The organism is Microbispora rosea, from assembly GCF_044460045.1.
Lineage (GTDB): Bacteria > Actinomycetota > Actinomycetes > Streptosporangiales > Streptosporangiaceae > Microbispora > Microbispora rosea.
In genome coordinates this window covers 399323-456993 of the sequence record NZ_JBITJO010000002.1, presented here as the reverse complement: position 1 = coordinate 456993, position 57671 = coordinate 399323, and the positions used below count along the sequence as shown (strand labels likewise).

At 72.3% G+C, this 57671-nt stretch carries 47 protein-coding genes (1 of these 47 cut by a window edge); 24 read left to right on the top strand and 23 right to left on the bottom strand.

Going from position 1 to position 57671, the window contains the following annotated elements:
• On the top strand, nt 1-219 hold the final stretch of the coding sequence (locus ACIBK1_RS09450; RefSeq protein ID WP_030505301.1) for an enolase C-terminal domain-like protein. The gene continues 777 nt to the left of window position 1, outside the view; only the last 219 of its 996 coding nucleotides appear in the window; its start codon lies off the left edge, out of view; it ends in the stop codon at nt 217-219.
• 63 nt (nt 220-282) lie between these two features.
• On the opposite strand, the gene ACIBK1_RS09445 is transcribed toward ACIBK1_RS09450, so the two are convergent.
• Nucleotides 283-1812 (bottom strand): LCP family protein, encoded by a 1530-nt coding sequence (locus tag ACIBK1_RS09445; protein ID WP_396733688.1) that lies wholly within the window; start codon nt 1810-1812, stop codon nt 283-285.
• A gap of 166 nt (nt 1813-1978) precedes the next feature.
• Nucleotides 1979-2608, bottom strand: a complete 630-nt coding sequence (locus ACIBK1_RS09440; protein ID WP_363535990.1) for a TetR family transcriptional regulator — start codon at nt 2606-2608, stop codon at nt 1979-1981.
• 131 nt (nt 2609-2739) lie between these two features.
• Here ACIBK1_RS09440 and ACIBK1_RS09435 point away from each other — a divergent pair, with 131 nt between their 5' ends.
• Entirely contained in the window at nt 2740-3162 is a 423-nt protein-coding gene (locus tag ACIBK1_RS09435; protein ID WP_036404442.1) for a hypothetical protein, read from the top strand.
• Nucleotides 3163-3217: 55 nt separating this feature from the next.
• Here the strand turns inward: ACIBK1_RS09435 and ACIBK1_RS09430 are convergent, their stop codons facing one another.
• Nucleotides 3218-4723, bottom strand: coding sequence for an alpha/beta hydrolase family protein (locus tag ACIBK1_RS09430; RefSeq protein ID WP_396733684.1), 1506 nt, complete (start codon nt 4721-4723; stop codon nt 3218-3220).
• Nucleotides 4724-4850: 127 nt separating this feature from the next.
• Here ACIBK1_RS09430 and ACIBK1_RS09425 point away from each other — a divergent pair, with 127 nt between their 5' ends.
• The 3 genes from ACIBK1_RS09425 (at nt 4851) to ACIBK1_RS09415 (ending at nt 10318) form a co-directional block, all read left to right on the top strand.
• Nucleotides 4851-5951, top strand: coding sequence for an exonuclease SbcCD subunit D (locus tag ACIBK1_RS09425; RefSeq protein WP_357327183.1), 1101 nt, complete (start codon nt 4851-4853; stop codon nt 5949-5951).
• Nucleotides 5952-6009: 58 nt separating this feature from the next.
• Nucleotides 6010-9561 carry an AAA family ATPase gene (locus ACIBK1_RS09420; RefSeq protein ID WP_396733681.1) on the top strand — a complete coding sequence of 1184 codons (3552 nt, stop codon included), beginning with the start codon at nt 6010-6012 and terminating at the stop codon, nt 9559-9561.
• Nucleotides 9562-9868: 307 nt separating this feature from the next.
• Nucleotides 9869-10318 carry a DUF6294 family protein gene (locus ACIBK1_RS09415; protein WP_030505294.1) on the top strand — a complete coding sequence of 150 codons (450 nt, stop codon included), beginning with the start codon at nt 9869-9871 and terminating at the stop codon, nt 10316-10318.
• A 26-nt stretch (nt 10319-10344) separates the two neighbouring features.
• Here ACIBK1_RS09415 and ACIBK1_RS09410 read toward each other — a convergent pair whose 3' ends face one another.
• Nucleotides 10345-11658 (bottom strand): hydroxyacid-oxoacid transhydrogenase, encoded by a 1314-nt coding sequence (locus ACIBK1_RS09410; protein ID WP_051761122.1) that lies wholly within the window; start codon nt 11656-11658, stop codon nt 10345-10347.
• Nucleotides 11659-11721: 63 nt separating this feature from the next.
• Here ACIBK1_RS09410 and ACIBK1_RS09405 point away from each other — a divergent pair, with 63 nt between their 5' ends.
• Both ACIBK1_RS09405 and ACIBK1_RS09400 read left to right on the top strand, forming a co-directional pair.
• Nucleotides 11722-12504, top strand: coding sequence for a GntR family transcriptional regulator (locus ACIBK1_RS09405; RefSeq protein WP_083744025.1), 783 nt, complete (start codon nt 11722-11724; stop codon nt 12502-12504).
• A 48-nt stretch (nt 12505-12552) separates the two neighbouring features.
• On the top strand, nt 12553-13515 hold the full coding sequence (locus ACIBK1_RS09400) for a threonine/serine dehydratase (RefSeq protein WP_396733677.1): 963 nt from the start codon (nt 12553-12555) through the stop codon (nt 13513-13515).
• A 40-nt stretch (nt 13516-13555) separates the two neighbouring features.
• Here the strand turns inward: ACIBK1_RS09400 and ACIBK1_RS09395 are convergent, their stop codons facing one another.
• The 3 genes from ACIBK1_RS09395 to ACIBK1_RS09385 are packed head-to-tail and all read right to left on the bottom strand — an operon-like array spanning nt 13556 to nt 15608.
• On the bottom strand, nt 13556-14101 hold the full coding sequence (locus tag ACIBK1_RS09395; RefSeq protein ID WP_396733674.1) for a hypothetical protein: 546 nt from the start codon (nt 14099-14101) through the stop codon (nt 13556-13558).
• Entirely contained in the window at nt 14098-14856 is a 759-nt protein-coding gene (locus ACIBK1_RS09390; RefSeq protein ID WP_357318157.1) for a MerR family transcriptional regulator, read from the bottom strand. Before ACIBK1_RS09390 ends, ACIBK1_RS09395 begins: the two co-directional genes overlap by 4 nt.
• A 41-nt stretch (nt 14857-14897) precedes the next feature.
• A complete protein-coding gene (locus ACIBK1_RS09385; protein ID WP_143734134.1) occupies nt 14898-15608 on the bottom strand; it encodes a M50 family metallopeptidase in 711 nt (236 codons plus the stop codon).
• A gap of 169 nt (nt 15609-15777) precedes the next feature.
• Here ACIBK1_RS09385 and ACIBK1_RS09380 point away from each other — a divergent pair, with 169 nt between their 5' ends.
• Nucleotides 15778-16869, top strand: a complete 1092-nt coding sequence (locus ACIBK1_RS09380; protein WP_231513686.1) for a magnesium and cobalt transport protein CorA — start codon at nt 15778-15780, stop codon at nt 16867-16869.
• Between the two features lie 34 nt (nt 16870-16903).
• On the opposite strand, the gene ACIBK1_RS09375 is transcribed toward ACIBK1_RS09380, so the two are convergent.
• Entirely contained in the window at nt 16904-18832 is a 1929-nt protein-coding gene (locus ACIBK1_RS09375) for an ABC1 kinase family protein (RefSeq protein ID WP_396733671.1), read from the bottom strand.
• Between the two features lie 174 nt (nt 18833-19006).
• Nucleotides 19007-20344 (bottom strand): hypothetical protein, encoded by a 1338-nt coding sequence (locus ACIBK1_RS09370; RefSeq protein ID WP_396733668.1) that lies wholly within the window; start codon nt 20342-20344, stop codon nt 19007-19009.
• Between the two features lie 201 nt (nt 20345-20545).
• Here ACIBK1_RS09370 and ACIBK1_RS09365 point away from each other — a divergent pair, with 201 nt between their 5' ends.
• On the top strand, nt 20546-22762 hold the full coding sequence (locus tag ACIBK1_RS09365) for a transketolase C-terminal domain-containing protein (protein ID WP_396733665.1): 2217 nt from the start codon (nt 20546-20548) through the stop codon (nt 22760-22762).
• Nucleotides 22763-22821: 59 nt separating this feature from the next.
• Here ACIBK1_RS09365 and ACIBK1_RS09360 read toward each other — a convergent pair whose 3' ends face one another.
• A complete protein-coding gene (locus tag ACIBK1_RS09360; RefSeq protein ID WP_030505283.1) occupies nt 22822-23424 on the bottom strand; it encodes an SACE_7040 family transcriptional regulator in 603 nt (200 codons plus the stop codon).
• 47 nt (nt 23425-23471) lie between these two features.
• On the opposite strand from ACIBK1_RS09360, the gene ACIBK1_RS09355 reads away from it, so the two are divergent.
• The 4 genes from ACIBK1_RS09355 (at nt 23472) to ACIBK1_RS09340 (ending at nt 29098) form a co-directional block, all read left to right on the top strand.
• Nucleotides 23472-25046 carry a carboxyl transferase domain-containing protein gene (locus ACIBK1_RS09355; protein ID WP_076433731.1) on the top strand — a complete coding sequence of 525 codons (1575 nt, stop codon included), beginning with the start codon at nt 23472-23474 and terminating at the stop codon, nt 25044-25046.
• Between the two features lie 74 nt (nt 25047-25120).
• Nucleotides 25121-27064 (top strand): acetyl/propionyl/methylcrotonyl-CoA carboxylase subunit alpha, encoded by a 1944-nt coding sequence (locus ACIBK1_RS09350; protein ID WP_396734469.1) that lies wholly within the window; start codon nt 25121-25123, stop codon nt 27062-27064.
• Nucleotides 27055-27948 carry a hydroxymethylglutaryl-CoA lyase gene (locus ACIBK1_RS09345; protein WP_396733661.1) on the top strand — a complete coding sequence of 298 codons (894 nt, stop codon included), beginning with the start codon at nt 27055-27057 and terminating at the stop codon, nt 27946-27948. Before ACIBK1_RS09350 ends, ACIBK1_RS09345 begins: the two co-directional genes overlap by 10 nt.
• 1 nt (nt 27949) lies before the next feature.
• Complete coding sequence (locus ACIBK1_RS09340) at nt 27950-29098, top strand: acyl-CoA dehydrogenase family protein (RefSeq protein ID WP_030505279.1); 1149 nt, start codon at nt 27950-27952, stop codon at nt 29096-29098.
• A gap of 71 nt (nt 29099-29169) precedes the next feature.
• Here ACIBK1_RS09340 and ACIBK1_RS09335 read toward each other — a convergent pair whose 3' ends face one another.
• Complete coding sequence (locus ACIBK1_RS09335; protein ID WP_396733659.1) at nt 29170-29784, bottom strand: HAD family hydrolase; 615 nt, start codon at nt 29782-29784, stop codon at nt 29170-29172.
• Between the two features lie 262 nt (nt 29785-30046).
• Between ACIBK1_RS09335 and ACIBK1_RS09330 the strand changes: the two genes are divergently transcribed.
• Complete coding sequence (locus ACIBK1_RS09330) at nt 30047-30598, top strand: histidine phosphatase family protein (protein ID WP_396733656.1); 552 nt, start codon at nt 30047-30049, stop codon at nt 30596-30598.
• Nucleotides 30599-30782: 184 nt separating this feature from the next.
• On the opposite strand, the gene ACIBK1_RS09325 is transcribed toward ACIBK1_RS09330, so the two are convergent.
• From ACIBK1_RS09325 to ACIBK1_RS09305, 5 genes are all read right to left on the bottom strand, one after another.
• On the bottom strand, nt 30783-31616 hold the full coding sequence (locus ACIBK1_RS09325) for an alpha/beta fold hydrolase (RefSeq protein ID WP_030505276.1): 834 nt from the start codon (nt 31614-31616) through the stop codon (nt 30783-30785).
• A 701-nt stretch (nt 31617-32317) separates the two neighbouring features.
• Complete coding sequence (locus ACIBK1_RS09320; RefSeq protein WP_231513683.1) at nt 32318-32836, bottom strand: winged helix-turn-helix domain-containing protein; 519 nt, start codon at nt 32834-32836, stop codon at nt 32318-32320.
• 177 nt (nt 32837-33013) lie between these two features.
• A complete protein-coding gene (locus ACIBK1_RS09315) occupies nt 33014-34015 on the bottom strand; it encodes a hypothetical protein (RefSeq protein WP_396733652.1) in 1002 nt (333 codons plus the stop codon).
• 214 nt (nt 34016-34229) lie between these two features.
• Nucleotides 34230-35513 (bottom strand): molybdopterin-dependent oxidoreductase, encoded by a 1284-nt coding sequence (locus tag ACIBK1_RS09310; protein ID WP_396733650.1) that lies wholly within the window; start codon nt 35511-35513, stop codon nt 34230-34232.
• A 310-nt stretch (nt 35514-35823) separates the two neighbouring features.
• Nucleotides 35824-37311: a carboxylesterase/lipase family protein gene (locus ACIBK1_RS09305; protein ID WP_396733647.1), complete on the bottom strand. Its 1488-nt coding sequence runs from the start codon at nt 37309-37311 to the stop codon at nt 35824-35826.
• 86 nt (nt 37312-37397) lie between these two features.
• Between ACIBK1_RS09305 and ACIBK1_RS09300 the strand changes: the two genes are divergently transcribed.
• Complete coding sequence (locus ACIBK1_RS09300) at nt 37398-38000, top strand: TetR/AcrR family transcriptional regulator (protein WP_396733644.1); 603 nt, start codon at nt 37398-37400, stop codon at nt 37998-38000.
• Between the two features lie 375 nt (nt 38001-38375).
• On the opposite strand, the gene ACIBK1_RS09295 is transcribed toward ACIBK1_RS09300, so the two are convergent.
• Nucleotides 38376-39089, bottom strand: coding sequence for a TetR/AcrR family transcriptional regulator (locus ACIBK1_RS09295; protein WP_036404433.1), 714 nt, complete (start codon nt 39087-39089; stop codon nt 38376-38378).
• A gap of 86 nt (nt 39090-39175) precedes the next feature.
• On the opposite strand from ACIBK1_RS09295, the gene ACIBK1_RS09290 reads away from it, so the two are divergent.
• Entirely contained in the window at nt 39176-40018 is an 843-nt protein-coding gene (locus tag ACIBK1_RS09290; protein WP_197042367.1) for an alpha/beta fold hydrolase, read from the top strand.
• A gap of 231 nt (nt 40019-40249) precedes the next feature.
• On the opposite strand, the gene ACIBK1_RS09285 is transcribed toward ACIBK1_RS09290, so the two are convergent.
• Entirely contained in the window at nt 40250-40921 is a 672-nt protein-coding gene (locus tag ACIBK1_RS09285; RefSeq protein ID WP_030505267.1) for a response regulator, read from the bottom strand.
• Complete coding sequence (locus ACIBK1_RS09280; protein WP_396734466.1) at nt 40918-42732, bottom strand: ATP-binding protein; 1815 nt, start codon at nt 42730-42732, stop codon at nt 40918-40920. The genes ACIBK1_RS09285 and ACIBK1_RS09280 overlap by 4 nt, the downstream gene beginning before the upstream one ends.
• Nucleotides 42733-42928: 196 nt before the next feature.
• Between ACIBK1_RS09280 and ACIBK1_RS09275 the strand changes: the two genes are divergently transcribed.
• On the top strand, nt 42929-44308 hold the full coding sequence (locus tag ACIBK1_RS09275; protein WP_081903174.1) for a cation:dicarboxylate symporter family transporter: 1380 nt from the start codon (nt 42929-42931) through the stop codon (nt 44306-44308).
• Between the two features lie 5 nt (nt 44309-44313).
• Here the strand turns inward: ACIBK1_RS09275 and ACIBK1_RS09270 are convergent, their stop codons facing one another.
• Nucleotides 44314-44709 carry a YybH family protein gene (locus ACIBK1_RS09270; protein WP_231513682.1) on the bottom strand — a complete coding sequence of 132 codons (396 nt, stop codon included), beginning with the start codon at nt 44707-44709 and terminating at the stop codon, nt 44314-44316.
• 93 nt (nt 44710-44802) lie between these two features.
• Here ACIBK1_RS09270 and ACIBK1_RS09265 point away from each other — a divergent pair, with 93 nt between their 5' ends.
• Together ACIBK1_RS09265 and ACIBK1_RS09260 are read left to right on the top strand one after the other, a co-directional pair.
• Nucleotides 44803-45687, top strand: a complete 885-nt coding sequence (locus tag ACIBK1_RS09265) for a LysR family transcriptional regulator (RefSeq protein WP_396733639.1) — start codon at nt 44803-44805, stop codon at nt 45685-45687.
• Nucleotides 45688-45743: 56 nt separating this feature from the next.
• Nucleotides 45744-46187 (top strand): GNAT family N-acetyltransferase, encoded by a 444-nt coding sequence (locus ACIBK1_RS09260; protein ID WP_030505262.1) that lies wholly within the window; start codon nt 45744-45746, stop codon nt 46185-46187.
• Here ACIBK1_RS09260 and ACIBK1_RS09255 read toward each other — a convergent pair.
• From ACIBK1_RS09255 to ACIBK1_RS09245, 3 genes are read right to left on the bottom strand one after another with little or no spacing between them, the layout of a single operon-like run.
• A complete protein-coding gene (locus tag ACIBK1_RS09255; RefSeq protein ID WP_396733636.1) occupies nt 46171-48429 on the bottom strand; it encodes a hypothetical protein in 2259 nt (752 codons plus the stop codon). The two genes, ACIBK1_RS09260 and ACIBK1_RS09255, sit on opposite strands and share 17 nt — an antisense overlap.
• A gap of 37 nt (nt 48430-48466) precedes the next feature.
• On the bottom strand, nt 48467-49405 hold the full coding sequence (locus ACIBK1_RS09250) for a carbohydrate kinase family protein (RefSeq protein WP_036404430.1): 939 nt from the start codon (nt 49403-49405) through the stop codon (nt 48467-48469).
• Nucleotides 49402-50304 carry a pseudouridine-5'-phosphate glycosidase gene (locus ACIBK1_RS09245; RefSeq protein WP_076433715.1) on the bottom strand — a complete coding sequence of 301 codons (903 nt, stop codon included), beginning with the start codon at nt 50302-50304 and terminating at the stop codon, nt 49402-49404. Before ACIBK1_RS09245 ends, ACIBK1_RS09250 begins: the two co-directional genes overlap by 4 nt.
• Before the next feature lie 135 nt (nt 50305-50439).
• Between ACIBK1_RS09245 and ACIBK1_RS09240 the strand changes: the two genes are divergently transcribed.
• The 5 genes from ACIBK1_RS09240 to ACIBK1_RS09220 all read left to right on the top strand — a co-directional run bounded on the left by ACIBK1_RS09240 (nt 50440) and on the right by ACIBK1_RS09220 (nt 57623).
• Nucleotides 50440-52074: a phytoene desaturase family protein gene (locus tag ACIBK1_RS09240; protein WP_396733633.1), complete on the top strand. Its 1635-nt coding sequence runs from the start codon at nt 50440-50442 to the stop codon at nt 52072-52074.
• Between the two features lie 285 nt (nt 52075-52359).
• Entirely contained in the window at nt 52360-53832 is a 1473-nt protein-coding gene (locus ACIBK1_RS09235) for an LVIVD repeat-containing protein (protein WP_051761114.1), read from the top strand.
• Nucleotides 53833-53911: 79 nt separating this feature from the next.
• The gene (locus ACIBK1_RS09230) at nt 53912-55858 is read left to right on the top strand and encodes a copper resistance CopC/CopD family protein (protein WP_396733630.1); all 1947 of its coding nucleotides are present in this window, start codon (nt 53912-53914) and stop codon (nt 55856-55858) included.
• A gap of 14 nt (nt 55859-55872) precedes the next feature.
• Nucleotides 55873-56625, top strand: coding sequence for a hypothetical protein (locus ACIBK1_RS09225; protein ID WP_030505255.1), 753 nt, complete (start codon nt 55873-55875; stop codon nt 56623-56625).
• A 146-nt stretch (nt 56626-56771) separates the two neighbouring features.
• Nucleotides 56772-57623, top strand: a complete 852-nt coding sequence (locus ACIBK1_RS09220; RefSeq protein ID WP_396733627.1) for a YcnI family protein — start codon at nt 56772-56774, stop codon at nt 57621-57623.
• Nucleotides 57624-57671 lie beyond the last annotated feature (48 nt).

Below are 57671 nucleotides of genomic sequence, written 5' to 3'. Positions count from 1 at the left end.
GCGGGGCTGGCCCGGGCCGCGACGGTCGCCGTCGCGAGCCTGCCCGGCTGCACCCTGCCCAGCGACGTCGCCGAGCCGCCGCGAAGCGCGCAGGTGGTGCTCCCGCCGGTCGGCGCGTCCGGCGGGGTCGTCGCGGTGCCGCTCACCCAGCCCGGTCTCGGGCACACGGTGGACGAGGAGCGGGTGCGCCGCATGGCCCGCGCGTCGTTCCGCGTCTGACATCCCTGGGAGCATCGGCGCCTGCCCTGGGCGGGTCACCGGCGCGGACGGGAGGAGACGGGCTCAGCGCGCCATCGCCATGTGCGCCCCACAGCCGTCGTCGATCGGGCTCGGCGTCCCCAGAGGAGAGAGCACGGGCGTGGGGGAGGGCGACGGCGAGTGCCGATGCCGGTGCCGCCCCGTCCCGGACGAGAACGCGGTCGGGGAGCCGGACGGCGTCGCGGAAGGGCCGGCCTGGGCGTGCGCCGAGGCGCGGATCGCCTTGGCCGTGAGCAGCCGGATCCGGTCCCAGTCGGGATAGGCGGTGTTGATCAGGGGCGGCACGAACTGCAGGCTGGTGATCGCGGCGTGCTTGACCTTCCAGGCCAGCGGCACGAGGTGTTCCAGCATGGGCCGGGGCACGTCGGTGCTGATGATCCTGCGCGTGGCCGCCGCGATCTCGGTGAACCGCGTCAGCACCGTGGCCGGGTCGGCCTGGGAGAGCAGGGCCCCGAGGACGCACCGCTGCCGGTGCATCCGGTCGAAGTCATCGCTGAAGGTGCGGGAGCGGGCGAACCACAGCGCCTCGCTGCCGCTCAGCCGCCGGGTGCCCGACCTCACGACGCCCTCGTTGTGCAGGCCGTACACGATGTCGCGGTCCACCGTCACCACGAGCCCGCCGAGGGCGTCGATCATCTTCGCGAAACCCCAGATGTTGGCCAGCGCGTACCAGTCGATCCGCAGGCCGAGGATGTGGCCGACCGTCTCCTTGAGGACCTCGGCGCCCATGTTCCGCCGCCCGCCGAACAGCTCGGGATGGTCGTTGGCGTACTGCCACACCGAGAACAGCAGGTCCTCGCGCCAGCCGGGGCGATACTCGGGGAGCTGGAAACCGAAGGGGAAGCGGGCGGCCATGGCGCTGCCCGGAGGGAAGCGGACGTGCTCCAGGTTGCGCGGCAGGCCGAGCAGCACGGTGTTGCCGGTCCGCACGTCCACGCTGGCGACGTTGATGCTGTCGGTGCGCATCCCGATCCGGTCGTCGCCCCAGTCGCCGCCGAGCAGGAGCACGTTGACCCGGTCGCGGCCCGCCCACGGGTCGTCCCTGCGTACGGCGCCGCCCGCCTGACCGCTCCCGGCCGGTGCGGTGAACAGCGAGTCGAGGGTCTGCTCGGACACGCGGACGTACCGGGCGGCGATCGCGAACGGCACCGCGACGACGACCGCGAGCACGCCCGCGACCAGCCCGGTGAGGACCTGCCCCCGGCGGGGCAGCCGGCCGGGCCGCAGGACGACGTACGAACGGATGACCAGCCAGAACCAGGCGACGGCACAGGCCGCGAACACCAGTGAGATCTGGCCGAGCCAGCCCAGGGCGCGGCCGGCGAGGCCGGCGTCCGCGCCGGCGGCGACGAACACGACGGCGACGACCACGGTCAGGTAGCAGCTCAGCAGGACCAGCCCGCTGCGCCACCGGCCCGCGCGCAGGTGCGCCGCTCCGGGCAGCACCGCCGACAGCGCGACCCAGCCGATGAGCGCGGTGGCTCCGAACGCCGGCCCGCCGCGACGCGTCGCCGGCGGGGCGCCGTTCCGGGGTGCGAGATCAGGGGTGACCACGTGTCAATTGAAGCGACACCGGCCGCGGAAAACCCGTGACCGGCCCGAGCAGGGGAAGTCCGTACCCGGATTTGACCAGTGCTCGCCCCTATGGGGGAACCGGTCTTCGAGCGCCGATCGAACGGCCGGTGGCGGACTGTGCGGCCGGCCCAATCCGGGCCGCGGGTCACGATGCGCCCGAGGAGAGGTTCAGGGCGTCGGGGACGGCCGCGAAGGCGTCGCGCAGCCGGTCGGTGAGCGCCTGGCGGCCGCCGTCGCCGCCGTCGCGGACCCAGTCGCGGGCGGCGACGCTCCAGGCGGTGGTCGCCAGTTCGGCCAGGACGCGCAACCGCAGGTCATCGGGGTCGAGGCCGAGCTTTTCCGCCAGACAGGCGACGACCTGCCTTTCCACCCCGGTGCGCTGGTACTCGACGTGGCCCAGCAGGGCGGGGCTGGTGAGGATCAGGCGCCGGGTGGCCATGTAGCGGTGGTCCCAGTCGGGCGGCAGGACGCCGGCGGTGCGGGCGAGGGTGTCGCACAGTTCGGCGAGCACCGGGCCGGACGGCCGGCGGTCCGCGAGCTCTCCCAGATAGGTCGTCCACAATTCGGTCTCGGCCTCGACGGCCGCCGCTTCCTTGGTCGCGAACGCGCGGAAGAACGTGCTGCGTGAGACCTCCGCCTCACCGACGAGTTCTTCCACCGTGGTGGCGTCGAAGCCCTTCTCCGTGAACAGGCGCAGTGCGATGTCGGCGATGGCGCGTCGGGTGCGCAGGCGCTTGCGTTCACGTAGCGGCAGCGAGCGGTCGTCGGCGGTCATGCCCGGAATCCTACTCTCGACCCGATCCTGAATCTCTTATGAGCTTCAGTCTCTCATGGTACTTGTACATTATTGAGCCTGAGTGTCAGAATCTGCGTATCCAAGGACGCGCTGCAAGCAAGGAGATCGACATGGCCACCCTGAACCCCGCGATCGTCGGCCGGGCCGAGAAGCATCACACGGCGGTCCTGACCCGCGCGCTGTCGGGCACGACCGTCGACGAGAAGCAGTGGATCACCCTGAACCAGGCCCTTGCCGCAGGCGGCACGGTCGAGCGGGCCGCGCACGTGGCCCACGTCGCCCAGCTGACCCTGTGGCGGCCCGCCGACGTCGGCACCGCCCTGGCGGCCCTGGCCGGCGCCCGCCTGGTGAGGGAGACGCCCGGCGACCAGGTCGAGGTCACCGACGCCGGCCGCGCGCTGGTGGCGAAGGTGCGCGCCGAGTCCGGCGAGATCCTCGGTCGTGCCTACGGTTCGGTTCCGGCCGCGGACCTGGCTGTCGCGGCGCGCGTGCTGACCACCATCACGGCTCGGATGGCCGAGGAACTGGGCTGATCGCCCGCTCGGGGACCGGACGTCCTCGCGAGGTCGCCGCCCGAACCCGAACCGGCTACCAGGGGAAGGCGAACAGGCCGTAGTAGGCGGCGGTCAGCAGCAGCAGCGCGGTCCCGCCGAGCACGCCGGCGAGGACGCTCTTCTGCCATGGCGTCGGTTCCCAGCCGTCCCGCAGGCCGCCGGACACCGCGGCGAACGTCGTGACCGTCTGCACGAGCATCAGGAGGGCGAGCAGGCGCACGACCAGCCATCCGGCCTGTACGGCGGGCCAGGCGCCGGCCTGGTTGACCGAGAACAGCACGATGAGCGTGATGAACGCCAGGACCGCGGCGAGCTCCCCGAGGCCGGTCCAGGCCATCCTGCGCAGCCGCCGCCGGATGGACGGCCACAGTTGCACCGTGGCCTCCATCCTGGCCTGCAGCCGCAGGTCGCGCCCGCGCAGCCGGACGACCATCTCGGTGACCGGCGCCGCGACGTAGCCCACCGCGGCCAGGCAGAGCGTGAGCCACAGGATCGTGCTGCCGCCCCACCACGGCGCGGCCGGCACGTCGGCGGCCTCGAAGCGCTGCACCGGCGTCGCCCCCGCGATCGCCACCGAGGGCCTGGCCGTTCGCGGCAGGTCCTTCATCCAGTTGGCCAGCGTGGGCAGGTAGTCCGCGGCGTACGTCCCGCCGCGGATCCGCATGGCGTGGTCGGCCCCGGCGAGGAAGCGGATCGTGTAGTCGGCGTTGCCGCTCTCGGTCAGGGCGCCGGTGAGCGTCTCGGTGCTCTCCACGAAGGGGATGGACGGGTCGTCGGTGCCGTACAACGCCAGGACGGGCTGGGTGATCCCGCGCAGGGCGGGCACCCCGTCGTACCGCAGGAAGTCGAAGCCGACCCCGCCCATCGCGCGGGTGAGCAGGTCGCGTACGCCGGTCGGGGCGTGCAGGCGCAGCAGTTGCTCGTTCAGCGCCCAGGCGACCTGGCGAAGCGGTGAGACGTTCGGAGAGGAGACCAGGACCACGAACGCGGCCTGGGGGTCACGCGCGGCGGCGATCGGGACGACCCAGCCGCCCTCGCTGACGCCCCACAGGCCGGCGCGCGCCGGGTCGACGTCGGGCCGTCCGCGCAGCACCCGCAGCATGCGCAGGGCGTCGTCGGCGAGCAGGCCGAAGTCGCGGCTGCGGAAGGAGTAGCCCACCGTCCGCTTGTCGTACGCCAGCGTGACGACGCCCGCCCTGGCCAGCCACTCGGCCTGCTGGGTGAACTCCCCGCCGTCGCCCGACCCCGAGCCCTGCACGAACACCATCGCGGGATGGCGTCCGGGGGACAGGGGCGCCCGGATCGTCGCCTTCAGCGTCTCGTTCTTCGCCGGCACGAGGAGCGTCTCGGTGCGGAACCTGTCGGTGCGGGCGACCGGCCGCACTTCCGTGGCGGGCTGGGGAGGTAAGTCACGAAACTGGGGCGAAGTGGACAGGGGTGGGGGATCGAAGGCCGGCGGGGAGAGCAGGTGGCCGACGGCGGCGAGCGCCACCATCAGCACACCGGCGATCATCCCGAGAGTGCCCCGGCCGACGTTCATGAGGCCGCTCCCCCATGCGTACTCGCGATACCGAACCCAGGCTAAGTCATTACTCCTTCTTTGCGTCGTGCACCAGAGGGGCGGTTGGGGCCGCGTTTGTCGGCGGGACCTGTTAGCTTCCTGCGACATGCGTGTCCTGCACAGCTCCGACTGGCACCTCGGCCGGTCGTTCCACCGGGAGAGCCTGCTCGGCGCCCAGGCCGCGTTCGTCGATCACCTGGTCGAGACCGTGCGGGCCGAGCACGTGGACGTCGTCGTGGTCTCCGGCGACGTCTACGACCGCGCCCTGCCTCCCGTCGACGCGGTCGCGCTGTGCAACGAGGCGCTCGCCAGGCTCAAGGCACTCGGCGTGCACACCGTGCTGATCAGCGGCAACCACGACTCCGCCGTACGGCTGGGCTTCGGCGCCGACCTGATGGAGCGGGTGCACCTGCGCACCGACCCCGGCCGGGCCTGGGAGCCGATCGTGATCGGCGACGTGGCGTTCTTTGGCATCCCCTACCTGGAGCCCGAGCTGGTCAGGGGGCCGTGGGAGCTGGCCGAGCGCAGCCACACCGCCGCGGTCACGTACGCGATGGACCGGGTGCGGGCGCATCCGGCGGCGCGCAAGGTCGTGCTCGCCCACGCGTTCGTCACCGGGGGAGAGGCCAGCGACAGCGAGCGGGACATCAGCGTCGGCGGGGTCGCGCACGTGCCGTTGAGCGCGTTCTCCGGGGTCGACTACGCGGCGCTGGGGCACCTGCACGGCCGTCAGGTGATGAGCGAGACGGTCCGCTACAGCGGCTCGCCGATCGCCTACTCCTTCTCCGAGGCCGGCCACACCAAGGGCTCCTGGCTGGCCGACCTCGACACCGGCCGCACGGAGTTCGTCCCCGCCCCGGTGCCCCGGCCGGTGAGCACCGTGCGGGGCCGCATCGACGACCTGCTGACCGACGGCCGCTTCGAGCGGTACGAGGAGCATTGGCTGCAGGTGACGCTGACCGATCCGGTGCGTCCGCGCGAGGCGATGGAGCGTCTGCGCCGGCGCTTCCCGCACACGCTGGCGCTCGCCTTCCAGCCGGACGGCGTGGCGGAGGGACCGGCGGGGCGGGCGAGGGTCGCCGGCCGTGCCGAGATCGAGGTGGCGCTCGACTTCGTGCGCGAGGTCCGCGGTGAGCCCGCGGACGACGACGAACGGCGCCTGCTGCAGGAGGCGGTCGAGGCGTGCCGGATCAAGGAGAGCGCGTGAGGGAGCGGAGCGGTGGGCGTCGGCGTATGCCAGACCCGCGGGCGAGTGAGGAGGTCCGGTGAGGCTGCACAAGCTCCGCCTGGTCGCGTTCGGGTCGTTCCCCGGCACGGAGGAGGTCGACTTCGACGCGCTCGGCGAGGCGGGCCTGTTCCTGATCCACGGGCCGACCGGCGCCGGCAAGACGACCGTGCTCGACGCCGTCTGCTACGCGCTGTACGGCAGGGTCCCCGGTCAGCGGGAGAGCGCCCGGAGCCTGCGCTGCGACCACGCGCCGCCCGACCGCGGGCCGTCGGTGGCGCTGGAGCTGACGATCCGGGGCAGGCGCCTGCGCATCACCCGTTCGCCCGCCTGGATGCGGCCGAAGCTGCGGGGTTCCGGCCTGGTCGAGGAGAAGGCCAAGGCTCGCGTCGAGGAGCTGACCGAGCCCGGCGGGCAGTGGGTCGTGCGCAGCACGCGCAGCGACGAGGCAGGCGACTTCGTGAACACGCTGACGGGCATGACCGCGGCCCAGTTCTGCCAGGTGGCGATGCTGCCGCAGGGCGAGTTCGCGAAGTTCCTGCGGGCCGGCGGCGAGGAGCGGCGGGAACTGCTGGAACGGCTCTTCTCCGTACGGGTGTTCAGCGACGTGGAGCGGTGGCTGGCCGACCATCGCACGCGCACCTGGCGGGAGGCGCAGGAGCTCGGCCAGCGGGTCGAGTCGGTGCTCGACCGCATGCGCGGCGCGGCGGGCGACGACCTGCCGCTGCCCGAGGAGGCCGGCGATCCCGCGGCCTGGGCGGGGGAGGCGCTCGACCTCGCCCGCGGCGCGCTCGCCGACGCGGTCGCGGCCCGTGCGGCGAGTCAGGAGGCGCTGCTGTCGGCCCGCGCCCGTCTGGAGGAGGGCCGGGCCCTGGCCGACCGGCAGCGCAGGCACGCCGCAGCCCTCGCCCGGCGGCAGGAGCTCGACGGGGCGGCGGACGAGCGGTCGGACCTGGAGGCGATGCTCGACGAGGCGGCGCGCGCCGACCGCGTGGCACCGCTGATCCGGCAGGCCGCCCAGCGGGCGGAGGCCGCCGCCAAGGCGCGGCGGGTGGCCGCCGACGCCGTGCTCCGCGCGCTTCCCTGCCTCGGGCCGGAGCCCGGCGGGGAACCGGGCGCGGACTGGCCGGAGGCCACGCGGCAGGGTGTCATGCAGCCGGTGACCGGGAGCGTCGCCGCCCGGCCCGGCGCGCAGGATCCGGACCCGGATCCGATGGGCACTGCTTGGATCTATGCCGAGCTGCCGGATCTGGAGCGGATCGACACGGAGCTGCCGGATCCGGAGCGGGTGGCCGTGCTGGAGCGGGAGCGGCGCGACGAGGTCGCCCGGGTGCGCCAGATCCTCCCGGAGGAGGCGCGCCTGCGGCAGGTGCGAGGCGAGCGCGCGGACGCCGAACGCGCGCTGGCGGAGCTGGCCGGAGAGGAGGCGGGGCTGACGCGGCGGCTGGCGGCCCTGCCGGCCGAGCGGCTCGACGTCGAGGAACGGCTCGCCGGGGCGCGTACGGCGGCGGCGTCCCTGCCGGGCCTGACGGCCGCCAGGGACACCGCGCTCCGGCTACGCCAGGTCACCGGGCAGGCCGCGCTGCTCGACGCCGAACTGGCGCGGCTCGCCGAGGACGAGGCCCGGGCCCGGGCCGCGCAGGCAGAGCTGCCGGAGCTGCTGGCCGGGGCCGAGGAGCGGCTCAGGGGCCTGCGCGACATGGCCGCGCGCGTCCCCGCGCTGGAGGCCGCCGCTCAGATGGCGGGGGAGCGGCTGGAGGCCGCGCGGTTGCGCGACGCCCTGACCGCCGACCTGGAGCAGGCCGAGCACGACCGGCGCGCCGCCGTCGACCTGGCCCAGGAGCGTCGCGACCGGCTCCAGGAGGTCCGCCAGGCCAGGATCGACGGGATGGCCGCCGAGCTGGCGGCCGGGCTCGTGGCCGGGGCGCCCTGCGCCGTCTGCGGCGCAACCGAACACCCCAGCCCCGCCGCGCCCGCCGGACGGGCCGCGACCGCGGACGACGAGCAGGCGGCGCAGGAGGCGTTCGAGGCCGCGCAGCGGGCTCGGGAGGAGGCGGAGACGACCGTCGCCGCGCTCTCGTCGCGGCTCGGCGACGCGGCGGCGCGGGCCGCGGACCTGTCCCAGGAGGACGCGTCCGCCGCCCTCGCGGACGCCCACGAGGAGCTGACGCGACTGCGCGCGGCCGAGACGGCGGTCGCGGCGGCCGAGGCGGAGGCCGGACGGCTCGCGGCGGAGCTGGAATCGGCGCGGGACCGGGCCGCCGAGCTGACCGGGCTGCTGACCGAGACCAGGACCAGGAGGGACGCCCTGCTCGCGGAGGGCGAGCGGCTCGCCGCCGGTCTGGAGGGCGACCTCACGACGGCGGAGGCGGAGCTGGAACGCGCCCGCTCCCTGGCGGCCGCCGAAGAGGAACTGACCGCCCGCGCCGCCCGGCTCGCGGCCGAACTGGAGGAGCTGGGCGCGCGGGCCGCGCGCACCGGTGCGGCGCTCGCCGAGGCACGCGCGCAGCGGGACGGGCTGGAGGCCGACGAGCGCAGGCTGGCCGAGGTGATCGACGCCGCCCGGGGCGAGGACCCCTCGCTCGCCGCCCGCCTCGACCGGCTGGGTGAGGAGGCGGACCTGCTCAGGGAGGCCGCCGAGGCGACGGCCGCGGCGGCCGTGGCCGATCGCGAGAGCGAGACCGCGCTCGCCGAGGCGGCCAGGGCCGCCGGCGGGGAGGGGTTCGCGAGCGTGGAGCACGCGGCGGCCGCGGTGCGCACGCCGGAGGACCGGGAGACGATGTCCGAGCGGCTGGGACACCTGGACGCCGAGCGGGCCACGGTCGAGGGGCTGCTCGCCGATCCCGAACTGGTCGCGGCGGCGGCCGAGCCCACCGCGGACCTGCCTGAGCTGGAAGCCGGTCACGAGCACGCCGAGCGGGACCACACGGGCCGCACCTCGGCACGCGACCGGGCGAAGGGCAGGCTCGACCAGCTCACCGGGCTCGCCGGCGAACTGGACGCCGCGCTGCGCGCCTACCGGCCCGCCGAGGAACGGCACCGCCTGGCGCGCCGGCTCGCCGAGCTGGCGACCGGCACGTCCGGCGACAACCGGTGGCACATGAGGCTGTCGGCGTACGTGCTGGGCGAACGCCTCCGCCAGGTCGTCGACGCGGCGAACGAGCGGCTCGATCGCATGTCGAGCGGGCGCTACCTGCTGCGGCACGACCTGAACCGGTCCGCGGGCGACCGGGGCCGGTCGGGTGGCGGGCTGGGCCTGCGCGTGCTCGACGCCTGGACCGGCGTGGAACGCGACCCGGCCACGCTGTCTGGCGGCGAGAGCTTCATCACCTCGCTCGCCCTGGCGCTGGGCCTGGCCGACGTGGTGACCGACGAGGCGGGCGGGGCGGAGATCGGCAGCCTCTTCGTGGACGAGGGCTTCGGCACGCTCGACGACGAGACGCTCGACGACGTGCTCGACATCCTCGACGGGCTGCGCGAGGGCGGCCGGGCCGTCGGCGTGGTCAGCCACGTCGCCGAGCTCCGGGTGCGCATCCCCGCGCAGCTCCGCGTGGTCAAGGGCCGGTCCGGCTCCACCCTGTCGCACCGCTGACCTGCGTTTCGCCCTCCGGCTCCGGCGGTTCCACCTGCGTGGGTCGCGAGGTGCCCAGCAGGGCACGACGCCCACATCGTGAGGAGGCCACCCGACGGCGGCGGTGACCTCCGAGCCTGCGGCGCTCTTGACCGGCCACGGGCAGGAGCGCCGCAGGCAAGGGAAGGTCAAGCACTCTGCAACCCTGCGGCCCTATCAACGGCTTGTACGACCCGCGGAGTCCACCACGGGGCTCCGCCCGACCGGCCGACCACCCGACTGGCCGAGCGGCACAGCGGCACAGCGGCCGATGAGAGGTGAGCACGTCATGAAGAGCATCCGCAGGAGCACGATCATGGTCGTCGCCGTGGGCGCCCTCGCCCTCGGTCTGGCGCTCCCCACCGGGACGGCCAACGCGTCCGCCGGCTACAAGACGTTCACCTGGAAGAGCGGCTCGACCGCGGGCGACTGCACGATGTACAGCGGCGGCACCGGCTGGACGGCCCCGACATGGACTCTCTATCCGGACGGCACGGCCCGGTTCGACGCCACGCTCACCAGCCTGTCAGGTGACGACGCCTGGCTGATGTGGGCGCATCTCAAGGACGAGAACGGCGCACTGCTCGCTGACATACGCATACCCGGCAGCACCGGCACCAAGTTCGTCAAGAACCTGCCCCTCGCCTGGCCGCGGAAGTATCGATGGCTGGCCGAAGGCCGGTTCGACCCCAGCCTGTACCCCTTGATCAAACGCATGTCACTGAGCAAGCACTGCTGAGGACGTCCACACCGGAACCGCCGGGCTCACCAAAGGGCGAGTGAACGGGTCAGGATGCCGGCGAGGTCCTCCTCCCGCACGGGCCTGGGGGAGGTGGTGAGCAGCCGCTGCTGCTTCATCGCCCCCTCGACCAGCGCCGGCACGTCGGCCTCCGCGTATCCCACGCCGCCGATGCCGTTCGGGATGCCGACGTCGCGCATGAGCGCGGTCAGCACGCCGGGCAGGAGCTCCGCCGGCTCGTCCGGCACGGCCGCCGTGGGATCGAGCAGTTCGGCCGCGCGCAGGTGCCGCGCCGGGTCCGCCTCGAAGGTGAACCGGAACGCCTCGGGTGCGGTCAGCGCGACGGCCATGCCGTGCGGCACCATCGGCTCGCCGCCGGTATAGCCGCGCGGGTGGAAGTCCTTCACCCGGCCTGCGATCGGATAGGCGTTGGCGTGGGGGATGTGCACGCCCGCGTTGCCGAACCCGAGCCCGGCGAACGTCGCCGCCAGGGCCATCGCGCCCCTCGCCCGCACGTCGTCGCCGTGCCGTACGGCGGTTCGGAACGAGCCCGCGAGCAGCCGGAGCGCCTGCTCCGACCACATGTCCGCCACCGGGTTCGACCCGCAGTACGGCACGCGCTCCTCCGGCCGCCTGCGCTCGTAGGAGGTGTACGGCCGGGCGGTGTAGCTCTCCAGGGCGTGGCAGAGGATGTCCATCCCCGCCGCCGCGGTCACCTCGGGCGGCTGCGTCATCGTGAGGTCCGGGTCCACGACGGCCAGCACGGGACGGAGGCGGGCGTGGCTGATTCCCGTCTTGACCTTCAGACCGAGCACGTCGAGCACGCAGATCGTGGTGCTCTCCGAGCCGGTGCCCGTGGTCGTGGGCACCGCGACCAGCGGCTTGAGCGGTTCGGAGGGGACGCGCCCGGCGCCGATCGGCGCGTTGACGTAGTCCATCAGCTCGCCCGGATTCGTCGTGAGCAGGTTGACGGCCTTGGCCGTGTCGATGCTCGATCCCCCGCCGACCGCCACGAAGGCGTCCCACGGGCCGCTCGCGCGGGCGTGCCCGATCGCCGCGAGCAGGCTCTCGTCGGTGGGCTCGACGTGCACGCCGTCGTACACCTCCGCGTGCATGCCGAACCCGGTGATCTGCTCGGCGATCCGCGCCGGAGAGCCCGTCGCCGCCACGCCCGCGTCGGTCACGACCAGCACGCGGCGCACGCCGTACTGCCCGAGGTCGAAGCCGATCTCGGCGGACGCGCCGGCGCCGAACTTCAGGGCGGGCGCGCCGTACGTGAAGACGGACTCGGGATTGCTCGGGACGATCACGATCGCCGGGCCTTTCACTCGCGGGGTCATGAGGGCACAGTCCGGGGGGCTACGCGGTGCGCGGCAGGTCCGATGGGCAACCTGACATGTAGCATGCTGCATGTCAATGCGCCGCCGTACGCGGCCGGGCCCACTCCGGAGGGTGGTCAGACGGTGCGAGCGGTCGCCGGCACGTCCAGTCTCACCGAGCAGGTCATCGAGGCGGTCAGGGAGGCCATCCACTCGGGGGAGCTGCGGCCAGGAGAGCTCTATTCGGTGTATCGGCTGGCCGAGCAGCTCAACGTCTCCCGCACCCCCGTACGCGAGGCGATGCTCCGCCTGGCGGAGGCCGGTCTGGTGCGGTTCGAGCGGAGCCGGGGTTTCCGGGTGCTGCGCCGCGATCCCCGGGAGATCGCCGAGGTGTTCCACCTGCGGCTGCTGCTCGAGGTGCCGGCGACCAGCCGGGCGGCCCGTCACGCCGGTCCCGGCCTCGCCCGCGCGCTGCGCGAGGAGCTGGAGGCCATGCGCGCCGCCGCGGCCGACCACGACGAGCCGCGCTTCATGCGGCACGACCGGGCGTTCCACGACGCGATCCTCGCCGCGGGGGCCAACCGGCGGCTCGCCGAGGTCGTCGCCGGGCTGAGGGACGCCACGGTGACGCTGGGCGCCTCCACCGTCGACCGCTCCCGCTCGCTGGCGGACGTCGCCGCGGAGCACGAGCCGATCCTCGCCGCCGTCCTCGGGGGCGACCCGGACGCCGCGGCCGCGGCGATGCGCGCCCACGTGGCGCACACCGGCGAGCTCCTCGTGGCCCAGGCCGCCGCCGAGAACGGCCGCCCCGCCGACCCCGCCGACGTCGCCCTCATCCACGACACAACGGGCGGATCTACAACGTAAAGGATCAGGCGGGCTGCGATGACGAGCGACCGCGCACATGATCGGAATATGGATGAGAACCGATCGGTACGAACCGTCGTCATCCCCCGGCGCGACGACCTGGAGCATGCCAGGCGGGTGGTGCGGGCCCACCTGCGCCCCACACCGGTGGACCTGGGGGCGGGTACGCCCGGCGATCCCGCGCTGAAGCTGGAGAGCCTGCAACCCACGGGGTCGTTCAAGGTCCGTGGCGCGCTCAGCGCCGTGGCCGCTGCACCCGCACCGCGTGTGGTGACGGCGTCGGCCGGCAACCACGGGCTGGGCGTCGCCTTCGCCGCGAACGCGCTCGGCGGCAAGGCCACGGTGGTGGTGCCGAGGACCGCCTCGGCCGCGAAGACAGACCGGCTGCGCCGCCTGGACGCCGACCTCGTGTGCGTCGGTGAGAGCTTCGACGAGGCGGAGGAACACGCGCTCGCGCTCGCCGAGGCGTCGGGGTGGTGCTACATATCGGCCTACAACGATCCGTACGTCATCGCGGGTCAGGGCACGATCGGATTCGAGCTGGACGAGCAGCTCGACGGGCCGCTGACCGTGGTGTGCGCGGTCGGGGGCGGAGGGCTCGCCGCCGGGCTGGCGCTGTGGGCCGCGGGCCGGGCGGACGTACGCGTCGTCGGCGTGGAGGCCGCGGCCTCCACCGCCGTGTCCGCGGCGGTCGCCGCGGGCCGCCGCGTGTCCGTCGAGGTCGGCCCGACCCTCGCCGACGGCTTGGCCGGGAACATCGAGCCCGGATCGGTCACCGTCGGCCTCGTCGCGCGGTATGCGCACCAACTGGTCACGGTGACCGAGGACGAGATCCGCGCCGCGCTGCGCTACCTGGCCGCCGAACGTGGATACGTGTCCGAGGGCGCAGGAGCGGTGCCGGTCGCCGCCCTGCTCGCCGGAAAGGTCGCCGCGTACGGACGGGTCGTGGCGGTGGTCTCGGGCCGCAACATCACCGCCGCCGCGCTCGCATCCGTCCTCGCGGTCCTGTGAAGGCGCCGCCGTAAGCCGGGGCGTCTCGACGGACGTCGGGTCAGGGGGCGCGTTCGCCGGTGGTCGTCGTGGTGAGCGCGGCGACGGCGCGCAGCGTCGCCGCCGGGTCGTCGGCGAAGAACCGCACCCGCCGGACGGCCGCCGCCGGGCGGACAGGCTGCCAGGGACGGCGCGGACGAGGCACCTCGATCGGTTCGCGCAGCTCGACCACGAGGTTGGTCTGGGACGAGACCGCGAGGGCGAGTTCGCCGTCCGACAGGCGTACGAGCCTCTTCTCGTCGTAGCGGCGGTCGATCCGTGCAAACGCGATCAGCTCCGCCGGGACGTCCAGGCCGAACATCCGGCCATACCTCAGGCGCAGCCCGTCCGGCGACACGACGTGCGGCCGGCGGGCGCAGCTCACCATGACGCCGAGGACGGCGAGGGCCGACGACGCGTCGAGTGCCAGGATCACCAGGCGCGGCAGGTCCGGCAGCCCGAACCGGCGCAGCAGCAGGTCCATGGCCACGGTCTCCAGGACCATGACGAACAGCAGCGCCGCCATCGTCGGGGTCTGCTCCCGGCTGTAGCCCGCGGCGTGCCTCACGACGGCTCTCCGCCCGCGACCAGCGCCATGGCCTGCCGTACGACCTCGGCCTGCGCGGGGGACAGGTCGGCGAGGAACGCCTGGGCGAACGGGTCGTCGGCGCCGGGCATCGTGTGGGCCAGCGAGGCGGCGAGCTCGGGGGGCAGGTGGGCGGCGAAATCGGCGGCGAGGGCGGCGACGCGGGAATCGGCGGGGTCGGCGCCGTCCAGCTCCGCCAGCCTCCGGTGCAACGTCTCGGCCCGGGCCAGCGCTTCGGGCGTGGTCATGGGCCGCATCAGCTCCAGCAGGCGGTCCCGGTCCTCCGGCTCCGCCGCGGTGTCGAGGAGGGCGAGCAGCTCGGCGTCGGCGGCCGCGAACGCGGAGCCGCGCACGGGTTCGAGGCACCGCAGGAACTCGGCCATCCTCGGCGAGACGGCGTCGTCCGGCGACGGCGACTCCTCGCTCAGCAGGGCCGCGAGCCGCTCGCGCCTGGCCCGGATCCCCGCTTCCTGCCGGGCGAGGTCGGCGTCCAGCTCCAGCAGGATCTCCCGCAGCTCACGGGCGGAGTCGCCGGCCAGCACGTCGCGCACCTCGTCCAGCGACAGGCCCAGCTCGGTCAGCCTGCGGGCCCGGGCGAGGCGGAGCGCGTCGCGCAGGCCGTACTCGCGATAGCCGTTGACCCGCCTCGGCGGTTCGGGCAGCACGCCCTGGTGGTGGTAGTGCCGCACGGTACGGGTGGACACCCCGGCCAGCGCGGCGAGTTCTCCGATCCGCATGCCCTCATTAGAGACGTTGTCGTCGCGTCAAGGTCAACGGCTCAGAAAGGGAGCCAGCGGGCGGTGAGGAGATATCCGCCGTAGACGAACGCGGCGGCGGAGACGAGCAGGAACAGCAGCACCCAGAGCGTGCCGGGCACGCGGGTCAGCCGGGCGAGCTGGTCGGCGTCGGAGTCCGGGGCGCGGCCGAGGCGGCGCTTGGCCTGCAGCTCGAGGATCGGCCGCACCCCGCCGAGCAGCAGGAACCACGCGGCGACGTACGCGCAGGCCGACTGGACATGGGGCGGGGCGAACCACGACAGCGCGAAGACCGCGCCGCCCACGGCGAGCAGCGACACGGCGCCGAAGAAGTTCCTGATCATCAGCAGCATGCAGGTCAGCAGCGCGAGCACGGCCCACAGCAGCATCGTGATCCGGCCGTCGGAGACCAGCCAGGCCGATCCGAGCCCGATCAGGGAGGGCGCGACGTACCCCGCCGCGGCTGTCGCGATCATGCCGGGGCCCGTCGGCCTGCCCCTGGTGAGCGTCACGCCCGAGGTGTCCGAGTGGAGGCGGATGCCCCGCAGCTTGCGCCGGGTCACCACCGCGACCAGCGCGTGGCCCCCCTCATGCGCGATCGTGATCAGGCCGCGTGAGATGTGCCACGACGCCGGGTAGGCGACGACGGCGAGTGCGGCGAACCCGGACAGGGCGACCAGCCAGAGCGGGGGCGCGATCTGGACGGCGGTCAGGTGGTTCCACAGGGCCTTCAGGGGGTTCACCCCGAGATCGTACGGCCCGCCGCACCGGCCCGCGCTCCCCGTGCTCCCCGGGTTTCGACCCTCGGCCCCCGCGGTCCGTCCGAGTAAGGGTGACGATGGAGGTTACCTTCTACGTGTGGCTGAGCGGCGTATGCGTGGACTGCGCGGATTGAGTGGGTTGATGAGGGCGAAACCGGAGCAGGCTCCCGAGCACTCCATGGACCCCCGCGCGGACCAGGGGGAGACGTTCAAGCAGAGCGTGATCGACAACGCGGTGTACGAGGACGGCGAGCGCGTGGACTCGCCGCTGTCGCTGGGCGACGCGATCGCCTCGCTGCGCTCGCGGCCGGGGGCGATGGCGTGGATCGGCCTGTACCGGCCGGAGGAGGCCGAGCTGATCAAGGCGGCCGAGGAGTTCGGCCTGCACGAGCTCGCCATCGAGGACGCCATCGTCGCCCACCAGCGGCCCAAGGCCGACCGGTACGGCGACACGCTGTTCGTGGTGCTGCGGGCAGCCCAGTATCTCGACCAGCCCGAGAAGGTGGCCTTCGGCGAGCTGCACGTCTTCGTCGGCCCCGACTTCGTGCTGACGGTGCGGCACAGCGAGGCGCCCGACCTGTCCAAGGTGCGCCGGCGCATGGAGTCGGACCCCGACCTGCTCCGCCAGGGGCCGCAGGCCGTGCTGTACGCGATCCTCGACGCGGTGGTGGACGGCTACGCCCCGGTGGTCGCCGGGCTGCAGAACGACATCGACGAGATCGAGGTGCAGGTCTTCGGCGGCGACCCGGCCGCGCCCCGGCGCATCTACAGCCTGTCGCGGGAGGTCATCGAGTTCCAGCGGGCGACCAGCCCGCTGGTCCCGATGCTCGACGGCTTCATCGCGGGCTCGCCGAAATACGGCGTGAACGAGGAGCTGCAGCGCTACCTGCGCGACGTGTCCGACCACGTCATCACGGTCACCGAGCGTGTGGCGGGCTTCCGGCAGATGCTCCAGGACATCCTCGTCGTCAACTCCACGCTCGTCAGCCAGCAGCAGAACGAGGAGATGACCAAGCTCACGGCCGCGAGCATCGCCCAGGGCAACGAGGTCAAGAAGATCTCCGCGTGGGCGGCCATCCTGTTCGCCCCGACGCTGGTCGGCACGATCTACGGGATGAACTTCGACCACATGCCCGAGCTGCACTGGCTGCTCGGATACCCCGTGGCGATCATGCTCATGGGAGTCGTCTGCCTCACGCTCTACCTGGTCTTCAAACGCCGCGACTGGCTCTGAGCCGCCGGGCACGGCCTTTCACGAAGAGCGCGGTTCACTCCTCACGGCGCTCCCGGAAGATCGCCACGAGCACGCGCAGCGCGAGGATGGCGCTCACCACCAGCAGGTTGTAGCCGATGAGCTGATAGAGAGTGACGGTGGGGGTCACCCGCGGCCCGCGCTCGGAGTCGAGCAGCAGCACGGCCATGATCCCCGCGGTGGCCGCCAGCACCGTCAGGAGTGCCTGGTGCAGCAGACCGGTCATGTGCCGCCGGTCCCGGGCGTCGGCGAACAGCCGCACGTTGACGCTGAACCTGCCGCTCTCCGCCGCTCCGACGATGCGGTCCACGCTCCGGGGCAGCCGCCGCAGCAGGGGCAGCAGGCGCACCGCCTCCTGGGCCACCGCGGTCCGGATCTCCTCCCGGCCGCCGGGCGCGGACAGGCGGCGGCCGGCGAACTCCCGCGCCTCCTTCACGATGTCGAAGCCGGGCGCGAGGCCGGTGAGGGTGCCCTCGATGGTCCCGAGCGCCCGGAACACCGCCGCCACCTCCGGCGGCACCGACAGCCTGTGGGCGAACACCAGGCGGAACAGGTCGGCGAACATCCGGGAGTCCGGGACGATGCCGGGCACCAGGTGGCGGGCCATGAAGCGGCCGATCTCGCGCTCCAGCTCGCGCTCGTCGATCTCGTCGGGCCGGGGCACCAGCTCCAGCAGGGCGTCGCCGACGCCCGCGGGATCGGCCAGGTCCAGCGCGGCGAGCAGGCGCTGGAGCGCGGCCCGCAGAGCGCCGTCGAGACGGCCGACGGACCCGTAGTCCAGCAGGGCGACGCCCCCGCCGGACAGCAGCATGATGTTCCCCGGATGAGGGTCGGCGTGGAACACCCCGTTCAGCAGGATCTGCTCCAGCAGCGCGTGCAGCACGGCCCTGGCGGCCTCCTCGCGCTCGGCGGGGCCGAGGCCGGCCTGGCCGGTGGCGAGCGGAACGCCGTTCAGCCGCTCCATCACGAGGAGGCGGCGGCCGCTCAGCCGCGGATGGGGCACGGGGGACCGTACGGCCGAGTCCTTCGACGTCGCGGCGACGGCGGCCATGTTCGCCGCCTCGACCCGGAAGTCGAGCTCCTCGCGCAGCGCCTCGGCGAACCCGCGGGCGAGGTCGCCGACGCCCACCCCGCGGGCCCAGCGCGTGCGCCGCTCCGCCGTACGGGCGAGGCGGGCCACGATGTCGAGATCCCTGTCCACCACGGGGGCGATTCCGGGCCGCTGGACCTTGACCACCACTTCCTCTCCCGACCGCAGCCGCGCGAGGTGGACCTGCGCGATCGACGCCGCCGCCAGCGGCTGCCGCTCGAACGAGGCGAAGACCTCCTCCACCGGTCCGCCCAGTTCCCCGGTGACGACGCGCTCGATCTCCTCCCAGGGGGCGGGCTCGACCCGGTCCTGCAGCAGGCGCAGTTCCCCGACGAACTCGGGCGGCAGCAGGTCGGCGCGGGTGGACAGGATCTGCCCCAGCTTCACGAACGTGACCCCGCCCTCGTCGAGCGCCTCGCGCAGCGAGCGGGCCAGTCGTAATCGGCTGGAGGGGGCGCCCAGGTCGGGGTCGCGGCCGCGCAGATAGGGGCCGAGGCCGTGGCGGATGAGAATGCGGGTGATGCGCAGATAGCGTCGTGATCGCCCTGCTCGCCGCCGGATGGCCGCCAGCGCCTCCAGCGGGCCGGGGATCGATCCCGTCGGCACCAGGGCCTCGGCGATCGCCAGGAACACCATCGAGGCCAGCAGCGAGCAGGCGAACGCGAGGATGATGAACCACAGCGGCGTGATTCCGGCCTGGTTCCCCGCCACCGGGCCGACCAGGGCCTGCGAGACCGGGCCGACCAGCAGGACGGCGAGGGCGGCGCCGAGCAGTGTGCGGACCGTCCCGAAGCGCAGGCCGAGAAGCCGCCGGGCGGCCAGGGCGAAGGCCGCGACCATCATGACGGCCGTCACTGCGAAGGCGATCAATATCAGCGCGTCCAACCGTCGCCCCCGATGCAGTGCTCGCAGTGTTCACTGTGATCGGCGAAACTCTAGCCGCCCCGGCCGACAGACGATCAAGGACGTGAACCGGCCCGGGGCGTGCGATACGCCCCGGGCCGGCTCAGCGATTCTCCGGTGGATCCTCTAGCGCTTCACGCGCACCCAGTCGATCCGGCTGGTGGAGCGGTCGGCCTCGCCGTTGCCGGCGAAGACGACCTTCCAGTAGCCGGACGCCGACGCCGTGGTCTTGCCCCAGAACCTGCCGGTGCTGTTCGTCCACAGCGTCTTGACGTAGTGCCAGGAGCCGCCGGCCTTCTTGAACCACACGGTCACCTTCTGGTGGCCGTAGCCCTCCCAGCGGTGGTCCCACGCCTGGAGCGCGCCGCTGAAGGTGAGGTATCGGTGATACCCGACCGGCTCCGGCGCGGCGTTGAACTGGACGACCCGGGTGTGGGCCTTGGGCGCGGGCGGCGGAGGCGTCGGCCGGGGCACGCGGACCGTCACGTAGTCGGTCGCGCTCGCCGAGTAGCCCGCCCCGCTCGCGCCCTCGAACTCGGCCCGCCACCAGCCGGAGGTCCTGGCCTTGACGTCGGCTGAGAAGCGGCCGTAGGAGTCGGTCCAGTCGGAGGTGACGTGCTGCCAGCTGTAACCGCCGGCCGGCTTGAAGAGGATCTTCACCTGCCGGCTCGGGTAGCCGCTCCAGCCGGCGAAGCCGGAGATCTCCAGCCGGCCGCGAAGGCGCAGGGTCTTGCCGGCGTCGACGGGCTCGGGGGAGGCGTCGAAACCGGTGATCCGGGTGCGGCCGTCCTGGGCCCTGACGTCGACCCTGTCGCTGTCGCTCGTCGCGGGCTCGGCGTCGGACGCGCCCGCGAACTCGGCGCGCCACCAGCCGGTCCTGTCCGCCGTGCGGTCGACCGAGAAGCGGCCGTGCCGGTCGGTCGTCACCGAGCCGACCCGGTTGTAGGAGCCGCCGACCGGCTTGAAGGCGAGGTACACCCGCTGCCCGTCGTACGCCTGCAGGCCGTGGCCGTCCCGGTAGGTCAGCGCGCCGGTCAGCCTGATCCGGTCGCCCCGGTCGACGACGTCCGGCGCCGCGTCGAAGTCGAGGTCGGTGGTCCAGTGGACCTGGAACTCCGTGGTCGCGGTGCGGCCGTCGGCCCGCACCTGCAGCTTCCAGACGCCCGGCTCGTCCCTGAAGGTGAAGCCGTACCTGGCCGTGTAGGCGCCGGAGCCCGCGGGGCGGGGATCCAGTGTGACGGCGCGGCCGTCGCGGTCGACCAGCCTCGCCGCGCCCTCCTCGGACGCCTTGTAGGTGAAGGTCGCTGTCGTGCCCGCGCCGCTGCCGACGACGACGGGACTGGGGGAGACGGTCAGGTCGCTCGGACCCGCTGCCGTCGCCGCGCCGGCGGTGGCCGGGAGCGCGACGAGGACCGCCCCTCCCAGAGCCACCGCCGCGATCGCGGCATGAATGCGTTTCAACATTCCGGTGAACCATCCTTCCGGTGGTTGAACGCGGCCTGAGGGTGCCACGTCATTACAACGAGTAGACGGCCGAATACCGGCGACGGTTTAACGCTCTGACTTATCGTCATCGATTTGTGTCAAAGCATGATCCATAACCGTTCGTGGATGGAGTTGTCGCTGTGCGGGACGGAGCGTGCATCGTGCGACATAATCGACCGTGTGGTGCGGGACGCTGTGGAGACGCATTTCGTCGAGGCCGTCGGGTCGCTGACCCCTGGACCCCCCAGGGATCCGGACCTGCCGGTGCGGCCGGGCACGGGCCTGACGGGCACGCGGTGCCGTGAGCTGTTCGCGGTGCAGCTCGGCAGCCGGCTCCTCGACGTCGCCGCCCGCGTCATGCGCGAGCGCGACGAGGGCTTCTACACGATCGGGTCGTCGGGGCACGAGGGCAACGCCGCCGTGGCCGCCGCGCTGCGGGTGGACGACCCCGCGCTGCTGCACTACCGGTCCGGCGCCTTCTACCTGACGCGTTCGGCCCAGGCCGGCCGGCTGGCCGAGGAGGGGCTGCGCGACGTCCTGCTGGGGATCACGGCGTCGGCCGAGGAGCCGATCGCGGGCGGCCGGCACAAGGTGTTCGGCCACCCCGGCCTCGCCGTCATCCCGCAGACCTCCACGATCGCCAGCCACCTGCCGCGCGCCGTCGGCGTCGGCTTCGCCATCGAGCGGGCGCGCATGCTCGGCCTGCCCTCACCCTGGCCGGGGGACGCCGTCGCCGTCTGCAGCTTCGGCGACGCGTCGATGAACCACGCCTCCGCGCTTACGGGGCTGAACACCGCCGCGTACGGCCGCTTCCGCGGGCTGCAGATCCCGGTGCTCTTCGTGTGCGAGGACAACGGCCTCGGCATCAGTGTGAAGACGCCGCCGGAGTGGGTCGCGCAGGCCAGGCATCCCCTGCTGGAGTACTTCCAGGCCGACGGCTGCGATCTGGCCGAGACCTACGACGCGGCGCTGCGCGCCGCCGAGCACGTGCGCGTCAACCGCACCCCGGCGTTCCTGCACCTGCGCACCGTGCGCCTGATGGGCCACGCCGGCTCCGACGTGGAGATCGGCTACCGCACCCGCAAGGAGATCGCCGCGGACCTGGACCGCGACCCCCTCGTCCGTACGGCGCGGCTGCTCGTGGAGGCGGGCCTGGCCGAGCCCGACGACCTGCTCGCGCGCTACGAGGCCGAGCGCGACCACGTGCTGAAGCTGGCGTCGGAGTGCGCGCGGCGGCCCCGGCTCACGACGGCCGCGGAGGTGATGGCTCCGCTCGCGCCGCGCCGTCCCGATGCGGTGGCCGCCGAGGTCGCGCGGTCCGCGCCCGCCGAGGCGCGCGAGCGCGCCTTCGCCACTCTGCCGGAGCAGGAAGGCAGGCTGACGGTCGCCCAGGCGGTCAACCGCGCGCTGACCGACGCGATGGCGGCGGACCACGGGGTCCTGGTGTTCGGCGAGGACGTGGCCCGCAAGGGCGGGGTGTACGGCGTGACGCGCGGGCTGCTGCGCAGGTTCGGGGCCGAGCGGGTGTTCGACATGCTCCTGGACGAGCAGGCCATCCTCGGCCTCGCGCTCGGGGCCGGGGTGTCGGGGCTGCTGCCGGTTCCGGAGATCCAATACCTCGCCTACCTGCACAACGCGCTCGATCAGATTCGCGGCGAGGCGTCGACCATGCAGTTCTTCTCGCAAGGCGCGTATCGCAATCCCCTTGTTGTGAGAGTCGCCTCATATGCCTATCAAAAGGGCTTTGGGGGACATTTCCACAATGACAACTCAATTGCCGCATTGCGCGATATTCCCGGAGTGATCGTCGCGTCTCCGGCGCGGCCCGACGACGCGGCCGCGATGCTGCGGACCTGCCTGGCCGCCGCCCGCGCGGACGGCAGCGTCTGCGTGTTCCTCGAACCCATCGCGCTGTACCACACGCGTGATCTCTTCGAGGAGGGCGACGGGGGCTGGCTCGCGCCGTACGTGCCGCCGGCGCGCTGGGCCGAGACACACGTGCCGGTGGGCCGCGCCCGCTCGTACGGCGACGGCCGCGACCTGACCATCGTCACGTACGGCAACGGCGTGCGGATGAGTCTGCGGGCGGCGGTCAAGCTCACGGCGGAGGACATGAGCTGCCGGGTGCTCGACCTGCGGTGGCTGTCGCCGCTGCCGGTCGACGACATCATGCGCGCGGCCGAACTGACCGGCCGCGTGCTGATCGCCGACGAGACCCGCCACAGCGGCGGCGTCTCCGAGAGCGTGATCGCGGCACTGGTCGACAACGGCTTCCGCGGCCCGATCGCCCGGGTGACCTCACAGGACAGCTTCGTGCCGCTCGGCCCGGCCGCCGGCACCGTCCTGCTGTCGGAGTCCGACATCGAACGCGCCGCCCGCAAGCTGCTCACGGCGTGATCTTGTAGTTTGCCGAACGCACGGGCGGGGTGCGGGTCGCACCACCTCTCTGCGACAAACTACAAGATCACTCCCAAGGGGGAGAGGGCGGCGCGGGCCATGGCGCGGAGCAGGTCGGCCATGGCCTCGGGGGCGAGCTCCCCTGCGCTGCGCGGGGTGGAGTTGAGCAGGCCGAAGACCGCGTGCGTGGCGGCGCGCAGCCGCGCGGGCGGGCACGCGGGGTGCAGCTCGGACAGCACGGTCACCCACTCCTCCGCGTAGAGCCGCTGCAGCCGCCGGATGGCCCGGCGGGCCTGCTCCGGCACGTTGTCCAGCTCGCGCTCGTGCACGCGAATCAGCGCGGGGTGAGTCAGTGCGAACTCGATGTGCCCGGACAGCAGGGCGTCGAGCGCGGCCTCCGCGGTGTCGGGGTCGGCGGTGGTGGCCAGCCGAGCCCCCTGCTCGCGCAGCCGCTCGCTGATGTCGAGCAGCATCTCGGTGAGCAGGGCCTCCTTGCCGCTGAAGTGCCGGTAGAGCGCCGGCCCCGACACGCCCACGGCCGCGCCGATGTCCTCGATGGACACGCCGTGGAAGCCGCGTGCCGCGAAGAGGCCCGCGGCCGCGTCCAGGATCTCGGCCCGCCGATTGCGGGTAGGGGTCTTCTCGGTCCTCCCGGTCTTCACGGCACCATGGTAGACGGAGTCTGTTAACGGTGATTAACATTCCGAGCATGAGCACGAGTGACTGGCCGGTGCTGGAGAGCCGGTGCGACCCGGGCGGCGAGCCGTACAAGCGCAACGCGGAGGCGAACGAACGCCTGGTGGCGGAGCTGCGGGAACGGCTCGCGGCGGCGGCGCGCGGCGGCCCCGAGCGGGCTCGGACCAGGCACGTCCAGCGCGGCAAGCTGCTGCCGAGGGACCGCGTCGACACGCTTCTCGACCCCGGCGGGCGTTTCCTGGAGCTGTCCCCGCTCGCGGCCACCGGCATGTACGACGACCAGGCCCCGGCCGCCGGGATCATCACCGGCGTGGGCCGCGTCGCCGGACGCGAGGTCGTGATCGTGGCCAACGACGCCACCGTCAAGGGCGGCACGTACTACCCGATCACGGTCAAGAAGCACCTGCGCGCCCAGGAGGTCGCCCTTCACAACAGCCTGCCGTGTGTGTACCTGGTTGACTCGGGGGGCGCGTTCCTACCCAAGCAGGACGAGGTCTTCCCCGACCGGGAGCACTTCGGCCGCATCTTCTACAACCAGGCCACCATGTCGGCGCGGGGCATCCCGCAGATCGCGGCCGTGCTCGGCTCCTGCACCGCGGGCGGCGCGTACGTCCCGGCGATGAGCGACGAGGCCGTGATCGTTCGCAACCAGGGCACGATCTTCCTGGGTGGGCCGCCGCTGGTGAAGGCCGCGACGGGCGAGACCGTCACGGCCGAGGAACTCGGCGGCGGCGAGGTCCACGCCCGCGTCAGCGGCGTCACCGACCACCTCGCCGAGGACGACGCGCACGCCCTGAAGATCGTGCGGGACATCGTCGCGTCGCTCGGCCCGAGAAGTCCTCGCCCGTGGGAGGTGGGCCCCGCGGAGCCGCCGCTCCACGACCCGCACGACCTGTACGGCATCGTCCCCCAGGACACCCGCCAGCCGTACGACGTGCGCGAGGTGATCGCCCGCGTGGTCGACGGCAGCCGGTTCCTGGAGTTCAAGGCCGAATACGGCCCGACCCTGGTCACCGGGTTCGCCAGGATCCACGGGCACCCCGTGGGCATCGTGGCCAACAACGGCATCCTGTTCGGTGAGTCGGCGCTCAAGGGCGCGCACTTCATCGAGCTGTGCGACCGGCGGTCGATCCCGCTGGTGTTCCTGCAGAACATCAGCGGCTTCATGGTCGGCAAGGCGTACGAGGCCGGGGGCATCGCCAAGCACGGCGCGAAGATGGTGACTGCGGTCGCCTGCGCCCGGGTGCCGAAGTTCACGGTGATCATCGGTGGCTCGTTCGGCGCGGGCAACTACGCGATGGCCGGCCGCGCCTACTCGCCCCGCTTCCTGTGGATGTGGCCGAACGCCCGCATCTCGGTCATGGGCGGCGAGCAGGCCGCCACCGTGCTCACCATGGTCGGCGACGCCGACGCCGACGAGATCCGGGCCCAGTACGAGCACCAGGGCAACCCCTACTACTCGACCGCTCGCCTGTGGGACGACGGGGTGATCGACCCGGTGGACACCAGGACCGTCCTCGGCCTGGCGCTCGGCGCCGCCGCGAACGCCCCCCTCGAACCCGTCGGCTACGGCGTCTTCCGGATGTGAGGCAGCGACATGACGCGTTCACCGGCTCCTCGCCCGCTCCCCGGGCGGCCGACCCGTCACGGGGTGCGGTCGTGATGTTCTCCAGCGTCCTGATCGCCAACCGGGGCGAGATCGCCGTCCGGATCATCCGCACGCTGCGCGCCATGGGCGTGCGCGCCGTCGCCGTCCACAGCGACGCCGACCGCGACGCGCGCCATGTGCGCGAGGCCGACCTCGCCGTACGGCTCCCGCGCGGATACCTCGACATCGACGGGATCGTCGAGGCCGCCCGGACCAGCGGCGCCGAGGCCGTCCATCCCGGGTACGGCTTCCTCGCCGAGAACGCCGAGTTCGCCCGGCGCTGCGCCGAGGAAGGCCTGGTGTTCGTCGGGCCTCCCGCCGGGGCCATCGAGGCCATGGGCGACAAGATCCGGGCCAAGGAGACGGTCGCCCGTGCGGGCGTGCCGGTCGTGCCCGGCGGCGCGGAGCCGCACGACGACCTGGCCGAGGCCGCCGCGCGCATCGGCTTCCCCGTGCTGATCAAGCCGTCCGCGGGCGGGGGCGGCAAGGGCATGCTGCGGGTCGAGTCCGCAGACGGCCTCGCCGCGGCCGTCGAGTCGGCCCGCCGTACGGCGACGGCGGCGTTCGGGGACGCCACCCTGCTGATCGAGCGGTTCGTGGACCGGCCCCGGCACATCGAGATCCAGGTCATGGCCGACGGCCACGGCGACGTCGTCCACCTGGGCGAGCGTGAGTGCAGCCTGCAGCGGCGCCACCAGAAGATCGTGGAGGAGGCGCCCTCGCCGCTGCTCGACGACGAGACGCGGGCCCGCATGGGCGCGGCGGCGGTGCAGGCCGCCCGGTCGGTCGGCTACGTCGGCGCCGGCACGGTGGAGTTCATCGTCCCCGGCGACCGCCCCGGCGAGTTCTTCTTCATGGAGATGAACACCCGGCTGCAGGTCGAGCACCCGGTCACCGAGATGGTCACCGGCCTCGACCTGGTCGAGCTGCAACTGCGGATCGCCGCGGGGGAGCCCCTGCCGTTCCGCCAGGACGAGGTGCGCCTGCGCGGGCACGCCGTCGAGGCCCGTGTGTACGCCGAGGACCCCGCCCGCGACTTCCTGCCGACCGGTGGCCGGATCCTGGCCCTGCGCGAGCCCGCCGGCGAGGGCGTGCGGTTCGATTCCGGGCTGGCCGAGGGAACGGTCGTGGGCAGCGACTACGACCCCATGCTGGCCAAGGCGGTCGCCTGGGCCCCCGACCGGGCGGGCGCGCTCGCCGGCCTCGACCGGGCGCTGGCCTCGACCGTGATCCTCGGGGTCACCACGAACGTCGGGTTCCTGCGCGCGCTGCTGGCCGACCCGGAGGTCGCGGCCGGGCGGCTCGACACCGGTCTCGTCGAGCGGCGGCTCGGCGAGCTGGTGAGCGGCGAGGCGCCGGACGAGGTGCTCGCCGCAGCCGCGCTCGTCTTCCACTCCGGCTTCGACCGCTTCGCCTCGGGCGATCCGTGGGACGTCGCGGACGGCTGGCGCGTCGGGGAGCCCGCCTGGACCGTGCACCGGCTCGGCGTGCCCGTACGGGTGCGGGGTGCAGCCGGCGACGCGGAGATCGAAGTTAACGACCGTTCACTCGGCCGTGCCCGGCTGGAGTGGACGGGCGCCGACGAGGCGGCGGTCACCCTCGGCGGCGTCACCCGGAGGTACGCGGTGGTCCGGAGCCGCGACACGGTGTGGCTCGCCGAGGGGGGCCGCGCATGGCCCGTCACCCGGCACGAGCCCGGCGACCCGAAGGACCGGCAGGGCGGGACGCTCGCCGGCGACGGGGTCGTACGGAGCCCTATGCCGGGAACGGTGCTGCTGGTGAAGGCGGCGGAGGGCGACCGGGTCACCGCCGGGCAGCCGCTGGTCGTCGTGGAGGCGATGAAGATGGAACACACCCTGACGGCGCCGGCCGACGGCGTGCTCGCCGAGCTGCGGGCCAGGCCGGGGCAGACGGTGGAGCTGGACGCGGTCGTGGCGAGGGTGACGCCGTGCGAGTGACGATCTACGAGGTCGGCCCGCGCGACGGCCTGCAGAACGAGTCCGCCGTCGTGCCCGTCGAGGTCAAGCGCGAGTTCATCGGGCGGCTGGCCGAGGCCGGGCTGACGACCATCGAGGCGACGAGCTTCGTCCACCCGAAGTGGGTGCCCCAGCTCGCGGACGCCGGGGAACTGCTGGAGAGCCTGACCCGGGTGCCGGGAGTCCGCTACCCGGTGCTCGTGCCGAACGAGCGGGGCCTCGACCGCGCACTGAAGCAGGGCGTCACCGATATCGCGATCTTCGGGAGCGCCACCGAGTCGTTCGCCCAGCGCAACCTGAACCGGACCGTCGAGTCGCAGTTCGAGATGTTCGCCCCCGTCGTCGAACGGGCCCTCGCCCACGGAATGCGGGTCAGGGCGTACGTGTCGATGTGCTTCGCCGACCCCTGGGAGGGGCCGGTCGCGCCCGAGCAGGTCGCCCGGGTCGGACGCAGGCTGCTCGACCTCGGCTGCTACGAGCTGTCGCTCGGCGACACGATCGGCGTCGGCACGCCCCGGCACGTCGAGGCGCTGCTCGACGCCTTCGCCGAGGCGGGGGTCGGGCCCGACCGGCTGGCCGTCCACTTCCACGACACCTACGGACAGGCGCTGGCCAACACGCTCACCGCGATCAAGCGGGGGATCACGGTCGTGGACTCCTCCGCCGGCGGCATCGGCGGCTGCCCGTACGCCAAGAGCGCCACCGGCAACCTCGCGACCGAGGACCTGGTGTGGATGCTCGACGGTCTCGGCGTCGAGACCGGGGTGGACGTCAGGTCGCTGACCGTCACCAGCCTCTGGCTCGCCGAGATCCTGGGCCGGCCGAGCCCCTCCCGCGTCGTCCAGGCTCTTGCCAAGGAGATTTGAGATGCTCAACGACGAGCACGTCGAGCTGCGCAAGTCGGTCGAGGAGTTCGCCCGCGAGGTGGTGGCCCCCGTCATCGGGGACTACTACGAGCGGTGCGAGTTCCCGTACGACATCGTCCGCAGGATGGGCGCGATGGGCCTGTTCGGCCTGCCCGTCCCGGAAGAGTACGGCGGCATGGGCGGCGACTACTTCGCGCTGTGCCTGGCCCTGGAGGAGCTCGCCAGGGTCGACTCCTCGGTGGCGATCACCCTGGAGGCGGCGGTCTCGCTGGGCGAGATGCCGATCCTGCGGTTCGGCACCGACGCCCAGAAGCAGCGGTGGCTGCCGAAGATGGCGGCCGGGGAGGTCCTCGGGGCGTTCGGCCTGACCGAGCCCGGCGGCGGGTCCGACGTGCCGGGCGGCATGCGCACCACGGCCGTCCTCGACGGCGGCGAATGGGTGATCAACGGCTCGAAGGCGTTCATCACCAACTCGGGCACCGACATCACCGGCGTCGTCGCCGTGGCGGCGATCACCGGCCGCAGGGAGGAGGGCAGGCCGGAGATCTCCACGATCCTCGTGCCGTCGGGCACGCCCGGCTTCACGGTGTCGAAGAAGTACTCCAAGGTCGGCTGGTCGGCCTCCGACACCCGGGAACTGTCGTTCGCCGAGTGCCGGGTGCCGGAGGAGAACCTGCTGGGCGAGCGCGGCAGGGGCTACGCGCAGTTCCTCCAGACGCTGGACGAGGGCCGGGTGGCCATCGCCGCGCTGTCGGTCGGCCTCGCGCAGGGCTGCGTGGACGAGTCGCTGCGGTACGCGCGCGAGCGCCGGGCCTTCGGCCAGGAGATCGGCCGCTACCAGGCCATGCAATTCAAGATCGCCGACATGGAGGCCAGGGTGCACACGGCCCGCCTGGCCTACTACCACGCCGCCGAGCGCATGCTGGCCGGCCTGCCGTTCAAGAAGGAGGCGGCGATCGCCAAGCTCGTCTCGTCCGACGCCGCGATGGACAACGCCCGCGACGCCACCCAGATCTTCGGCGGCTACGGCTTCATGAACGAGTTCCCCGTCGGTCGCTTCTATCGGGACGCGAAGATCCTGGAGATCGGCGAGGGCACCAGCGAGGTGCAGCGCATGCTCATCGCCCGCGAACTCGGCCTGCCCGCCTGAGCTCACGACCCGGAGGCCGTCGTCGCCGGGGGTCCCCCCGCGGCAATGAGCAGCTTGCCCCGAAGACGGCCTCAGGCGCTCGTGCCGCTCGGCCGGCGGGTGAGCGGCCGGACGTCGATGATCGCCATGCCCGCCGCCTGGGCGGCGGCGATGCCTTCGTCGCTGTCCTCGTACACGGTGCAGCGGTTTGGGGCGACGCCGATCAGCTTCGCCGCACGCAGGAAGATGTCCGGCGCGGGCTTGCCCCGTTCGACGTCGTCGCGGGTGACCACGGCGCCGAACCGGTGGCGGATCGGCAGGTGGCGGAGCGTGATCTCGATCACTCTCCGGGCGCCGCCGGAGGCCACGGCCATGGGCAGCCTTCCGTGGAAGGAGGAGACCACGGCCTCGATCTCCGGGTGCACGCGGATCTCGTGCGCCGTCCGCAGGAACCGTTCGTCGCGATCCGCCACTATCTCCTCCACGGGCCGCCGGAGGGTGAGCCCGCACTCGCGTACCAGCAGACGGACCATCTCGGCCGAGGAGAGGCCGGTGCGCGCGTCGAACCATTCCTGGCCCAGCTGTACGCCCTCCTCGGCCAGAGCTCCGGCCAAGGCGACATAGTTCGCCCGCTGGCTGTCCACCAGCGTTCCGTCCCAGTCGAAGAGCAGGGCACCGGCGTCTCCGGGATGGAGTTCAGGCAACAAGGTCCGCCGCCTTCCGACGAGGGTGATCGATTCTCACCGTTGCACCGTACGTGTCTCGTCGAGGGAGGGCCACGGCTCAGGCCCGCTCCGCACGTCCGACTTCGGCCTCCGCGAGGGGTGCAACGCGCCCGGCGGCCGTGGAGGACCCGTACGACGTCGGAGTGGTCTTCAGCGGGGAAACCCGATCTCGCCCCGGCCATCGAGGCGGTACAGGAGCTTCGGTGCGGTCATGTCAAGGTGGCCGCAGGGGGCGGAGGGTGGCATGGCGGTCGAGATCGTGTACGAGACGCATTCGATCACGGAGGACAACGAGAGGGGCATCGCCACCGGATGGCTGCCGGGCAGGCTCTCCGAAGCAGGACGGCGGCTCGCGGCCGAGCTGGGCGACCGGCGCAGGAACACCGGTCTCGCTGCTGTGTTCGTCTCCGACCTGCACCGGGCGGCGGAGACGGCCCGGATCGCGTTCGAGGGTACGCCGATCCCCATCCATCAGGACCCACGGCTGCGCGAATGCGACTACGGCCCGCTCAACGGCGGCCCGGTCTCGTTGGTCGCCGCCCGGCGGGCCGCGCACATCGACGTGCCCTTCCCGGGCGGCCAGAGCTACCGCCAGGTGGTCAAGGCCACGGAGAGCTTCCTGCGTGATCTGGCCGCCGGCTGGGACGGCGCCCGCGTGCTCGTCGTCGCCCACTCGGCCAACAGGTGGGCGCTGGACTGCCTGCTGACCGGCGCGCGCCTGGAAGACCTGGTGGACGCCCCCTTCGCCTGGCGCGAAGGCTGGCACTATGTGCTCCCCGACAGATGGCCCGGGTAAGCCGACGGCCGCAGCCATTAGAGCGCCCCCCAGGATGGGCCCTGCCTGTAGCGAACCAAGGGGCATAGGGTCGTCTGTCTCAGTCCTCGACGGCGTTCATAGAGACCTTCAATGGTGAAGGTTGAATTCGACTGCTTCGTGTCCAAGCCCTAAGGCTTGGACACGAAGCCGTTCTGAGGTACCTCTAACTCGTCAGCCTGTCCAGGATGGCTGCCACCTCTCCGGCCCTGAACACGAATCCCACATGGGATGTGTCCAGGGTGTGAACGTCATACGGATTGTCAGGCGTCAGGGCGTCCGCTTCAGCGATCAGCCTGTCTTGCATGGCCACCGGGAGGGATCGGTCTTCGGTGAGGCGAATGTAGGTGCGAGCGATCGTGCCCCAGGTGTCGGCATGGACGCGGGCGTCGGCCATCATCACCGCGATCGATTCGTCCGGCTGCAGGATGTTGAGGAAGGCCCGGAACTGTTCGTCGCTGACATCCGCCATGGTCGCCGCCTTGAGGCCGGCGAGCAGTACCGGGTCGGCGGTGCGATAGTTGGCCCGGCCGACACCGAGGTGAGCCGGGTCTCCAACGTTGAAGGAGGCCAGTGGGGCCATCAGGTTGGCGGCGAACTCGGGCTCCTGCATGTACTCGATTGGGTTCGACCGTTGCACACACGACCACGCGGAGATGTATACGAGTCGGCTCACCAGTTCAGGGACCGTGTTGCCGACCTGGGTGATGGTCGTCCCTCCGAGGCTGGCGCCCACCAGCACCACCGGCCCGTGCTCCACAAGGCGGCGGACGACGTCAACGACCGTGTCGACGTTGTCCTGCAGAGTGACGCCGGCCAGCGTGGATGGCTCGATCGCCCACGCGTCGAGGTCCTGCGGGGCCTGGTAGGCGACCGGGTATTGCGCGTCGAGGCCATGTCCTGGGAGATCGACGGCGAAGCTGCGGTGACCGAGCAACGCCAGTTCGCGCTGGATGGGGGCCCACATGAAGGAATTGGAGCCAGAACCGTGCACCAGCACGAATGTCGGTGAGGCACCGGACGCAGGTCGAGGGAACGTTGAGCTGTTGGAGGTAGATGGCATACGGAACGGTCCGTTCGGTTGAGGCGTGACTACATGCCTGAAGTCGAGGGCGGCGTGTGGGGCCGCTGGGGGTGAGAGTGGCCGGGTAGACGCGCCAGTAGGCCGCAGCGGTCGGGGCGACGACACAAGCGGTCGGAACTCGCCGGCGGCGCTGATCCCGCCCGCAGTGGTTCCCAAAGGACAGAAACGCAGCGGGGCGGCCGGCGACGGCCACACGAAGTCGACGGGTGAGTTGGGCCAAAACCCGGGCCGTGTGCGGTTTCTCGACCGCAGCACTACTGGCGGGGTTGCCTCAACTGCCGCTGGTCGTTGAGCGACCAGCAGGACACACCGTCTTAGAAGGTCCGCAGACGGATGAACATGTAGACCATGGTCGGTGACCATAGCAGGTCCCGGCGTTGCGAACGCGACCGGGGAAGAGAAGGCACAACTAGAGAGGCTTAATGGCCGGGGTTACGGGGGTCGAAAGCCCAGGCCGCGATGGGTCCGGAGCCGGTAGACCAGCCGCGGCCGCGCCTGTGGGGTGCCGGGGCGGGTGGCGATCAGGCCGGCGATCGACACCCGGCCAGTGCCCTTGACCGGCAGCGACACGACCGGGGTGCGTCCCTTGCGGCCCCAGGTGCGGCTTTTGGGAGACCTCAGGGTCTGGCCGGCCTCGTCCTCGAAGCACAGCCACGCTCCCTGCTGCGCCGCCACCCTTTTATGATCGGCCACTGCTCGTCCTTCCACGCGGCGATGGCACGCTCATCGCGCTCGGCGGCGCGCCCGCAGGGGGCCTGCCGGCTCCATCCCAGCCGATGCAGCAAATAGCACACCCCGCCCACGGTGTAGCTCGCGCGGAACAGGCGCCCGATCACCTCGCCGATCCGGGCCAGGGTCCAGCACTGGTCGTGCCAGCCGTAGGCGATCGGCCCTTCCTGAAGGGCCCGCTCAAGCCGGGCGAGCTGGGCGTCATCCAGCTTGCACACCGCCCCGCCGGCACCCTTGGAGACGAGGTCCTCGCGGCCACCGTTCTCCAGCGCACGCCGCCACCGGTTGGCCGACATCCGCGACACGCGAAACTCCCGCGCGACCTGAGCATCGGTCGCGCCCTCGGCGAAGCGGTCGGCTGCTTGCATCCTCACCTGCTGGCGGCGTAATCGCTGCTCGGCGGTCAAGTCACCACCATCGGGATACCTCATGCACCCCAGGTAGCACCACGACGACCAGCTGCCAGCTCACGCCCAGGTCAGGCCATATCACCCTCACCATTGAAGGTCTCTAAACCGACCGCCGGTGCCCAGGGCGGGGGTTTCGTTAGGCGGTCGGCTTCCTTGCTCTTCAGGATGGTCGCGTCATCTGACGTCGATGTACTTGTAATTCGATAGCGAGCCGTCGACCCTGCTGGTTCCGGGTGCACTGGCGTACCAGTAGCCGTCGTATCTCGGCCTGACGGCCTTGGCGTACCGTCCGGCGGACGTCGTTCTGGTGACGTTCAGAAGCATCCTTCTGTGCGTCCCCTTCTTTCTGAAAAAGAGCTCTACGACCTTGCCGGCCCACGGAGTGTTTCCGCGATAGACCGTGCCGGTCAGCATTACGGATCTGCTCTTCGCAACTCTGAGGGGCGCGTACAGTAAGATTCTCGACTTCTGCTTCGCGGCCCTGGACACCGTGAAGCCCCGCGTAAAGGTATAGCTCTTCTCGCCTCGCTTGACCGTGATGCTCAATCGCCATTGGCCGGTCGTCGAGCTGTTGTCGAAGCCGACCCGATCGCGGAGGTACCCGTCTTCTCCGACCGCCGTGGTAATGCTCTGAACGTCACCGGTTCTCGCGCTCTCCAGCCGGACGTCGGCCACGCTGCTGACTCCATCGATCTTGGCGGCGACGTTCACCGGGACTGACGTGTGCCTGTTCAGGACCACGTGCTGGGGATCGATCGTCGGAGTGACGTTCGGTCCCTTCCCGATCTTCAAGGCCCCGGTTATGACGCTGAGCGTGGACTCGCCACGCGTCAGGGTGATCCGATATGGCCATTCGCCTACAGGGTCGGTGGAAGAGATGGGGAACGTTCCCCTGACGTACGCCTGCGTCGGCGGCTCCGCTCCGGGGGCCAGGGGCTGGACCTGATCCGTTGCCGGGATCGCCATCTCCCTCCACGCCGCCGTTTCGCTCTCCCCTGCCTTGTGGTAGACCATCTTCACAACCGGGAGCGTCTCCTCCGCGTAGGGATCCGCCAACACCACTCCGAGCCCATGCGTTTCCGTCCCCCACGGAGGCGGGTATGCGTCATCACCGGTGATCACTTTTACTCTGGTGACGGCCCCCGACGCGGCAGCCTCCGTATGGGGAATGGCCATGCCGAACAATGCGAGCCCTAATGCGAGGATTGCCCGTCTCCTCGGGATAATTTTCGTCATCCTGCCCTGTCCGTAAGTCCGATTGCGAGCCCCGAGACAGGAAAACATAGTGATACGGGCGAGCCGACTGGATATGAGTTGAATGCGATACCGGCACGATTTGATCTCACTTTGGGTATTGCTGTCTTGAGTGTGATCCGTGCGGTGAAGACCGCTATGGCATGGTCCGGGGTGGGAGGACGGTGAGGTAGAGCGGGGCGTGGCCGTCGTAGCCGAGGGCGTGCTGATTCCAGGGGACGTCCTCGGGCCGGGGCTGGACGTTGCCCTCCTTGTCGCGAGCGCGTGACATCACGCGGTATCGCCCCGGCCGCGCCGCTCGCCACGGCACCTCGAACCGCACCCAGATCAGCGGCTCGGGCGGGGCGAGGAGCCTCGCCCTGCGCCAGGGCATCTCCGCCACCCAGCGCTCGGGGGCGATCATTCGCTCGATCGTGACGTCGACGCGGTCGATCGTCCCGGCGCCGGACCAGGCCCGGCCGTGCAGCGTGTGGTCGCCCGGCGGGAGCGTGACGCCCTCGTCGAGTTCGAGGGCGCTGCGGACCCGGCCGACGGTCGGCCGGACGGGGGTGGGATAGGCCGGGCCGACCAGCACCTGGTTCCGCTGCAGGCCCTGCGCGGGCAGACGCCGTACGGACGCCTCGATCGTGCCGAGCCACTTCACGGCCGTGTTGGCGCCCCACCCGGACATGAGGGCGCGCAGCGGGTAGCCGTGGTCGACGGGCAGGTCGGCCCCGTTCATGTGGTGCACCAGCAGGCTGTCGTTGCGCAGGGCCTTGTCCGCCGCGACGACCTCCGAGTAGTGCACGATCCCGTCCGGGATGGCGATCTCGTCCAGGCCGGTGAACCGTACGTCGACGGCGTGGCCGAGCCCGGCCTCCGCGAGCACGTCCCTGACCCGCACCCCGGTCCACTCGGCGGCGCCGACCGCGCCGAAGTGCCACTGGGTGTAGCCGGTGGGAAGCCACCGGCCGTCGCCGGAAGGCGGGAGCTCGGGGAAGAAGGCAGAGCAGTTCGCGCCGCAGTCGAGGGTGCGGCGCACGGTGACCTGGGGCAGCGCGAGCAGGTCGGCGTACGAGAACGACCTGGGACGGGAGACCGCGTCACCGGTGATCTCCAGACGCCACGACGAACGGTCGATGTGCGGCGGGCGGGCCCGGTTGTGGATGTAGAACCGATCGTTGGGGATCAGGTCTCCATATCCGCTGACCGGGCCCCATTTCATCTCCTCCGAGCCGTTTCCCCGGTGGGAGAAGTAGCGGGACGGGGTCTCCTGCACGACGAAGTCCTGCCGGGCGGATCCGAGGCCGGTCCGCCGCGGCGGCGCCTGCCGTACGCCGGCGAGGGTCAGCGGACCCGCCGCCGAGTAGGCGAGGAACCTGCGGCGGGAGCACCCCGTCTCCCCGCTTCCGGACCGATCTTGCCCGCGACGATCTCCCATGGTCCTCACCCCGACCTGTACCTGCCCATTTCCGGGGCACGTTCTCGAAAGGCGGGGGATCGGCCGGCGCCGGTACGACACACGGCCCCGCCGGCACGGACACCGCAGACCGGCGAGGCGAGTGCGTCCGCGGCGGAGCCGACCGCGATCCTGCTCACCGACGCGGCCCTACCTGCTGAAACGCACTTCACCGGCTGCGAGGAGGCGCGGTACGTCGCGCCGTCCTAGAGTTGACGATTTCGTGAACGAAGAGCGGATGGCCTTCTCGCCGGTTCTTTCTGTCGGCAACACGGGAAAACCGACCCCCAAGCTACGTGAGGTCAAAGGGGGCCGGGTCGTGTCGCTCCCAGATCCGGCGAGAGGCCTCTTCTGGGTAAGGCAAGGTCTTCGACTCGATATCCAGGACGCGAGTCAGCTGTCGCTCGGGCCGGTAGGCGGGCCACCCGGGGTTGCCGGCCGCGACGAAGCGGACCCAGCTCCGCTGCAGTTCCCGGGATACCGCCGAAACCTCTGGCGTTGCCCGGTCGCCGAAGAGGTGCCGGCCGGCGGGGCTGTCCAACGTGCCGAACGCCAGGGGAACGTCGAGGCTGTGGCAGGCGCCCAGGACTCCGCCGGCCGCCGGAGCCGCCAGCTGCAGCTCGAAGAGAAACGACGTGCCTCCAGCCGCTTGGTTCGCCTGGGCCAGCTGCAGTGAGGGCATCCGGAAGAGGGCATCGGAGTACACCAGTTCGAGCAGTTCTTCAGGGGTGGCCTGTGGGTAGGCGGCACGGTAGGTGTCTGCGCCGTCTGGTGCCGGGGCGAACAGATCCAGGGCCGTACGGGCCTCGTCCTCATCAAAGGTGCCCAGCCGCCCCATCATGACGCTGAACAGCCGGAATTCATCGCGGGTATGGCCGACGAGGAGCTCGATTGCGCCTGTACGGCCGCCGGCCAGCGCCCTCCAAGGCGTTTCGGTGAGCACCACGCCGTCGAGGACCGGGCACACTGCGACACCGATCTGCGAGAGCCGACCCCAACTCTTGTGATGGCCGGGAAGGTCGACACCAAGGGCGGTGAGCTCGTCGGCCAGGCGCAAGGGGTCGATGCCGGACAGGGCTTCAGCGTCAGGTGCCGCGCCGACCCGGCCCGCGAGCGCGGCGGCGACTTCTTCCGCCAGCGCGCGGGTGCACAGCGTTCCCGGCACCGAGTGCACGATGGCCCTGCGGAACAACCCCTCCGCCCGCTTCATCGTCAGCAGGGCCGCGATCGACCCTGCCCCGGCGGACTGTCCCGCTACCGTAACCCGGTCGGGGTCTCCGCCGAATGCGGCGATGTTGCGCTGTACCCATTCCAACGCCGCGATCTGGTCGAGAAACCCGCGATTGGCCGGGGCGCCCTCGACAAGAGCGAAACCCTCGGCTGCCAGCCGGTAGTTGATGCTCACCACGACCAGGCCCGCGCTGGTCAGGGCCGCAGGGTCGTACATCGGATCGCTGGAGGCCCCCGCGATGTAGGCACCACCGTGGATCCAGACCAGCACGGGCAGTCCGGCCGTCCCCAGGGCCGGGGTGCTGACGTTGAGCGTGAGCCAGTCGTTCCCGACCGAGCTCTCGGCCGTCGGTCCCGCCTGCGGAACCACGGGGCCGAACGTGGTCGCCTGCCTCGTTCCGTCCCACCCCTCGACCGGCGCAGGCGCCTGGAAGCGTAGCGGCCCGACGGGCGGCTGAGCATAGGGGATGCCACGGAACACCACATACTCTCCCCGCCGGCACCCTTCGACGAGGCCCTCCGCAGTCCGTGCTCTTGGTTGTTCGGACATGCCACACCCTTCCTCCACGAACGGACTCCCAGCTTTTATCGGTCAGATGTAATATGTCAACTGTATTGAGAAAGGGGAGGCCGACGATGCCCAAGCAGGTGGATCACCGCGAACGCCGCGAGACGATCGCCCGAGCGCTGTGGCGCGTAGTGGAACAACGCGGCATCGCGCACGCGAGCGTCCGCGAAGTAGCCCAGGAAGCAGGCATCTCCCACGGTGCGGTGCAGCACTACTTCGCCACCCGAGAAGAGATGTTGGTCTTCGCCATGGACTTCGCGTCCGAACAGACATCACTACGCGTCGCCAAAGGCGTCAGAGAACTCGGCAACCCACCACACCCCCGTGACATGCTCCGAGTGATGCTTACGGAGATGCTCCCTCTACATCCCGACGCACGCGCGACGAGCCGGATGAGCGCCGCCTACGTCCTGGAGGCACTGCACAACCCCAACATCCATACACGCGCACGCGACGGGTTGGCTCACGGCCGCGACCTCATCGAGCAGATCGTTCGCCAGGCGATCACCGACGGCCACATCAGCCCCGACCGCGACCCGGCGATAGAGACCGACCTGCTCCTGACACTCACCGGCTTGACCCCGCTCATCGAACTGAGCGTGATCGAGCCCCAAGAGGCCCTGACCGCCGTCAACCAGCACCTCAACCGACTGTTCGCCAGCAAGACCTGACCGCTCTGCGGTCCTCCGGGGGAACGCGCGGGGGTACGTCCCGGACGCCACCGTGGAGATCGCACGCGGGGATCCTGCCGCTGATCACGATGCTGTTCGAGCACGCGGCAGATGGGAGGATGTCATCCTCGCGCTGATGGTCCCGCAGACCAGCGGCAAGACAACCTCGCTCGCGGTCCCCTTACGCTGCGTGCGCCGGAGCAGTCCTGATCACTTCTCGCAAAGCTGATGTCTGGGGACATGCCCGCTCTGGCCCGCACTGTCAGGGGCGCGCCCCTGGCCGGCCACTTCATCAGCGCCGCCTTCAGCGCGAGCGAACGAAGCAACCCTCGAACTGCGCAACGGGTCGGGACGTGACTTCCTGCCGGAAGGATCTCAGCCGGCGCGGCGGGCGGCCAGGCCGTCCAGAAGGCACCGCAGGGCGAACTCGAAGCGCCGCTCGCTCTCGCGTTCCACATCGAGGTCGCCGGTGGCGGCCATCCGGCGGGCCAGCAGCGGGTATCGCCCGGTGACCTCGCGCAGGTAACCGGCGGCCCGTTCGCTCCAGTCGGCACCGCTCGCATTCATGCGCGCCAGCGTGTCCCGCCAGGCGACCTCGGCGATGACCGCGCCGACCACGTGGTCGTTGACCGCCGCCATCGCGACGTCGAGGTCCGCGTCGGCGAACCCGGCCCGGGCCAGCAACCGCAGGCCGGTCTCGGCCAGCGCCAGAGCATTCGGCCCGAGGTTCGGCCGGACGGTCAGCTCCGACAACGCCCATCGATGCCGCAGCAGCATCGCCCGGTTGCTGCGGGCCAGCGCGGCCAGTGCCCGCCGCCAATCCGGCTCGTCCGGATCGGCGCGCACTTCCCCCAGCACCCGGTCCAGCGCCAGTTCCAGCAGGTCGTCCTTGGTGCGCACATACCAGTACAGCGATCCGGCGGTCACCCCGAGATCGGCGGCGATGCGGCGCATCGACAGCCCACGGTGCCCGTCGGCGTCGAGCACCACGACGGCCGCGTCGACGATCTGGTCACGGGTGAGCTGACGGTCGCGCGGAGGCCGTTGTTGGCGCAGCCAGACGGACCCATCCGGGACATCTGAGGACACGAGCCAACGCTACCGGAGTTGACGATCGGCGTTCACCGCCCTTATACAACGTTTAGGAGAGTTAAACGACGTTCAAGGAGCTGCCGATGACCCGCGTACCCGTGTTCCGCGCGAACGGGCCGCTGCCGGGCGAGGTGCACGTGACCGCGATGGGCGCGGAGACCGGCGCACCGCCGGTGATCTTCGTGCACGGCTCCACCAGTTGGGGGGACGACCCGAAGTGCGGGTTCGCCGCGCAGGCCCCGCTGGCCGCCCGCTTCCGGCTGCTGCTCGTCGACCGGCGCGGGTACGGCGGCAGCCCTGATGCCGGAGAACGGTTCGCGGGCGACTACCTGGCAGATGCCGACGACATCGGTGAACTGCTCGGCGAGGGCGCACATCTGGTCGGCCACTCTTACGGCGCGGTTGGGGTCATGATCGCCGCGGCCCGCCGGCCGGAAGCGGTGCGGTCGCTCACCCTCATCGAACCCGGCTGCTACCAGGCGGCGGCCGACCACCCGGCGGTGGCCGCCGCGCTTGCCGCCAACCGCGCCGCCTATGCGAACCTCCCCGAGCTGACACCCGAGCAGTGGCTGCGGGCGGCCGCCGACTCGGCCGGCATGCCACCGCTGGAGGCGAGCGAGCGGCGGCTGCGCGCGGCCGCCACCGTCCTGCGTGAACGCGTGTGCTGGGAGGCCGGCATGCCGCTCCCCGCCCTGCGGGCGGCCGGGTTCCCCAAGCTGGTCGTCTCCGGCGCCTGGGAGAGCGGGCCCGAGCCCTATCGTGAGCGCGGTGGCGTCCCCCTCGTCGCGTGCGCGCGGGTCACCGCCGAACGGATCGGCGGGCGCCACATATCGGTCCCCGGCACCGGCCACTATCCCCATGTGGAAGCGCCGGAAAGACTGAACGAGATCCTCGCCGCCTTCTGGGACGAGGCCGCGGCCGTCTGACCGCGGACCGGGCGCAGCACGCCGAACGGCACCGACCTGGGAGGCGTTCGCCGCTCCAGCACCGGCACGTCGCCGTGGATGTCGGTATGGGACAGGTCGTGGGGGCCGGGATGGACGGAATGCCGCTGGTACTCAAGGTCGATCGATGGCCGGCGGGGCGATCACCGCCGCCGAGGTGTACTTCTTCGACGACAACGGTGGCGTCCGGCTGCCCGCGGGTAAATGGCTCGGTCAGGCGATGGTGTAGCGGAGTTCCGGACGGCCGGGGCCGCCGTATCGCGGGACCCGGCGCGCGACGCCGGTGTCGACGAGGTGTTCCAGGTAGCGCCGGGCCGTCACCCGGGACACGCCCACGGCCGTGCCCACGGCCTGGGCCGACAGGCCGTCGGCGGCGTCCCGCAGCGCGCCCGCCACGGCCTCCAGGGTGTCGGCCGTCATCCCCTTCGGCAGGTGGGGGCGGGCGGTCCCGCGCAGGGTGGACAGCGCCCGGTCCACCTCGCCCTGGCCGCTGACCTCGCCCGGCCCGCTGATCGACGACCGGAACGCCGCGTATCGTTCGAGTTTCTCCTGCAGCAGGGCGAAGGTGAAGGGCTTCAGCAGATACTGCACGACCCCGGCGGAGACGGCCGACCTGACCACCGACAGATCCCGCGCGGAGGTGACGGCGATGACGTCGGAGGGGAGGCCCGCGGCCCGCATGGCCCGGCAGACGTCCAGCCCGTGCATGTCCGGCAGGTAGAGGTCGAGGAGCACGAGATCCACCGGCTCGCGGCGCAGCGCGCGGACGGCCTCGCCGCCGGACCTGGCCACGCCGGCGACCCGGAAGCCGGGCACCCGCTCGACGTACAGGCGGTTCGCCTCGGCCGTGAGCTCCTCGTCCTCCACGATCAGAACCGAGATCACGGCCGCACCTCCGCGCGCGCCGGGCCGCCGCAGGAAGCGCCCGCGGGCGTGGCCGCCCGGGGCGGCAGCGGGAGCCGCACGGTGAAAACCGCCCCCCGACCATCGGCCCCCCGACCATCGGCGGCCTGATCACCGATGTCCTGACCACCGGGGCCTTGACCACCGATGTCCTGACCACCGGGGCCTTGACCACCGGGGTCTTGACCACCGGGGTCTTGACCACTGGGGTCTTGACCACGGGGGCCTTGACCACCCGGGCTTTGACCATCGGGGTGCTGACCGCCGGCGCACGCCTGGATGCCGCCGCCCAGGCGCCGGGCCGCCTGCCCCGCCATCGCGAGGCCGAGCCCCCGGCCGTCCCCCTTCGTGGACCAGCCGCGCCGGAACACGTCCCGTACGACGCCGGGGTCGATCCCGGGACCGCTGTCGGCGACCCTGATCAGGAACGTGCCGTCCTCGGCGCGCAGGCAGACGCGGACCCGGGCGGGCGGGGGGCCCTGTACGGCGGCGTCGATCGCATTGTCGATCAGGTTGCCCACGATGGTCACGAGGTCGCGGGAGTCGAGGGCGACGTCGCCGAGCTCGCTGTCCGGGCTGATCACGAGGTCGACTCCGCGTTCGGCGGCCGCCGCGCTCTTGCCGAGCAGCAGCGCCGCGAGGACGGGTTCGCGGATCGCGCCCACCACGCGGTCGGTGAGCCGCTGGGCCGCCCGCAGCTCCGCGGTGGCGAACTCCACCGCCTGGTCGGCGCGGCCCAGCTCCACGAGCGCGACGACCGTGTGCAGCCGGTTGGCCGCCTCGTGCGCGGCCGAGCGGAGCGACTCGGCGAAGCCGCGTTCGGCGTCGAGCTGCCCGGTGAGGGCCTGCAGCTCGGTGTGGTCGCGGAGCGTGACCACCGTGCCGAGCGAGCGGGCGCCGGAACGCACCACGGCGGCGCTCGCCACCAGTACGCGCTCCCCGGTCAGGTGGATCTCGTCCGACCGGCTCTCCCCGGAGCCGAGCATCGCGGCCAGCGAGGGCGACAGGCCGAGGTCGCCCACGTGCCGCCCCTCCGCGTCCCCGGGCAGGCCGAGCAGCTCGCGGGCGCCGTCGTTGGCGAGGGTCAGCCGGCCGTCCCGGTCGACGAGCAGCAGCCCCTCGCGCACCGCGTGCAGGATCGCGTTGTGGTACTCGTACATGCGGCTCAGCTCCGCCGGGCCCAGCCCGTGCGTCTGACGGCGCAGGCGGGCGCCCACCAGGTAGGCGCCGGCGATGCCCGCCGCCAGGCCGAGCAGGCCGGTGAGGACGGCCGAGCCGATCTGCCCGCGCACCTCGGCACTGATCTTCGCCACCGTGATGCCGGCGCTGACCAGTGCCCGGACCCGGCCGGCGGCGTCCCGCACGGGGGTGACGGCCCGTACGGACGGCCCCAGCGTGCCGGTGTAGGTCTCGGTGAACGTGCGCCCGGCCAGCGCCGGCGCCGTGGTGCCGAGGAAGTGCCCGCCGATCTGCCTGGGGTTGGGATGCGTGTACCTGCGGCCCTCCCTGTCCATGATCGTGATGAAGTCCAGCCCGGCCTCCGCGCGCACCCGCTCCGCGTACGGCTGGAGCACGGCCGAGGGATCGGAGTCGTCCAGCGCGTCGAGCACGGTGGGCGCGTCGGCCACGCTGATCGCCACCGCCCTCGTCGTCCTCGCGGCCTCGTCGCCGAGGAGCTCGCGCGTACGCAGGAAACCGAGGAGGGTGGCGCCGGCCACGGTGATCCCGACGACCAGGATCTGCAGCACGAGCACCTGCCGGGCCAGGCTCCAGCGTCCGAGCCTGGCGGTCATCGTCGTCACGGCTTTCAGCGTCCTCGCTCCGGGTGCGGGTCGTGCGCGGATTCACGGCCGCGGGGCGCGCCGGTGAAAACCGCCGTGAACGAAATGTACGCAATAGTGACCCAGGTCACTACCGCGCGCATAGTCACCGACCAGATCGCATCTTCGCCCGCGTCGTCGCGGGCCGCTTGAGGACGAGGAGGGTCGCGTGACGACCACACCGAACCCGGCACCACTGAACCCGGCACCCCGTGACCGGACCCATTATCTGTACCTGGCGGTGATCGTCGCGGTCCTCCTCGGGATCGCCGTGGGGCTGGTGGCGCCGGACGCCGGGGTCGCGTTGAAGCCGCTGGGCACGGCCTTCGTGGCCCTGATCAAGATGATGATCAGCCCGATCATCTTCTGCACGATCGTGCTCGGCGTCGGCTCGGTGGCCCAGGCCGCGAAGGTCGGCAAGGTGGGCGGGCTGGCCATCGGCTACTTCCTCGTGATGTCCACGGTGGCGCTGGCCATCGGCCTGCTCGTGGGCAACGTCCTGCACCCCGGCGAGGGGCTCCAGCTGACCGACGAGCTGCGCAAGGCCGCCGAGGAGCAGGCGGCCAAGGGCGGCGAGAGCGACACGACGTCGTTCCTGCTCGGCATCATCCCGGCGACGTTCGTCTCGGCGTTCACCGAGGGCCAGGTGCTCCAGACCCTGCTGGTCGCGCTGCTGACCGGCTTCGCGCTGCAGGCGATGGGGGAGCGGGCGGCGCCCATCCTGCGGGGGCTCGGCCACCTGCAGCGGCTCGTCTTCCGCGTCCTGGCGATGATCATGTGGGCGGCCCCGGTCGGCGCGTTCGGCGCGATGGCCGCGGTGGTCGGCGCGGGCGGGTTCGACGCGCTGCGCAGCCTGGCCGTGCTGATGGGCGGGTTCTACCTGACCTGCCTGCTCTTCGTGGGGGTCGTGCTCGGCGCGGTGCTGTGGCTGGGGGCGCGGATCAACCTGCTGTCGCTGCTGCGCTATCTCGCCCGGGAGTTCCTGCTCATCCTGTCCACGTCCTCCTCCGAGTCGGCGCTGCCGCGCCTGATCGCCAAGATGGAGCACCTGGGGGTGAGCCGCGCGGTCGCCGGCATCACGGTCCCGACCGGCTACTCCTTCAACCTCGACGGCACCGCCATCTACCTGACCATGGCGACGCTGTTCGTGGCGCGGGCGACCGGTTTCCCGCTCTCCGCCGGGGAGCAGATCGGCCTGCTGGTCTTCATGATCATCGCGTCCAAGGGGGCGGCGGGTGTCACCGGCGCCGGGCTGGCCACGCTGGCGGCGGGCCTCCAGTCGCACCGGCCCGCCCTCGTGGACGGCGTCGGCCTGATCGTGGGCATCGACCGGTTCATGTCGGAGGCCCGGGCGCTGACCAACTTCGCCGGAAACGCGGTCGCCACCGTCCTGATCGGCACGTGGGTGGGAGACTTCGACCGCTCCCGGGCCGAGGAGGTGCTGGCCGGCCGGCTTCCCTTCGACGAGGCGACGTTCGTGGACGACGAGGGCGCCGCCCCGGCCCCCGAGGCGGACCGCGCCCCCGCCGCCGCCCCGGCGGCTCAGTAACCGGATCAGCGGGCGGGCGGCTGGAACTCCGGCTGGTCGAGCACCCGCAGCCAGCTTCCGTCGGGCTGGCGCCGTACGACCTGGGCCCGGGCGCCGGCGCCGTCCTTCGGCGGGGTCGAGGTCAGCGCGATGTCGCCGCTGACCAGCGTCGGGAGGGGCTCCTCCGGCTCGAAGCGGGGGCGGTTCGCCAGCACCTTCTCCCAGAGGGCGCGGATCGCCTCCCGGCCGACCGTCACGCCGCCTGGCGGGTAGGCCAGCACGGCGTTCTCCTCGTACAGTGCCGCCACTCCCGCGGCGTCGCCCGCGTTCGACCGCTCGACGAACAGGCGGGTGATGTCCTCCGGCCGCATGGCCTTCTCGTATTCCGGCATCTCGTGTTCCGGCATGTCGTGTTCCGGCATCGGTCCTCCCGAACTCTCGTACGGCCTCCAGCCTGCCGATTCGCTTTCCAGAAGTCCAACAGATGGATCGGATGGGAGCTAGAATCAGTGGTTATGGAACTGCGTCAGCTGGAGTATTTCGTCGCGGTCGCCGAGGAGCGCAACTTCACCCGCGCGGCCGAGCGGGTGCACATCAGCCAGTCGGGCGTCAGCGCCCAGATCCGGCAGCTCGAACGCGAACTCGGCACGGAGCTGTTCGACCGCTCCGCGCGGAGCGTCACCCTTACCGTCGCGGGGAAGGCCGCGCTCGAGCACGCCCGCGCCGCGCTCGCCGCGGCCGGGGCGCTGGGGCAGGCGGTGGGCGAGGTGACCGGCCTCATCCGGGGCCGGCTCACCGTCGGGATGGTCGTCGGCTGCACCGTCACGCCGCTGTTCGACGCCCTCGCCGCGTTCCACCGGGCCCACCCGGGGGTCGAGATCGCCCTGCTGGAGGACAACTCCGACCGGCTCGTCGAGGGGGTGCGCTCCGGCGCCCTCGACCTGGCCCTCGCCGGGCTCGCCGCCGCTCCGGACGGCCTGGAGACGCTGACGGTCATCAGCGAGCGGATCGTCGCCGCCGTCCCTCCGGACCACCCCCTCGCGGGACGGGACGGCGTCACCCTGACCGACCTCGTCTCGCACCCGATCGTCTGCATGCCGTACGGCACCGGCCTGCGCACGGTCTTCGACCGGGCCTGCGCGGCCCGGGGCCTCCAGCCGGTGATCGCGCTGCAGGCCGGGGCGGCCGACGCCGTCGCCGGCCTCGCGGCCCGCGGGCTCGGCGTCGCCGTCCTCAGCGAGTCGATGGCCGCGGCCCACCGGGACCGGCTCGCCGCGCTCACCATCGAGGACGTCGAGACGCCCGCTCTGCTCGCGCTGCTGTGGCGCGCCGGGCAGGGCCCGGCCGTACGCGAGTTCGTGCGGCACGCCCGGCGATCCTTCGCTGTGGCTCCAGCCTGAGAACCGCCGCACCCCGGATTGGACGTATGTGCCTGGGTACTCCTAGAGTCCATTTCATGACGTCTGGTGATCTCCAGCTCCGGAGGGCCGAGAAGACCGACGCGGACGAGATCTTCGCACTCGCCCGCGAGTTCGCGGTGACGTTCCGGCCCGAGCGCGCGCCGTTCGACGCGGCGCTGCCGCAACTCCTGGAGAACGAGGACGCCTTTCTCATCGTCGCCACCGTCGAGGGGACCGTACGCGGCTACCTGCTGGGCTTCACCCACCTCACGCTGTTCGCCAACGGCAGGGTCGCGTGGGTGGAGGAGGCGATGATCGAGAGCGGCTACCGCCGCCACGGCATCGGGCGGCGCCTCCTGGAGGAGTTCGAGACGTGGGCGCGCTCACGGCAGGCCGGATACGTCGCGCTGGCGACCCGGCGGGCCGCCGAGTTCTACGGCGCCCTCGGCTACGAGGTGTCGGCCACCTACTACCGCAAGATGCTCAGACCGAAGATGTGAGCTGGGCGTCCAGGCGGTAGCCGTCCACGGTCACGTAGACCGAGTCGCCGGGCCGCGCGTTCAGCCGCATCAGGACCGGCTGGAGCGAGTCGAACACCGGCTGACGATCGCGCCACACCAGCACGACGGCGTTGTCCCCCGGGCCGGTGACCGACAGCAGCGTTCCCGGGCGCATGCCGAGCTGGGCGGCGTACCCCTCGGGGACCGCCACCGGCTCGCCGCGCAGATGGCCGCTGGTGACGTCGATCCGCTGCCAGCGGCGCGGGTCGGAGGCCGGGCTGGAGGTCGGGCGGGGGTTCGGCACGAGATGCGGCCGGGGCACGCCCCCCGCCAGGTTCCCGTTCAGATTGCCGCCCAGGTTGCCGGCCACATTCCCGTTCGGGTTGCCGTTCGGGGTTCCGTTCAGGTTGCCGTTCGTGAGCGCGTTGAGCGCGGCGAGCGCGGTGGCGGCGTCGGGCCCGTTGTTGGCCTGCGAGGGGATCGGGACCCCGCCGCGGCCGTGGTGGTGCCCGTTCGCACCCGGTGTACGGCGGGGCAGCGGCGCGGATCTCGCCGTCTGGTCGGGGCCGTGCCGGGTGGGCAGGGGTCCGTGTTCGGACGGGGAGCCGGCTTGCGGCATGGAGTCCAGCCACGCCTTGGCGGAGTGGGCGCGGATGCCGAGCTGGCCGAGCAGTTCCACGACGTCGGCGTCCGCCGGCTTGTTCGCCAGCAGCTGGCGGGTCTTCTCACGCAGCCCCAGGAGGTCGCCGACCACGAGCCAGCCGTCCTGCAGGCGGCGGTCCGGCATCAGCGTCACCAGCACCCGCCACAGCGGCGTGCCGAGGGCCGGCACCTCGACGGGGTGGGACGGGTCCGCCGCGATGAGCTGCTCCTGGGTGGCCGCCGCGCCCAGCCATTCGGTGAGCCCGAACAGGTGGCCGGTGAGCGGCGCGGAGTCGGGGGAGCGCAGCCACAGCAGCACCCGCTCCTCGGCCGCGCGCTGGGCCTGGGAGAGCAGTTCGCGGTCCACGTTGAGGTTGTGCGCCAGCGTGCGCAGGCTCACCGGCTCGGCGGCGAACAGCCGCTCGGCCGCGACGGCCCTGGCCAGCGGGTCCCAGCCGCGGAACAGGCCTTCGATGACCGCGACCATCGGGTGCGCGCTGAGGTCGGCCGGCTGCCGCTCCCGTGCCACCTCGGCGGCGGGCTGGGCGGGCGCGGCCGCGGGCTGCGGAAGCGAGGCTCCGGCCTGCCGGGCGAAGGGCTGGGTGGAGGGCTTGACCGGCCCCGCGGCCGGCGCCTGCCCCGCCGTCGGCGCCGGCATCGCGGGCGCCGGCATCGCGGGCGCGGGCATGCCGGGCGACGGCATGGCGGGGGACGGTATGGCGGGGGACGGCGCGGCGGGTGCCGGAGCGCCCTGCCCCGGCCCGGCGGGCGCCTGCCCCTGCTGAGCCGGTCCCTGCTGAGCCGGGCCTTGCTGAGCCGGCCCGTGTCCCTGCCTCGAGGGTGTCTGGGCGGGTGCCTGAGCGGCAGCGGCCTGACCGGGCGCCGGCGCGGCCGGCCGGGCGAACGGCTGAGACGTGGTTCCCGGGGCGGCGACCTGGGGGAAGGCTTGAGAGGAGGTGCCGGGTGCGGCCTGCGGGAACGGCTGAGACGTCGTCCCCGGTCCGGCGACCTGCGGGAAGGCCTGAGAGGAGGTCCCGGGTGCGGCCTGCGGGAGGGGCGCCCCGGCGGGACCGGAAGGTCCCTGCGTCTGGACCTGCGCCTGCGTCTGTGCCTGCCTCTGGGGCGCGGCCTCGTCCCCGGCGAGCGCCTGCGCGGACCGCCCGGACGCCGGCTCGCCCTCCAGGCGGCCGAACACCTCCCGGAACACCGTGGTCAGGAGGACCTCGGGCGAGGCGGGGGCGGCCGGGGCCTGGAGATCGCAGGGCGTCAGGCGGCGCAGCCGGTACCAGCCGCCGAGGTGGTTGACCACCGTGCGTACGGGATCGGGCCAGCCGGGCATGGCCGGGTCCACCGTGTGCACCTGGAGCGCCGGAAGCAGGTCGGTGAGGGGCAGGTGGTCCCAGCGGCCCACGGCCAGGCGGGCGAGCCGCTCGCAGATCCAGTCAACGCCGGTCGCCCGTATCGCGTGGCCGATCCCGACGGATGCCCACCAGCCGCCGGGCAGGCGCGGGTCGGCCAGCAGCTCGGCCACCTGCTGAGGACGGCTCCAGCGCAGGGCCGGGACCAGGTCGCTCAGGCAGATCGTTGACTCGGCGTCCATCGGTATGACCGCACCCTCCCGAGAGTGACGCATGTTGCTAATGGTGCAGCTTACGCCGCAAACCAGCAATTGGTGTCAATAGGGTAAAGTTCCCAGGATCCGGCCGGGCGCCGACCTGCGCGACCGCCGCCGCGCCCGCCTCACACCCCTTGCGCAGGGCTTCCTCGGGCGTGCTCCCGGCCATCGAGGCGACCAGGAACCCGGCGGCGAACGCGTCTCCCGCGCCCGTCGAGTCGACCACCTCCGCCGGGGGTGCGGCCGCTCTGGCGACTATACGGCCATCGCGGGCCAGCAGGGCACCGCCGGCCCCCAGCTTGACCACCGCCGTGCCGTAGTGGGCGCTGAGCGTGCCGGCCGCCGCCTCCGGATCCGCGGCGTCCGCGAGCAGCAGCGCCTCCTCCAGGTTGGGGATCACGAGGCTCGCCGGGGCGCTCTCGCGGAGGAACCGCTCGGGCCCGAACGCGCGCAGCGGCCCACAGGAGGCCGGATCGACGCTGACGGGGATCCCGCGCCGGCCGGCCTCGCGCATGGCGAGCCGCGCGAGCTCCAGGCCCGGCTCGGCGAACATCGTGTACGCCGACAGGTGCAGGTGCCCGACCCCGTCGAGCAGGTCGGGCGTCCAGTCCCCGGCCCCGATGTGGCCGCTCGCCCCGCGGTTGGTGAGCATGGACCGCTCCCCGGTGGAGTCGACCATCGCGATCACGACGGCCGAGGGCCGTTCCGGGTCGATCCGCAGGTGCGGCCGGACCCCGGCCTTGGTCAGCTGGGCCGCGTGCCACTCGCCGGTGTCGTACCCGGCCCGCGCGAGCAGGCGGGTGTCCGCGCCGAGCCGGGCGGCCCAGCAGGCGGTGTTCGCCCCCGAGCCGCCCGGGCGCAGCGCGATGTCGGCGGGTGTGTCGGTGCCGGTGGCCGCGGGGCCGTCGTGCAGCGCGACGACGTCGGTGACCACGTCGCCGATCACCAGCAGACCGCTCACCCGGCCGCCCAGGCGGCCGCGATCTCCCCGGCCAGGCGGGTGTTGCCGCGTACGGCCGCGAGGTTGGCCTCCAGCGACGCGCCGCCCGTGCCCTCGACCAGGTACTCCAGCAGGAACGGGGTGATGGCCTGCCCGGTGACCCCGCGCTCCTCGGCGGCGCGCAGGCCCTCCGCGAGCACCCGGTCGTGCAGGTCCGGGTCGAGCTGGAGATCCACCGGAACCGGGTTCGCCACGATCAGCGCCGTGTCCAGCCCGCCGAGCGCGTCCTGGGCCCGCATGACGCCGGCGGCCTCCTGCGGCGTCTCGACGCGCCAGTCCACCGGCTCGCCGGAGCTGTGCAGGTAGAAGCCGGGGAACTCGTCCGTGCGGTAGCCCACGACGGTGACCTGCTTGGTCTCCAGCCGCTGGAGCGTCGCGGGCACGTCGAGGATCGACTTCACCCCGGCGCACACGACGGTGATCCTCGTGCGGCTGAGCGTGTCGAGGTCGGCCGACTCGTCCTGCACCGTGGTCCAGCCGCGGTGGACGCCGCCGAGACCCCCGGTGGCGAACACTCGCACGCCCGCGCGGGCGGCCAGGAACGAGGTGCCGGAGACGGTCGTGGCGCCGCTCAGCCCGAGCGCGGCGGCCGGGGAGAGGTCGCGGAAGCCGAGCTTGCGCAGGCCCGGCTCGGTCGCGATCCGCTCCAGCCCGTCCTTGTCCAGGCCCACCCGGGGGACGCCGTCCAGCACCGCCACCGTCGCCGGCACGGCCCCCGCCTGCCGGACGATGTCCTCCAGTTCGAGGGCGACCTGGAGGTTGCGGGGCTGGGGAAGCCCGTGGGAGATGATGGTGGACTCCAGGGCGACGACCGGACGGCCGGTGGCCAGCGCCTCGGCGACCTCATCGGAAACGCGCATGTCTCTCCTGTTTCTCTCTTGGGGTTCTTTCGTCGGCGGAGGATTGTCCGCTTCGGCATATTCTGCCCGGGTATTGCGGGAGATCTTGCGATAAGTTGCGGGCATCCGCCCAGGCCCACCCGTCGCCGTCCTCCCGTGACCCCTCCAGACCCTCCCACGACCGCCGCCACGACCCGCATCCGGCCCGCACCCGCCCGCGACACCGAGCCACGTACGACCCGGGAGAACGCCTCCATGCCACGCTCGCACTACGACGTCGTCATCGCCGGCGCCGGGCACAACGGCCTCGTCGCCGCGGCCTACCTCGCCCGGGCCGGGCGCAGTGTGCTGGTCCTGGAACGCCTCGGCCACGTGGGCGGCCTCGCCGTGTCGGCCCGCGCGTTCCCCGGCGTGGACGCGCGGCTGTCGCGCTACTCCTACCTGGTCAGCCTGCTGCCCACGAAGATCGTGAAGGATCTCGGGCTGCGTCTCGACCTGCGCCGCCGCCGCTTCGCCTCCTACACCCCGGCCGGCGACACCGGCCTGCTCGTGGACAACGAGGACGCCGCGCGCACCGCCGCCTCCTTCGAGGCGGTGACCGGGGGACGGCACGACCTGGCGGCCTGGGAGCGGTTCTACGGGATGACCGCCCACGTGGCCCGGAGGGTCGCGCCGACGCTGCTCGAACCGCTGCGTGCCCGTACGGACCTGCGGGAGGTCGTGGGGGACGACGAGGCGTGGCGCGACCTGTTCGAACGGCCCGTCGGCGAGGTGGTGGACGAGCGGTTCGCCGACGACACCGTGCGCGGGGTCGTCCTCACCGACGCGCTGATCGGCACCTTCGCCGACCCGGCCACCGACCTGCTGGCCAACCGGTGCTTCCTCTACCACGTCATCGGCGACGGCACGGGCGACTGGAACGTCCCTGTCGGCGGCATGGGCGCGGTGACCGCCGAGCTCGCCGAGGTCGCGCGGCGGCACGGCGCCGAGATCCGCACCGGCGCCGAGGTGCTGGCCGTCGACCCGGACACGGGAGAGGTCACGTTCGACGACGGCACGGAGCACGCGGTGACCGCGGGGAAGGTGCTGGCCAACCTGCCGCCCGCCGTGCTCGCCCGGCTGCTCGGGGAGACGCCCGAGCGGCCCGAGGGCGCCCAGCTCAAAATCAACATGGTGCTGTCGCGGCTGCCCCGGCTGCGGGACCCCGCCGTGGACCCCGCCGAGGCGTTCAGCGGCACCTTCCACATCAACGAGACCCGCGACCAGCTCGCCGCGGCGTACGCGCAGGCCGCCGCGGGGAAGGTGCCGGACCTGCCGCCCGCCGAGGTCTACTGCCACTCGCTCACCGACCCCTCGATCCTCGGCCCGGAGCTGCGGGAGGCGGGGGCGCACACGATGACGCTGTTCGGCCTGCACATGCCGGCGCGGCTGTTCGCCGATCCGGCGGCCAAGCGGGAGGCGCTGGGCCGCACGCTCGCCTCGATCGACTCGGTGCTCGCCGAGCCCATCGAGGACTGCCTGCTGCGGGCGCCCTCGGGCGAGCCCTGCTTGGAGGCCAAGACCCCGCTCGACCTGGAGCGCGACGCGGGCCTGCCCGGCGGCCACATCTTCCACCACGACCTGTCCTGGCCGTACGGCGAGGAGGACGGCCACGGTGCCCGGCCTGCTCAGTGGGGCGTCGAGACGGCACACGAGCGGGTGCTGCTGTGCGGCGCGGGCGCCCGGCGCGGCGGCGGCGTCAGCGGCATCCCCGGTCACAACGCCGCCATGGCCGTCCTCGGCAGCGCCTGAGAACGCGCCCGGCGGCGGCACGCTCGCCACGGTCGAGCTTTCCGGCGACCCGTCCGCCGCCTGACCCGTGCGGGCTCGGGGCGCGCGCCGGTTGTCCGTGCGAGGGCCGTCCAGGGCGCCATGCGGTCCGCCTGAAACCACGATTTCTCTGAGTCCCTAAAGATGCCTTTCTGAGACCTTTGACTACTGACATCCACTCTCGTAGTGATTAAAGTCATTTTGCTGTCGATCTTCGGCGATGCGGCTTACGTCCGCTTCGCTGCCCCTCAAGGAGGGTTTGTGAGAGTGAAGCCTCTCGTAGCGGCCGCTGCCGCCCTGTTAACCGCGGCGGCGCTGCAGATCCCCGGAGCCGGCTCGGCGTTCGCCGACCCGCCGCCCCCTCCGGGCCCGTCCGACAACTCCGCCCACGGCGGACCGATCCTGGATGACGTGCACAACGTCCCGACGACCGCCGTCAAGAGCAACGTCACGTTCGTGGACAACGTCAAAGGCGTGAGCGGCTATTCAGGGCTCAACTTCATCGGCTACGACAAGTACGGCTACGACTTCATGTTCGCCAACGGCACCGGCGGCCTCGCCGTCTGGTCGCTGAAGGATCCCGAGCACCCGGCGCTGGTCTCCACCGTCACGGCGGCCCAGCTCCGTCAGCCGGGGGACACCCAGGACAGGTTCTGGGAAGGCGAGAACATGACCGTCGACCCGAAGCGCAAGCTGGTCTTCCTCAGCAGGGACCCGCGGGGCTTCGGCGGCACCGTCTCGACCGGCCAGTCGGGCGTCTACATCGTCGACGTGAAAGACCCCTGGAAGCCGAAGGTCGTCGTCTTCCAGCCGATCCCGGCCGGACACACGGCCACCTGCATCAACGACTGCTCCTACCTGTGGTCGGTCGGACCGGCCAACACCGGTACGCCGGGCCAGGACCCGTCGTGGAAGGGCGTGCCGGTCCGGGTGACCGACATCCGTGACCTCAAGCACCCGAAGACCCTGGACCTGGCGCTCGACCTCGGCCGGTTCGACGGCGTCACCGACTACGTGCACAGTGTCGACGTCGACAAGAACGGCGTCGCCTGGGTCTCCGGCGAGGGCGGCGTCCGCGGTTACTGGACCAAGGGCAACCACTACGACCCGGTGCGGAAGACCAACCGGGTGGCGACGGCGTACGACCCGGTCCCGTACGCGGGTGGCACGGCCGTGCCGACCAACCCGCAGGGCACCGAATTCTTCGACTACTTCGACCACAACGCGTACCACAACACGGAGAAGCTCGGCTCCTTCGACAAGGGCGAGCTGGTCTACGTGACCAACGAGAACATCACCACCTGCTCGCAGGCGGGCGAGTTCAAGATTATTTCGTTGAAGGGCAGCTACGACGGCGAGGGCTGGAAGTCCACGCCGGAGAAGCCGCTCCGGCTCGACCTGGTCAGCCACTGGTCGCCGTGGGGCAAGGAGGGGTCGGCCACCAGCGGCAGCTGCTCCGCCCACTGGTTCACCGTCAACGGCAACATCGTGGCGATCGCGTGGTATGGGCAGGGCACCCGGTTCCTCGACGTGTCCGACCCGACCAAGCCCACTCAGGTCGGCTACTTCCGCGTTCCGTCCGGCACGGGTGTGACCGCCGGTTCGGCGTCGGCCTCGTATTGGCACAACGGCCTGGTCTACGTCGCGGACTACAACCGGGGCGTCGACGTGCTGCGGTTCGACGGCAAGCTCGCGGGCGCGCCGGACGACAAGATCTGCTGGAACTCCTGCGACAAGTAACCGCCGGAGCCGGAGCCGGCCCGGGGCGGGGAGCTCCCCGCTCGGGCCGGCTCCGCCCTGACGGAGTGGAAGGGTGACGGTGCGACGCCGACATGTCACGCGGGGGACGACCGCCGCCGTGCCCGCCGCCGCGCCCTGTGCGATGCCTCCCCGGGCCCGGCTGGTCGCGCGGCTCGTGGCGATCGTGTTCCTGGCGGCCGGCGGCCTGGTCGTGGGCCTCCTGCCCGGTGTGGCCGCCCGTCCTGCGTACGCGCACGCCTACCTGCTGGAGAGCACGCCGGTCGACGGCCAGGTGCTGTCCTCGCCCCCGGCCGAGGTCCGGCTCCGCTTCGACGAGGCGGTGAGCCTGGGCCGCCGGTCCATCCAGTTGCTCGACCCCACCGGCAAGGAACTGGCCATCGGCGCCGCGGAGTACGCGGACGGGAAAGCGGACACTGCGCGGGCGAGCCTGCCCCGCGACCTGGCCGAGGGAACCTACGTCGTGTCCTGGCGGGTGACGTCCGTGGACTCGCACGTGGTGTCGGGAGCGTTCAGCTTCAGCGTCGGCCATCCGAGCGCGACGGCCGCCCCCGTGGAGCAGGACGCCGACCCCGTGGTCCCCGTCTTCGCGGCGGTCGGCCGCGCCGTGGCGTACCTCGGGGTAGCCCTCGCCCTCGGCGGCGGGGTGTTCGTGGCCGGGCTCTGGCCCGGGGGCCGCGACGACCGGCGCGGCCGGCGCGTCGTGTGGTCGGGTTTCGCCGTGCTGGCCGCCGGCACCGCGGTGGTACTGCTCGCCCAGGGACCGTACGCCGACGGCAGGCCGCTGACCGCGGTGTTCGACCCAGGCCTGCTGGGCGCGACGCTGTCCACCCGGCTCGGTCACGCGTTGCTGGCACGGCTGGTGCTCGTGGTCGTCCTCGGCGTGGTCTTCCTGATCGCGGTGGGCCGCCCCTCGCCCGTCACCGGCTCGGAGCCGGCCGATTCCGATACGGCCCGTGCCGAGACGACGCCTGCCGTGCCCGCCGATTCCGAGACGACGCCTGCCGTGCCGCCCGATCCCGAGACGACTCGTCCGGTGACGACGCGTGCCGAGCCGGCCGGCGTCGCCCGCAGGACCGTGCTGCCCGCGGTAGCCGTGGTCGGCGCCATCGCCATGACGCTGACCTGGACGCTGGCGGACCACGCGCAGAGCGGCGCGCAGATCTGGCTGGCCGTCCCGGCGACCACCCTGCACCTGCTCGCCATGGCGCTGTGGCTGGGCGGCCTGGTGACGCTCGCGGTCTGCGTGCTCGCCCCAGCCGGCAGGCGGGACCCCGCGCTGCTCTCCCTGGAGCCCGCGCTCCCCAGGTTCTCCCGGCTCGCGCTGCTCTGCTTCACGGTGATCGCGGTAACCGGGCTGTACCTGTCGTGGCGTCAGGTGGGGACGTGGGGCGCACTCGGCGCGACCGGCTTCGGGAGGTTGCTGCTCGGCAAGCTCGCCGTCGTGCTCGGCGTGCTGGCGCTCGCCTCCGGAGCGCGGCGGTTCGTGCAGCGGCGCGACCGCGCCGGGCGTGCCCCCCGGGACCTCGGCGCCGCGGTGCGCAGGCTGCGCCGCTCGGTCGCCGGCGAGGTCGTGCTCGGGGTCGTCGTCGTGTCCATCACCGCCGTCCTGGTCGACACGGCGCCCGCCCGCACGAGCTACGCGCCGCCGGTGGACACCACGGTCCCGTTCCCCGCCGCCGTGAACGCGTCCGGCCCGTACGGCGGGCTGCGCGGCGGCTCGATCCAGGTGAAGATCGAACCGGCGAGACCGGGCGGCAACACGGCCGACATCTACCTGACCGGCCGGGACGGCAGGCTGGTCCCGGTGCCCGAGATCTCCGGTGCGCTCGAATCGCGGGACCGCGCCGTACCTGCGCTGCCCGTCAAGGTGACGGCGGCCGAACCCGGCCACTACGTGGCGGGCTCGATGTCCGTCCCCTACCCCGGGGAGTGGTCGTTGCGGCTGGACATCCGCGTTTCCGACTTCGACGAGACACGCGTACGTGTCCCGTTCACCGCACATTGAGAGGCTGTCGACACATGCGAGGCGCTGACCGCACGGCCCCCGCGCCGCGGGTGGCCCTGGCCGCCGCCGGCGCGATCGCCGCCGGTGTCCTGGCGGGATGCTCCGCCGGGACACCCGAGCCGGTGGCCAAGCCGCCCTACACGGTGGAGACCATCCGCTCCGGCTTCGTCGGCGCCGCCGACCTGGGAAAGGGCGCGATCGCGTTCGAGGACGACGACCACGCCTCGCACACGATCTACACCCCGCCGAACAGCATCCCCACCTGCCCGTACGTCCAGCGTTCCGACGACGTCCAGGTTCCGGTGGAAGCGGCGGTCGAGCCGGTGGGCGGCAACCCGACCGGCCGGTTCATCGTCGCCCCGCCGAAGGTCGGGCCGCAGACCCTCCCGGTCGTCACCCAGGGCGCGGTGGTCTTCGAGAGCACCACGCTCGCCGGCAACGCGATGAACGCCGTGACGGCCGAGTCGGCCAAGTGCCCGGCGACGTTCACCATCCTCGGCGGGCCGCCGTCCATCGTGGGCGGCTACACGACCGGCAGCCGGCACTTCGAACTGGACGGGTGGCGGGGGTTCGCCCAGCATCTCGTGCACACCCCGCCGGCGGGCCTGGGCTCGGACACCTATGACGACCTGGTCACCGTCGTGGTGCAGAAGGCGAACGCGGTCCTCTACGTCGGCTACACGCAGATCAAGAAGGTGGGGGAGCGGTCCGACACCGAGGAGAAGGTCAAGGACCTGATGACGACGACGCTGGCCCGCCTCGGCTAGCGCGTCCCGGCAGATCACCGATGAACAGAACGGCGGAAGTCCCGCCGATGGGAGGAACGTTGAGCGGCAGAGCACTTCGGGCGGGTGCGGCGCCCGTCCCCACGGGCGCCGGTCCCGCGCACCCGGTCGCCCGTGGTGAGGCGGCTGTGCCGGCACGCCCCGGGCAGGCCGGAGCCGTGCGCCGCAGGGCGTCCCGTACGCCCCGTACGCCCCGCACGGTGCGCGCGCTGCGCCGCGCGGCACGCGGGCTGGTGGTCGCGGCCGTGGCGGCGTGCCTGGTCGCCGTCCTGCCGGCGGCCGCGTTCGCGCATGTGAAGGTCACCGCGGACACGGCCGTCCAGGGCGGCTACGCCGCGCTGACATTCAGGGTCCCCAACGAGCGTGACGACGCGAGCACCACCAAGATCGAGGTGCAGCTCCCGGTCGACTTCCCCCTGGCCTCGGTCTCGGTGAAGCCGCACCCCGGCTGGTCGTACGCGATCGAGAAGACCACCCTGGCCACGCCCATCGAGTCGCACGGCGCGAAGATCGGCGAGGTCGCCTCGAAGATCACCTGGACCGCGTCGGGCGAGGACTCGGGCATCAAACCGGGTGAGTACGACGAGTTCTCGGTGAGCGCCGGGCCGCTGCCGGAGACCGACCGGCTGACGTTCAAGACGCTCCAGCACTACAGCGACGGCGAAGTGGTGCGCTGGATCCAGGAGCAGAGCGACGGGGACGGGGAGCAGAGCGGCGGGGACGGGGAGCAGAGCGGTGGAGACGAGGAGCCGGAGCGGCCCGCGCCGGTGCTAGGGCTCACGGCCAAGGGGGCCGCCGTGCCCGGCCCGGCCCCGGCCGCCGGATCGGCCGCCGGATCGGCCGCCGGATCGGCGGCCGTCGTGTCGGAGTCCGGCACGGACACGGGGGTCGCGTGGGCGATCGGGCTGTCCGCGGCCTCGCTGGTGATCTGCCTGGGGTGCGCGGCGGCGCTGGCCCTGAGGTGGCGCCGGACGGGATAGGCGGACGGCCCGTCCGGACGAGCGGCGCCGAGCCGGCCCCCCGGCCGT

Coding starts and splice junctions, on each gene's coding strand:
- ACIBK1_RS09440 (WP_363535990.1), bottom strand. CDS start 2,608: ATGACCGCCGACGACCGCTCGCTGCCGCTACGTGAACGCAAGCGCCTG.
- ACIBK1_RS09435 (WP_036404442.1), top strand. CDS start 2,740: ATGGCCACCCTGAACCCCGCGATCGTCGGCCGGGCCGAGAAGCATCAC.
- ACIBK1_RS09430 (WP_396733684.1), bottom strand. CDS start 4,723: ATGAACGTCGGCCGGGGCACTCTCGGGATGATCGCCGGTGTGCTGATG.
- ACIBK1_RS09425 (WP_357327183.1), top strand. CDS start 4,851: ATGCGTGTCCTGCACAGCTCCGACTGGCACCTCGGCCGGTCGTTCCAC.
- ACIBK1_RS09415 (WP_030505294.1), top strand. CDS start 9,869: ATGAAGAGCATCCGCAGGAGCACGATCATGGTCGTCGCCGTGGGCGCC.
- ACIBK1_RS09410 (WP_051761122.1), bottom strand. CDS start 11,658: ATGACCCCGCGAGTGAAAGGCCCGGCGATCGTGATCGTCCCGAGCAAT.
- ACIBK1_RS09405 (WP_083744025.1), top strand. CDS start 11,722: ATGCTGCATGTCAATGCGCCGCCGTACGCGGCCGGGCCCACTCCGGAG.
- ACIBK1_RS09400 (WP_396733677.1), top strand. CDS start 12,553: ATGGATGAGAACCGATCGGTACGAACCGTCGTCATCCCCCGGCGCGAC.
- ACIBK1_RS09390 (WP_357318157.1), bottom strand. CDS start 14,856: ATGCGGATCGGAGAACTCGCCGCGCTGGCCGGGGTGTCCACCCGTACC.
- ACIBK1_RS09380 (WP_231513686.1), top strand. CDS start 15,778: ATGAGGGCGAAACCGGAGCAGGCTCCCGAGCACTCCATGGACCCCCGC.
- ACIBK1_RS09370 (WP_396733668.1), bottom strand. CDS start 20,344: ATGTTGAAACGCATTCATGCCGCGATCGCGGCGGTGGCTCTGGGAGGG.
- ACIBK1_RS09355 (WP_076433731.1), top strand. CDS start 23,472: ATGAGCACGAGTGACTGGCCGGTGCTGGAGAGCCGGTGCGACCCGGGC.
- ACIBK1_RS09350 (WP_396734469.1), top strand. CDS start 25,121: ATGTTCTCCAGCGTCCTGATCGCCAACCGGGGCGAGATCGCCGTCCGG.
- ACIBK1_RS09340 (WP_030505279.1), top strand. CDS start 27,950: ATGCTCAACGACGAGCACGTCGAGCTGCGCAAGTCGGTCGAGGAGTTC.
- ACIBK1_RS09330 (WP_396733656.1), top strand. CDS start 30,047: ATGGCGGTCGAGATCGTGTACGAGACGCATTCGATCACGGAGGACAAC.
- ACIBK1_RS09315 (WP_396733652.1), bottom strand. CDS start 34,015: ATGGCCATTCCCCATACGGAGGCTGCCGCGTCGGGGGCCGTCACCAGA.
- ACIBK1_RS09310 (WP_396733650.1), bottom strand. CDS start 35,513: ATGGGAGATCGTCGCGGGCAAGATCGGTCCGGAAGCGGGGAGACGGGG.
- ACIBK1_RS09305 (WP_396733647.1), bottom strand. CDS start 37,311: ATGTCCGAACAACCAAGAGCACGGACTGCGGAGGGCCTCGTCGAAGGG.
- ACIBK1_RS09300 (WP_396733644.1), top strand. CDS start 37,398: ATGCCCAAGCAGGTGGATCACCGCGAACGCCGCGAGACGATCGCCCGA.
- ACIBK1_RS09290 (WP_197042367.1), top strand. CDS start 39,176: ATGACCCGCGTACCCGTGTTCCGCGCGAACGGGCCGCTGCCGGGCGAG.
- ACIBK1_RS09280 (WP_396734466.1), bottom strand. CDS start 42,732: ATGACCGCCAGGCTCGGACGCTGGAGCCTGGCCCGGCAGGTGCTCGTG.
- ACIBK1_RS09270 (WP_231513682.1), bottom strand. CDS start 44,709: ATGCCGGAACACGACATGCCGGAACACGAGATGCCGGAATACGAGAAG.
- ACIBK1_RS09265 (WP_396733639.1), top strand. CDS start 44,803: ATGGAACTGCGTCAGCTGGAGTATTTCGTCGCGGTCGCCGAGGAGCGC.
- ACIBK1_RS09260 (WP_030505262.1), top strand. CDS start 45,744: ATGACGTCTGGTGATCTCCAGCTCCGGAGGGCCGAGAAGACCGACGCG.
- ACIBK1_RS09255 (WP_396733636.1), bottom strand. CDS start 48,429: ATGGACGCCGAGTCAACGATCTGCCTGAGCGACCTGGTCCCGGCCCTG.
- ACIBK1_RS09245 (WP_076433715.1), bottom strand. CDS start 50,304: ATGCGCGTTTCCGATGAGGTCGCCGAGGCGCTGGCCACCGGCCGTCCG.
- ACIBK1_RS09225 (WP_030505255.1), top strand. CDS start 55,873: ATGCGAGGCGCTGACCGCACGGCCCCCGCGCCGCGGGTGGCCCTGGCC.